The 57,671-nt window shown below is 35.3% G+C and carries 51 protein-coding genes, 2 tRNA genes and 1 riboswitch (1 of these 54 only partly in view); of the genes, 27 read left to right on the forward strand and 26 right to left on the reverse strand.

Features of this window, described 5'->3' with window-relative positions:
- The first annotated feature begins 161 nt into the window (after positions 1 to 161).
- The 6 genes from BHE19_RS16270 (at position 162) to BHE19_RS16295 (ending at position 5,646) form a co-directional block, all read left to right on the forward strand.
- On the forward strand, positions 162 to 995 hold the full coding sequence (locus BHE19_RS16270; RefSeq protein WP_070908004.1) for a 1,4-dihydroxy-2-naphthoyl-CoA synthase: 834 nt from the start codon (positions 162 to 164) through the stop codon (positions 993 to 995).
- Positions 996 to 1,087: 92 nt separating this feature from the next.
- Positions 1,088 to 2,050 carry a 1,4-dihydroxy-2-naphthoate octaprenyltransferase gene (gene menA / locus BHE19_RS16275; RefSeq protein ID WP_070908005.1) on the forward strand — a complete coding sequence of 321 codons (963 nt, stop codon included), beginning with the start codon at positions 1,088 to 1,090 and terminating at the stop codon, positions 2,048 to 2,050.
- Positions 2,051 to 2,080: 30 nt separating this feature from the next.
- A complete protein-coding gene (locus BHE19_RS16280; protein WP_070908006.1) occupies positions 2,081 to 2,758 on the forward strand; it encodes a metal-dependent hydrolase in 678 nt (225 codons plus the stop codon).
- 5 nt (positions 2,759 to 2,763) lie between these two features.
- Positions 2,764 to 3,279: a DUF2199 domain-containing protein gene (locus tag BHE19_RS16285; RefSeq protein WP_083342570.1), complete on the forward strand. Its 516-nt coding sequence runs from the start codon at positions 2,764 to 2,766 to the stop codon at positions 3,277 to 3,279.
- A gap of 34 nt (positions 3,280 to 3,313) precedes the next feature.
- A complete protein-coding gene (locus BHE19_RS16290; protein ID WP_070908007.1) occupies positions 3,314 to 4,516 on the forward strand; it encodes a tetratricopeptide repeat protein in 1,203 nt (400 codons plus the stop codon).
- An 83-nt stretch (positions 4,517 to 4,599) separates the two neighbouring features.
- Complete coding sequence (locus BHE19_RS16295; protein ID WP_070908008.1) at positions 4,600 to 5,646, forward strand: o-succinylbenzoate synthase; 1,047 nt, start codon at positions 4,600 to 4,602, stop codon at positions 5,644 to 5,646.
- Positions 5,647 to 5,693: 47 nt separating this feature from the next.
- On the opposite strand, the gene BHE19_RS16300 is transcribed toward BHE19_RS16295, so the two are convergent.
- Positions 5,694 to 6,245, reverse strand: coding sequence for a hypothetical protein (locus BHE19_RS16300; RefSeq protein ID WP_026110201.1), 552 nt, complete (start codon positions 6,243 to 6,245; stop codon positions 5,694 to 5,696).
- A gap of 19 nt (positions 6,246 to 6,264) precedes the next feature.
- Positions 6,265 to 7,176 (reverse strand): OmpA family protein, encoded by a 912-nt coding sequence (locus BHE19_RS16305; RefSeq protein WP_070908009.1) that lies wholly within the window; start codon positions 7,174 to 7,176, stop codon positions 6,265 to 6,267.
- A 203-nt stretch (positions 7,177 to 7,379) separates the two neighbouring features.
- Here BHE19_RS16305 and BHE19_RS16310 point away from each other — a divergent pair, with 203 nt between their 5' ends.
- Together BHE19_RS16310 and BHE19_RS16315 are read left to right on the forward strand one after the other, a co-directional pair.
- Complete coding sequence (locus BHE19_RS16310; RefSeq protein WP_070908010.1) at positions 7,380 to 7,853, forward strand: CYTH domain-containing protein; 474 nt, start codon at positions 7,380 to 7,382, stop codon at positions 7,851 to 7,853.
- A 4-nt stretch (positions 7,854 to 7,857) separates the two neighbouring features.
- Positions 7,858 to 8,823 (forward strand): YpdA family putative bacillithiol disulfide reductase, encoded by a 966-nt coding sequence (locus BHE19_RS16315; protein ID WP_070908011.1) that lies wholly within the window; start codon positions 7,858 to 7,860, stop codon positions 8,821 to 8,823.
- A gap of 80 nt (positions 8,824 to 8,903) precedes the next feature.
- Here BHE19_RS16315 and BHE19_RS16320 read toward each other — a convergent pair whose 3' ends face one another.
- On the reverse strand, positions 8,904 to 10,472 hold the full coding sequence (locus BHE19_RS16320) for a protein adenylyltransferase SelO (RefSeq protein WP_070908012.1): 1,569 nt from the start codon (positions 10,470 to 10,472) through the stop codon (positions 8,904 to 8,906).
- Positions 10,473 to 10,553: 81 nt separating this feature from the next.
- A complete protein-coding gene (gene msrA, locus BHE19_RS16325; protein WP_070908013.1) occupies positions 10,554 to 11,087 on the reverse strand; it encodes a peptide-methionine (S)-S-oxide reductase MsrA in 534 nt (177 codons plus the stop codon).
- A 180-nt stretch (positions 11,088 to 11,267) separates the two neighbouring features.
- Between msrA and BHE19_RS16330 the strand changes: the two genes are divergently transcribed.
- Positions 11,268 to 12,755 (forward strand): aminotransferase class V-fold PLP-dependent enzyme, encoded by a 1,488-nt coding sequence (locus BHE19_RS16330; protein WP_070908014.1) that lies wholly within the window; start codon positions 11,268 to 11,270, stop codon positions 12,753 to 12,755.
- 22 nt (positions 12,756 to 12,777) lie between these two features.
- Here the strand turns inward: BHE19_RS16330 and BHE19_RS16335 are convergent, their stop codons facing one another.
- The 5 genes from BHE19_RS16335 to BHE19_RS16355 are packed head-to-tail and all read right to left on the reverse strand — an operon-like array spanning position 12,778 to position 15,676.
- On the reverse strand, positions 12,778 to 13,257 hold the full coding sequence (locus BHE19_RS16335) for a nuclear transport factor 2 family protein (RefSeq protein WP_070908015.1): 480 nt from the start codon (positions 13,255 to 13,257) through the stop codon (positions 12,778 to 12,780).
- A 51-nt stretch (positions 13,258 to 13,308) separates the two neighbouring features.
- The gene (locus tag BHE19_RS16340; protein WP_070908016.1) at positions 13,309 to 13,836 is read right to left on the reverse strand and encodes a hypothetical protein; all 528 of its coding nucleotides are present in this window, start codon (positions 13,834 to 13,836) and stop codon (positions 13,309 to 13,311) included.
- A gap of 10 nt (positions 13,837 to 13,846) precedes the next feature.
- Positions 13,847 to 14,323 carry a hypothetical protein gene (locus tag BHE19_RS16345; RefSeq protein WP_070908017.1) on the reverse strand — a complete coding sequence of 159 codons (477 nt, stop codon included), beginning with the start codon at positions 14,321 to 14,323 and terminating at the stop codon, positions 13,847 to 13,849.
- A gap of 2 nt (positions 14,324 to 14,325) precedes the next feature.
- A complete protein-coding gene (locus BHE19_RS16350) occupies positions 14,326 to 15,006 on the reverse strand; it encodes a peptidoglycan DD-metalloendopeptidase family protein (RefSeq protein ID WP_070908018.1) in 681 nt (226 codons plus the stop codon).
- A 4-nt stretch (positions 15,007 to 15,010) separates the two neighbouring features.
- Entirely contained in the window at positions 15,011 to 15,676 is a 666-nt protein-coding gene (locus BHE19_RS16355; RefSeq protein WP_070908019.1) for a spermidine synthase, read from the reverse strand.
- Between the two features lie 63 nt (positions 15,677 to 15,739).
- Between BHE19_RS16355 and BHE19_RS16360 the strand changes: the two genes are divergently transcribed.
- A complete protein-coding gene (locus BHE19_RS16360) occupies positions 15,740 to 16,291 on the forward strand; it encodes a 1-acyl-sn-glycerol-3-phosphate acyltransferase (protein ID WP_070908020.1) in 552 nt (183 codons plus the stop codon).
- Positions 16,292 to 16,376: 85 nt separating this feature from the next.
- Here BHE19_RS16360 and BHE19_RS16365 read toward each other — a convergent pair whose 3' ends face one another.
- Positions 16,377 to 16,838, reverse strand: coding sequence for a helix-turn-helix transcriptional regulator (locus tag BHE19_RS16365; protein ID WP_070908021.1), 462 nt, complete (start codon positions 16,836 to 16,838; stop codon positions 16,377 to 16,379).
- Between the two features lie 312 nt (positions 16,839 to 17,150).
- On the opposite strand from BHE19_RS16365, the gene BHE19_RS16370 reads away from it, so the two are divergent.
- From BHE19_RS16370 to BHE19_RS16385, 4 genes are all read left to right on the forward strand, one after another.
- The gene (locus BHE19_RS16370; RefSeq protein WP_070908022.1) at positions 17,151 to 18,305 is read left to right on the forward strand and encodes a M14 family metallopeptidase; all 1,155 of its coding nucleotides are present in this window, start codon (positions 17,151 to 17,153) and stop codon (positions 18,303 to 18,305) included.
- 77 nt (positions 18,306 to 18,382) lie between these two features.
- Positions 18,383 to 18,862: an Lrp/AsnC family transcriptional regulator gene (locus BHE19_RS16375; protein WP_008468989.1), complete on the forward strand. Its 480-nt coding sequence runs from the start codon at positions 18,383 to 18,385 to the stop codon at positions 18,860 to 18,862.
- 90 nt (positions 18,863 to 18,952) lie between these two features.
- On the forward strand, positions 18,953 to 21,538 hold the full coding sequence (locus BHE19_RS16380) for a phosphoenolpyruvate carboxylase (protein WP_070908023.1): 2,586 nt from the start codon (positions 18,953 to 18,955) through the stop codon (positions 21,536 to 21,538).
- A 12-nt stretch (positions 21,539 to 21,550) separates the two neighbouring features.
- A complete protein-coding gene (locus BHE19_RS16385) occupies positions 21,551 to 22,066 on the forward strand; it encodes a DinB family protein (RefSeq protein ID WP_070908024.1) in 516 nt (171 codons plus the stop codon).
- 270 nt (positions 22,067 to 22,336) lie between these two features.
- Here BHE19_RS16385 and recQ read toward each other — a convergent pair whose 3' ends face one another.
- The 5 genes from recQ to aroB form a co-directional block, all read right to left on the reverse strand.
- A complete protein-coding gene (recQ, locus tag BHE19_RS16390; RefSeq protein ID WP_070908025.1) occupies positions 22,337 to 24,445 on the reverse strand; it encodes a DNA helicase RecQ in 2,109 nt (702 codons plus the stop codon).
- Positions 24,446 to 24,580: 135 nt separating this feature from the next.
- Positions 24,581 to 24,985 (reverse strand): hypothetical protein, encoded by a 405-nt coding sequence (locus tag BHE19_RS22825; RefSeq protein WP_017498534.1) that lies wholly within the window; start codon positions 24,983 to 24,985, stop codon positions 24,581 to 24,583.
- A 7-nt stretch (positions 24,986 to 24,992) separates the two neighbouring features.
- Positions 24,993 to 25,961, reverse strand: a complete 969-nt coding sequence (locus BHE19_RS16400; protein ID WP_017498535.1) for a deoxyhypusine synthase family protein — start codon at positions 25,959 to 25,961, stop codon at positions 24,993 to 24,995.
- Between the two features lie 108 nt (positions 25,962 to 26,069).
- Entirely contained in the window at positions 26,070 to 27,473 is a 1,404-nt protein-coding gene (locus tag BHE19_RS16405) for a type III PLP-dependent enzyme domain-containing protein (protein ID WP_070908026.1), read from the reverse strand.
- A 298-nt stretch (positions 27,474 to 27,771) separates the two neighbouring features.
- Positions 27,772 to 28,839 carry a 3-dehydroquinate synthase gene (gene aroB / locus BHE19_RS16410; protein ID WP_070908027.1) on the reverse strand — a complete coding sequence of 356 codons (1,068 nt, stop codon included), beginning with the start codon at positions 28,837 to 28,839 and terminating at the stop codon, positions 27,772 to 27,774.
- Between the two features lie 272 nt (positions 28,840 to 29,111).
- Here aroB and BHE19_RS16415 point away from each other — a divergent pair, with 272 nt between their 5' ends.
- On the forward strand, positions 29,112 to 30,281 hold the full coding sequence (locus tag BHE19_RS16415; protein ID WP_017498538.1) for a proline dehydrogenase family protein: 1,170 nt from the start codon (positions 29,112 to 29,114) through the stop codon (positions 30,279 to 30,281).
- Positions 30,282 to 30,413: 132 nt separating this feature from the next.
- On the opposite strand, the gene BHE19_RS16420 is transcribed toward BHE19_RS16415, so the two are convergent.
- Together BHE19_RS16420 and BHE19_RS16425 are read right to left on the reverse strand one after the other, a co-directional pair.
- The gene (locus BHE19_RS16420) at positions 30,414 to 31,721 is read right to left on the reverse strand and encodes a porin family protein (protein WP_070908028.1); all 1,308 of its coding nucleotides are present in this window, start codon (positions 31,719 to 31,721) and stop codon (positions 30,414 to 30,416) included.
- A gap of 40 nt (positions 31,722 to 31,761) precedes the next feature.
- Positions 31,762 to 33,552, reverse strand: coding sequence for an ABC transporter ATP-binding protein (locus BHE19_RS16425; protein WP_017498250.1), 1,791 nt, complete (start codon positions 33,550 to 33,552; stop codon positions 31,762 to 31,764).
- A gap of 263 nt (positions 33,553 to 33,815) precedes the next feature.
- On the opposite strand from BHE19_RS16425, the gene BHE19_RS16430 reads away from it, so the two are divergent.
- Positions 33,816 to 33,893 (forward strand) — tRNA-Val (locus BHE19_RS16430).
- 272 nt (positions 33,894 to 34,165) lie between these two features.
- Here BHE19_RS16430 and BHE19_RS16435 read toward each other — a convergent pair.
- Complete coding sequence (locus tag BHE19_RS16435; protein ID WP_070908195.1) at positions 34,166 to 34,798, reverse strand: SMI1/KNR4 family protein; 633 nt, start codon at positions 34,796 to 34,798, stop codon at positions 34,166 to 34,168.
- A gap of 262 nt (positions 34,799 to 35,060) precedes the next feature.
- Between BHE19_RS16435 and BHE19_RS16440 the strand changes: the two genes are divergently transcribed.
- The 4 genes from BHE19_RS16440 to BHE19_RS16455 all read left to right on the forward strand — a co-directional run bounded on the left by BHE19_RS16440 (position 35,061) and on the right by BHE19_RS16455 (position 38,148).
- Positions 35,061 to 35,624: an adenylate kinase family protein gene (locus BHE19_RS16440; RefSeq protein WP_070908029.1), complete on the forward strand. Its 564-nt coding sequence runs from the start codon at positions 35,061 to 35,063 to the stop codon at positions 35,622 to 35,624.
- 135 nt (positions 35,625 to 35,759) lie between these two features.
- A tRNA-Val gene (locus BHE19_RS16445) sits at positions 35,760 to 35,837 on the forward strand.
- A gap of 233 nt (positions 35,838 to 36,070) precedes the next feature.
- Entirely contained in the window at positions 36,071 to 36,775 is a 705-nt protein-coding gene (gene deoD, locus BHE19_RS16450; protein ID WP_070908030.1) for a purine-nucleoside phosphorylase, read from the forward strand.
- A gap of 257 nt (positions 36,776 to 37,032) precedes the next feature.
- Complete coding sequence (locus tag BHE19_RS16455; protein WP_070908031.1) at positions 37,033 to 38,148, forward strand: nuclear transport factor 2 family protein; 1,116 nt, start codon at positions 37,033 to 37,035, stop codon at positions 38,146 to 38,148.
- 71 nt (positions 38,149 to 38,219) lie between these two features.
- On the opposite strand, the gene BHE19_RS16460 is transcribed toward BHE19_RS16455, so the two are convergent.
- Entirely contained in the window at positions 38,220 to 39,059 is an 840-nt protein-coding gene (locus BHE19_RS16460; RefSeq protein ID WP_070908032.1) for a carboxylesterase family protein, read from the reverse strand.
- Between the two features lie 22 nt (positions 39,060 to 39,081).
- The gene (locus tag BHE19_RS16465; protein WP_070908033.1) at positions 39,082 to 40,137 is read right to left on the reverse strand and encodes a serine hydrolase domain-containing protein; all 1,056 of its coding nucleotides are present in this window, start codon (positions 40,135 to 40,137) and stop codon (positions 39,082 to 39,084) included.
- A 359-nt stretch (positions 40,138 to 40,496) separates the two neighbouring features.
- On the opposite strand from BHE19_RS16465, the gene BHE19_RS16470 reads away from it, so the two are divergent.
- Positions 40,497 to 41,684: an outer membrane protein assembly factor BamB family protein gene (locus BHE19_RS16470; RefSeq protein WP_070908034.1), complete on the forward strand. Its 1,188-nt coding sequence runs from the start codon at positions 40,497 to 40,499 to the stop codon at positions 41,682 to 41,684.
- Positions 41,685 to 42,278: 594 nt separating this feature from the next.
- Complete coding sequence (gene kdpA, locus BHE19_RS16475; protein ID WP_070908196.1) at positions 42,279 to 43,976, forward strand: potassium-transporting ATPase subunit KdpA; 1,698 nt, start codon at positions 42,279 to 42,281, stop codon at positions 43,974 to 43,976.
- A gap of 158 nt (positions 43,977 to 44,134) precedes the next feature.
- On the opposite strand, the gene BHE19_RS16480 is transcribed toward kdpA, so the two are convergent.
- Together BHE19_RS16480 and BHE19_RS16485 are read right to left on the reverse strand one after the other, a co-directional pair.
- On the reverse strand, positions 44,135 to 45,250 hold the full coding sequence (locus BHE19_RS16480; protein ID WP_070908035.1) for a hypothetical protein: 1,116 nt from the start codon (positions 45,248 to 45,250) through the stop codon (positions 44,135 to 44,137).
- A 4-nt stretch (positions 45,251 to 45,254) separates the two neighbouring features.
- On the reverse strand, positions 45,255 to 45,599 hold the full coding sequence (locus tag BHE19_RS16485) for a hypothetical protein (RefSeq protein ID WP_017498262.1): 345 nt from the start codon (positions 45,597 to 45,599) through the stop codon (positions 45,255 to 45,257).
- Positions 45,600 to 45,880: 281 nt separating this feature from the next.
- A riboswitch (cobalamin riboswitch) is annotated at positions 45,881 to 46,082 on the forward strand.
- Between the two features lie 462 nt (positions 46,083 to 46,544).
- On the opposite strand from BHE19_RS16485, the gene BHE19_RS16490 reads away from it, so the two are divergent.
- The 4 genes from BHE19_RS16490 (at position 46,545) to BHE19_RS16505 (ending at position 51,384) form a co-directional block, all read left to right on the forward strand.
- On the forward strand, positions 46,545 to 47,834 hold the full coding sequence (locus BHE19_RS16490) for a hypothetical protein (RefSeq protein ID WP_070908036.1): 1,290 nt from the start codon (positions 46,545 to 46,547) through the stop codon (positions 47,832 to 47,834).
- 43 nt (positions 47,835 to 47,877) lie between these two features.
- Positions 47,878 to 49,119 (forward strand): hypothetical protein, encoded by a 1,242-nt coding sequence (locus BHE19_RS16495; RefSeq protein WP_070908037.1) that lies wholly within the window; start codon positions 47,878 to 47,880, stop codon positions 49,117 to 49,119.
- 12 nt (positions 49,120 to 49,131) lie between these two features.
- Positions 49,132 to 50,370, forward strand: coding sequence for a hypothetical protein (locus BHE19_RS16500; protein WP_070908038.1), 1,239 nt, complete (start codon positions 49,132 to 49,134; stop codon positions 50,368 to 50,370).
- Positions 50,371 to 50,436: 66 nt separating this feature from the next.
- Positions 50,437 to 51,384 carry a DUF4465 domain-containing protein gene (locus BHE19_RS16505; protein WP_070908039.1) on the forward strand — a complete coding sequence of 316 codons (948 nt, stop codon included), beginning with the start codon at positions 50,437 to 50,439 and terminating at the stop codon, positions 51,382 to 51,384.
- A 142-nt stretch (positions 51,385 to 51,526) separates the two neighbouring features.
- On the opposite strand, the gene BHE19_RS16510 is transcribed toward BHE19_RS16505, so the two are convergent.
- A complete protein-coding gene (locus BHE19_RS16510) occupies positions 51,527 to 52,978 on the reverse strand; it encodes an FAD-dependent oxidoreductase (protein ID WP_165607932.1) in 1,452 nt (483 codons plus the stop codon).
- A gap of 249 nt (positions 52,979 to 53,227) precedes the next feature.
- On the opposite strand from BHE19_RS16510, the gene BHE19_RS16515 reads away from it, so the two are divergent.
- On the forward strand, positions 53,228 to 54,604 hold the full coding sequence (locus BHE19_RS16515; protein WP_070908041.1) for a hypothetical protein: 1,377 nt from the start codon (positions 53,228 to 53,230) through the stop codon (positions 54,602 to 54,604).
- 75 nt (positions 54,605 to 54,679) lie between these two features.
- Here BHE19_RS16515 and BHE19_RS16520 read toward each other — a convergent pair whose 3' ends face one another.
- The 3 genes from BHE19_RS16520 to BHE19_RS16530 all read right to left on the reverse strand — a co-directional run.
- Entirely contained in the window at positions 54,680 to 56,245 is a 1,566-nt protein-coding gene (locus tag BHE19_RS16520; RefSeq protein WP_070908042.1) for a serine hydrolase, read from the reverse strand.
- Between the two features lie 177 nt (positions 56,246 to 56,422).
- On the reverse strand, positions 56,423 to 57,223 hold the full coding sequence (locus BHE19_RS16525; protein ID WP_070908043.1) for an MBL fold metallo-hydrolase: 801 nt from the start codon (positions 57,221 to 57,223) through the stop codon (positions 56,423 to 56,425).
- A gap of 71 nt (positions 57,224 to 57,294) precedes the next feature.
- Positions 57,295 to 57,671: the 3' portion of a Crp/Fnr family transcriptional regulator gene (locus BHE19_RS16530; RefSeq protein ID WP_070908044.1), read on the reverse strand. The gene runs 187 nt beyond the window's last position; 377 of the gene's 564 nt are visible here — the last part of the coding sequence; the start codon falls outside the window, past its right edge; its stop codon occupies positions 57,295 to 57,297.

The raw sequence follows: 57,671 nt of genomic DNA on the forward strand, positions 1-57,671 counted from the left end.
TTTTTTAAAACTACTGTTAAAATTATTATTATTTGTAAGATTATACCAATTGTTAACATTACAACAGATTTTAGTTGCGACTAAAAACAAATAGCGGTAGGTAAAAATATAAAAATGCTTTATTTTTACACTATCAATTATTAAAAACAAAACAAACAGAAATGGATTGGATTACAGCCAGAGAATTTGAAGATATAACTTATAAAAAATGTAACGGAGTTGCGAGAATTGCTTTTAACAGACCAAACGTTAGAAATGCATTCCGTCCAAAAACAACTTCAGAATTGTACCAGGCTTTTTACGATGCGCAGGAAGATACTTCGATAGGAGTGGTTTTACTGTCTGCAGAAGGACCCTCTACAAAAGACGGAGTGTATTCTTTTTGCAGCGGAGGCGATCAAAACGCACGCGGGCATCAGGGTTATGTGGGGGATGACGGACAACATCGCTTAAACATTCTTGAAGTACAGCGTTTAATCCGTTTCATGCCAAAAGTGGTTATTGCAGTTGTTCCGGGTTGGGCAGTTGGCGGTGGACACAGTCTGCATGTTGTTTGTGATATGACTTTGGCGAGTAAAGAGCATGCCATATTCAAACAAACAGATGCCGACGTAACCAGCTTTGACGGTGGTTACGGATCCGCTTATCTGGCTAAAATGGTCGGGCAGAAAAAAGCGCGTGAAATTTTCTTTTTAGGTAGAAATTATTCTGCTCAGGAAGCTATGGATATGGGTATGGTGAATGCTGTAATTCCACACGATGAGCTTGAAGCTACTGCTTACGAGTGGGCACAGGAAATTCTGCAAAAATCTCCAACTTCTATCAAGATGCTAAAATTTGCTATGAACTTAACAGACGACGGTATGGTAGGTCAGCAGGTTTTTGCCGGAGAAGCAACACGTTTAGCCTACATGACCGAAGAAGCAAAAGAAGGACGTAATGCCTTTTTAGAAAAAAGAAAGCCCAACTTCGGCGAAAATAAATGGTTGCCATAAAAGGCTTAAAATAATAGTTTCAGGTTTCAGGTTTTAAGTTGTGAACGTGAAACCTGAAACCTGAAACAAATAATCTAACAAAATAAAATAGAATGAAACATTGGATTGAAGCCGCTCGTTTGCGTACATTGCCTTTATCAGTTTCCGGAATCATAGTAGGAAGTATTTATGCCTTATCAAATCCAACGGAAACCATTAACACACCAACAGAGGTATTCAGTTGGAAAATTTTTGGTTTTGCACTATTAACGACACTTGGATTGCAGGTTTTGTCCAATTTTGCAAATGATTATGGTGACGGTGTAAAAGGTACGGACAATGCCGACAGAGTTGGTCCACAGCGTGCCATTCAGAGTGGTGTTATTACGCCTCAGGCCATGAAAAAAGCCATTATAATTACTTCATTTTTGACCTTGTTGTCTGCAATTGTACTTATATATTTCGCTTTTGGCGAAAGTAATTTTGGATATTCTATCTTTTTCCTATTACTTGGAATAGCAGCAATTGTTTCGGCAATTCGTTATACCGTTGGAAATTCAGCTTATGGATACAGAGGATTTGGAGATTTGTTTGTTTTTATTTTCTTCGGATTGGTTAGTACTTTGGGAGTAAACTTTTTGTATTCAAAAGAAGTCGATACGCTTTTGATCTTGCCGGCTATTTCAATCGGTTTGTTAAGCGTTGGAGTTTTAAATCTGAACAATATGCGTGATGAAGAATCAGATCGCAAATCAGGAAAAAATACCATTGTAGTTCAGATCGGTGGTGCAAAAGCTAAAATTTATCATTTCACTTTGATTATTACTGCTATGCTTTTAGTAGTTGCTTTTGCCTTTTTGAGTGATTATAACTTCGATCAGTATTTATTTTTATTGGCTTTTATTCCTTTAACTAAGCATTTAATTACCGTTTATAAAAACCAAAACCCAAAGTTGTTAGATCCTGAATTGAAGAAACTGGCACTAAGCACTTTTTTACTTTCAATATTACTGACAGTATGCATGATTTCATTGATTTCAGACATTATTGTAAACCTCTTTTTAGGGGGAAGATAAAACAAAGTTCAATTTTAAAAATGAATTAAAATGAAAATAACATTTTACGGACATGCGTCTTTAGGTATTGAAGTGGGTGGGAAACATATTATTGTAGATCCTTTTATTACAGGAAATCCACAAGCAGCAGGAGTTGATATCAACAGCTTAGAAGCAGATTATATTTTGCTTACTCATGCGCATGGCGATCATATTCTGGATGTTGAAGCTATTGCCAATCGTACCAAAGCGGTGATCGTTTCAAATGCGGAAATTGCAGGTTATTATGCTAAATTAGGTTTCAGCTCACACCCGATGAATCACGGTGGAAGCTGGCAATTTGATTTTGGAAAAGTAAAATATGTCAATGCGATTCATTCAAGCTCTTTCCCTGACGGAAGTTATGGCGGAAATCCGGGTGGGTTTGTAATTGAGGGCGAACATAAAAATATTTACATTGCCGGCGATACTGCACTGACAATGGATATGAAACTAATTCCAATGAGGACCAAACTGGATCTGGCCATTCTTCCAATCGGAAATAATTTTACAATGGATGTTGAAGATGCCATCATAGCTTCAGATTTTGTAGAATGCGATAAGATCCTTGGATATCATTTTGATACATTTGGTTACATTAAAATCGATCATGAAGACGCCATTCGCAAGTTCTTTGACAAAGGAAAAGACTTGATGCTTTTGGAAATTGGCGAATCAATTGAACTGTAATTAAAATGTCAGATATTAAATTTATTTGTGAATGCTGTGGCGAAGAGCATGAAAGCTGGCCAGCAATTGCTTACAGTTCGCCTTCTGCTTACAACAAGCTTTCAGAACAGGAAAAAGAAGAAATTGCAGTTATTGACCAGGATTTTTGTGTCATTAAACATGAAGATCATATCAATCGCTTTATCAGAGCAGTTTGGGTTCAGCAAGTAAACGACCATTGCGAAGATTTAGAGTATGGCTTTTGGGTTTCGCTGAGTGAAAAAAGTTTTGAAGATTATCTGGAAAATGGCGAAGATGAAAATCACGAAGCACAGTATTTCGGATGGCTTTCCAATTACATTCCGGATTACGAATTTTCGAGCAGTATTCCGACAACAGTAGTGACCAAACCCGGTAATGAAAGGCCTGAAATTTTTCCGCACCAGGATTTCAATCATCCTTTTGTGAAAGATTTTTATAACGGCATTACAAAAGCTGAAGCGGAGAAAAGAATTTACAGAACATTAAATAATAAGGCCTGAATTTTGTAAGTGATCTTAAAATAAAATTTCTACAATGATTTTAAAAAAAATTGCCCTGCTTCTTTTAATTACAACTTCGTGCAGCATTTTTGCGCAAAAAGACGGTTATTGGGATAAAGAACGTGCTACTACAAAAGAAATTATAGTTTCTGCCCGTGACCGAATTATTCTTAAAACAGAAGATTTACCGATAGGAACAACAGAAATTGTATACCGAATTACACTTTTAGATGAAAACCAGGAAATGGCAAACAGTCTGGTCTCCGTTTTAAAATCAATTCCGGATCCAACCGGAATCAGTCAGGGATCAGCCGGAGCAGTTTTTCTGATGTCTAAAATTTCAGGAGATGATACCTGTACGTATGCTTTATTTACCTCCAATGAGACGGCAAAAAAGTATATCACAGATGGCAAAACAGATAAAGCCTGTTACGATCAGAAAGATCCCTTAAGCAAAGATGCTAAACGATTGTCACTGGATAAATCGTCCTGCCTGGGGCAGAATGTAAGTACACTTTGGTTTGGTTTTCACAGCAAAAACTGGCTTCTAAATCAAAAAATAGTTCTGGAAGTAGTTCCGTGGGTAGACACAAAACTGAATCGCGGATGGAATCAGGACAATAAAAATGAAATTATAAGTCTTTGTAAAACCTCCACAATGGCTCAGAAAATGGCGAATTCTGATGATTTTTGTGTTTGTATACTTGATAAAATCATGAAACAGTACCGTTATACAGAATTTCAAAAGTTACTGCCAATTGAAAAGACTAAAGCTTATAAGGATTTTGGAAATAGCTGTTATAAAGATGCTGATATTTCTAAAAATGTTTACAACGACCTGAGAGCACAGGCTGCTGCTTTAGTCAGACTTCAAAAATACAACGAAGCGATTCCGAAACTGAATACCATCATTAACGACGGAAAAGCAACGGCTTTAGATTACAGTTCGATAGGATATTGCTATATTTTGACTAAACAATACGGTAAAGCCATTAAATTTTTGAAAGAAGGTGAAAAATTGGACGATACAGAGTTGCTTGTCAAATTAAATCTGGCGCACGTTTATCTGATTAGTGATGATTATAGCGAAGCGAAAGCCATTTATAAAAAGTACCAGTCGCAAAACGTAACAGACAGTTTAAGCTGGATAGAGAAAACAAAACAGGATTTCGTAATTTTTCAAAAAGCAGGATTACCTTCAAAAGATTTTGAAAAAATATTGAAACTGTACAATTAAAAAAACATAAAATCAATAATAAGCCTGTTTAATGGTATGATACCTATTTATTCAGGCTTATTTTTTTACCATCTGTTTATTATATGAAAGCAACCTTCCATAAATACATGCTTGATTTTAAAAGGCCTTCCGGGACTTCCAGAGGGGTTATGACCGAGAAGGAAACCTGGTTTATTGTTCTGGAAGAGAACGGGAAAAAAGGAATAGGAGAGTGTGGAATACTTCGTGGTTTGAGTGCGGATGATCGCGAAGATTATGAAGAAAAACTGCAATGGACGTGTGATAATATTCATTTAGGAGAAAAGGCGCTTTGGGATGCTTTGTTAGAATTTCCATCGATACAATTTGGTGTTGAAATGGCATTTTTATCTCTTAGAAGTGAAGATCCGTTTGTTTTGTTTCCTTCTCATTTTACCAATAATTCAGCATCAATTGTGATAAACGGTCTGGTCTGGATGGGGGAAGCTTCCTTTATGAAAGAACAAATAGAAGAGAAATTAGCCACCGGTTTTAATTGTATAAAATTGAAAATAGGGGCGATCAATTTCGAAAAGGAACTGGAGTTATTGGCTTTTATTCGCAGTCATTTTTCAGCAGAGCAAATTGAAATCAGGGTGGATGCTAATGGCGCTTTTGATTTAAATGAAGCATTAGGTAAACTGAATCAATTGAATAAATATCAGCTGCATAGCATTGAACAGCCAATAAAGAAAGGAAACATTTCCGCCATGGCCGATTTGTGTAAAACTACACCCTTTCCTATCGCTCTTGATGAAGAATTGATTGGTATTTTCTCGTTGGAAGAAAAGGAGGCTTTGCTACAAAAAATACAACCAAAATATATTATTCTAAAACCTAGTTTTGTTGGTGGCTTCAAAGGCACAAAAGAATGGATAGATTTGGCCGATAAGTATCAAATAGGATGGTGGATTACTTCGGCATTGGAAAGTAATATAGGCCTTAATGCGATCGCACAATGGACATTTTTGCAAAACTCAAAAATGCCTCAGGGTCTTGGAACCGGAGCGCTTTACACGAATAATTTTGATTGTCCGCTTGAAGTTGTGGAGGGACAGTTATGGTACAGTAAAACAAAAGACTGGGATTTCGATTTTCTCAGCAGCTTATAAAAAAAACTGGCTTTAAGCCAGTTTTTATGGTTATATTGATTTCGGTTTTATTCTTTTCCGCCTTTTAGACTGTCCTGCCAGTCTTTTAATTCCTGCCATTTGCCCTGGTAGGCGAGTAATGCCTGTCTGGCCCAGGTGCTTGGATTATGAATAGCATAATTTTCACCTCCGCCATCCAGAATGGATTGTAATTTTTCGATTGAAGCTTCTGACAGTTCGTGCCATGTTTTAATTCCTGCAGCGTTAAATAACGCTTCGATTTTTGGCCCGATACCTTCGACTATTTTTAAATCATTTTCTTTAATTTTTTTACCGTAAGCGGTTGCCGCCAATGCACCGTCAAAAGGTATTGCAGGTATTGTTGCTGCTGCGAAAGATTGTGGAGCGTTGTTGACTTTAGCTTTTGCAGCCAGTTCAGCTTCCAGAGAAGAAATTTTAGCATTCAGGTTTCGCGTATTGGCTTTGCAGGCATCCAAATCGGACTGTAGTGACAAAGCCAGTGAATCGTCACCTTTAGAATTCATTTTTCCCAGTAAGTAACCCAAAATTCCACAGATTAATCCCACTAGAGCCGGTATTAAGATACAAGGTATATTCATGATCGTATATTTTGATTGATTATTTAATTGTTATCACTGTTCTTCTGTTGTTTGCCCTGCCTTCGGCGGTGGTGTTTTCACCAATAGGTTCGTCAGGACCTTTTGATTCTGCTGTTATCCGACTTCCGTCAACACCATTTTTCGACAAATAATTTTTAGTAAACTCGGCCCGTTTTTGACCAAGAGCCACATTAGAATCACGATTTCCAACATTATCACTATGTCCAACAGCTACAATTACAGCTTCTTTAACGTGCTCCATATATTTTACCAGATCAGCCACTTTTTCTTTTTCTGGAGCTGTTAACTTATCACTGGCTTTATTGGTGTTGAAATGTAAAACGAGCGGATCGCCATTGATTTTCTCTTTTAAAATAACCCATTCGTCAGTTACAGCCGGAGCAGCTTCCGGAGCTTCAAAAGCATATTTGACAGGTCCAAACAGTGTATCTTTTTTCGTTTGCCATTTATCGATCACTTCACCTTTTGTGGTTAACTGCGTATCAGGTAAACCTTGCGAGACAAAATACTTTTTAATGTCATTAGCTCGTGCCAGACCCAGATTTTCAAAGGTTGTTGTATTGGTTTCATCTGAAGTTGCATAACCAGTTATGGTAATTTTTTGCTTTGGATTAGCGATCAGGAATGTTTTAAGATTTTGAATTCCAATCGATACCGAATCACCCACAGGCAAAAGTGCTGTAGGACTGCTTTTAAGGAACTTGATATTATCATTGGTATGATAATCAATTCCGGAACCATTTAGAATAAAAGGGACAGTAGTTTCGTCCGGAGCCACTACTTTTGATACTTTTTCGGTATCAACCGCAGGTGTTTTCATAGTGCAATTGCAGCAAAATTTCAAATACAAAAAGGTACCTAAAATAATGGTTATTACAATGCCTAACAGATAAAGTGCTTTTTTAGACATAGGTGATGAAGTTAAGATTCTATCAAATTTAACAAAAAAATAAATACATAACCTATTAAAAATCAGTTATTTTAAAGTTATTATTCTTATTGTGAGCGTATTACAAAAGTGAAATTTAAAGTCTAGAAATGATTCTTGTAATTTCAATTCTTAGGCCAAATTAATTTGAGTAACTTGCATAAAAATTAAATTCAGACATCAAAATGGTCGAAATAGAAAGAAAGTTTCTGGTAAAATCAGCTGATTTTAAAGAACAAGCTTTTACGCACAATAAAATTGCCCAAGGCTATTTAAGTGCAGTTCCGGAAAGAACAGTTCGTGTGCGCATTAAAGGCGAAAGAGGTTTTATTACCATAAAAGGAGTCAGTCAGCAGGGCGGAATGTCCCGCTTTGAATGGGAGAATGAAATTCCGCTTGATGAGGCATTGGAATTGCTTAAGTTATGTGAGAAAGGAAAAATCGAGAAAACGCGTTACGAAATAAAATTAGGGAAACATATTTTTGAAGTAGATGAATTTTACGGAGAAAATGAAGGACTGGTGATGGCAGAAGTAGAGTTGGAATCGGAAACAGAAATTTTCGAGAAGCCAGATTGGTTAGGGGATGAGGTAACAAACGATCCAAGATATTATAACGCTTATTTGAGTAAGAACCCTTTTAAAGAGTGGGAGAAGTAAAAACATGAATACATATGATTTAATTATTGTAGGAGGCGGGCCAATTGGTCTGGCTTGTGCAATTGAAGCCCAAAAGAAAGGTTTGCGTTATTTGATAATTGAAAAAGGCGCTATAGTCAATAGTATTTTCAATTATCCTTTGTATATGACTTTTTTCTCCACTGCGGAAAGACTTGAAATAGGAGAAATACCGTTCAGTTGTCTGGCACCAAAGCCTGGACGTCAGGAAGCATTGGAATATTATCGCAATATTCATCGGTATTTTAATTTTTCCATTCATTTGTTTGAAAGAGTGCTTCAGGTAGAAAAAATCGCAAATTCCACTTTTAAAATTACAACTGATAAAGCACTTTATGAAGCTGTGAATGTGATCATTGCAACCGGTTTTTATGATATTCCGATTGAAATGGAAGTAAAAGGAGAAGAATTGCCTAAAGTCCGTCATTATTATAAAGAAGCCCATGAGTATGCTTTCAGGAATGTTTTGGTGGTAGGAGCAAACAATTCCTCAGTAGATGCGGCTTTGGAATGCTGGAGAAAAGGAGCTAATGTAACCATGGTTATTCGGAAAAAGGAAATCAATAGTCGGGTGAAATATTGGGCAAAACCGGATATTGAAAATCGAATTGCGGAAGGCAGTATCAAAGCTTATTTCGAATCAAATATTACTGAAATCAGGGAAAATGAAGTAGAAATAGAAACTCCTACAGGGAAAATTACGATTGAAAATGATTTTGTACTGGCCCTAACCGGATACAAACCCGATTTGGCTTTTCTGGAAAATATGGGAATACAATTATCTGAAGATGAATTAAAAACACCAACATACAACCCCGAAACTATGGAAACCAATGTGGAAGGTTTATTCTTAGCGGGTGTAATTTGCGGAGGAATGCATACGCACAAATGGTTTATCGAAAATTCTCGTGTGCATGCGAACATGATTGTAGATTATATTACTTCGAAATAAGTTTATAACCACGAATTCACGAATTAAAACCTTTTTAATTTCCTCAAAAAATTAAAATTCGTGAATTCGTGGCTAAAAAATTAAGAACTGCAAGAAAGCATAGAACATCCAACTTTTGAGCGGGCCCAGTCCGGACGTTTGGCAAACCATTTTTGAAATTCAGGCTGTTCGTCATATGGTTTTTGCAGAAGTTGATACAATTCATCAATTAAAGAATAATCCTCCTGATCTGCGGCATCAATAGCCAATTGCGCCATATAATTTCGAAGTACGTACTTTGGATTTATAGTGTTCATTTTCTCAGAACGCTCTTTATCAGAAAGCACTTCCGTATGAAGTCTTTCGAGATAAAGAGTAAACCATTTCTGCCATGATTCTAAAATTGTACCCGAAATTTGTTCAGGAATATAAAACGAATCCTGAATTCTTTCGATTGCTTTTTCAGGAGAATCTGATTTTTGTACGCTGCTTAAGTTTCGGAAAAAGATCGTCATGTCTGTTTCAGATAGTTGTAAAACAGTTTCCAAACCGTCAATTAACGTATTATCAGTTTCGGTTGAAATAAATAAGCCCAATTTGCTTAAAAACATATTCTTATAATCAGATTCAAAATCAATCATAAAAGACTCCAGAATTTTTTCTAAAGGTTCTGCTTCATTGATTAACGGGTAAAGGGCATTGGCTAATTGGTACAAATTCCATTGCGCAATCTGCGGTTGATTTCCAAAACGATATCTTCGGTATTGACTGTCGGTGGTGTTTGGAGTCCAGTTTGGATCGTAATTTTCCAGCCAGCCATAAGGACCATAATCAATCGTAATTCCGTGAATTGACATGTTGTCGGTATTCATTACTCCGTGTACAAAGCCCACACGCTGCCAATGCAAAATCATTTCGCGGGTTTTATCGGCTACTGTTTTGAAAAATTGAAGGTATTGCTCTTTAGGCTCTCCTTTTATTTCCGGGAAGTAGTATTTAATATTGTATTCCACAAACTGTTTTAAGTTTTGAAGCTCATTTCGGGCGGTCAGCATTTCAAAACTTCCAAAACGAATAAAGGAAGGAGCTACGCGACAAACAATTGCACCTTTTTCATAAGCAGCATTCCCATTGTATAACATATCACGTAAAACTTGATCTCCGGACAGCATAAGGGATAAGGATCGGGTAGTGGGAACTCCTAAATGATGCATGGCTTCGGCACATAAATACTCTCTTACGGACGAACGTAAAACAGCCAGGCCGTCAGCAGTTCGGGAGTACGGAGTTCTTCCGGCACCTTTTAATTGAAGCATAAAAAATGCATCGTTATGCGTCACTTCAGTTAAATTAATGGCACGGCCGTCACCCAATTGCCCTGCCCAGTTTCCAAACTGATGTCCCGCATAACACATAGCAAACGGACGAGTTTCAGGTAATATTTCTTTCCCTGAAAAAACATTCAAAAAGGATTCGGACTTAATTTCATCAAGCGAAATTCCAACTGATTCCGCTACTTCTTGTGAAGCATGAATCAGTTTAGGATTGGATGGTTTTGTTGGATTTACATAGGAGAAAAGTGCATTAGAAACCTGACGAACCTCGTTGGTTTCATTTGAGTCTGCGGGCAGCTCAGCAGTAAATCGGTTGTTTATTTTTAAATTTTTCATTAGAATAATCTTTCTCTGATTTCAGATTAAAACGAGTTCTGTTTGTATTGTGTTATTTTAAAGTATGATAAAAATGTCTGCTTAATCCATTAATCGGTCGGCGTACATTTTTTTTAATTTATGAACTTTAGGATCAATTACGATCTGGCAGTAACGTGCATCCTGATTGTTGTTGTAGTAATTTTGATGGTCTGTTTCAGCTTCATAAAAAACTTCAAAAGGAACAAGCTGCGTTACAATCGGGTCTTCATAAAAAGCTTTTACTTCTTCAAAAACCTTTTCGGTAATCGCTTTCTGTTCTTCATTATGAAATAAAACAATCGAGCGGTATTGTGTCCCGCTGTCTGCACCCTGACGGTTCAGGGTGGTAGGATCATGACTTGTCATAAATATGAAAATCAGGTCATGGTATGAAATTATGTCAGGATTAAAAACAACTTGTATGACTTCTGCATGGCCGGTTCTTCCGGTACACACTTCACGGTAGGGTGGATTTTTAATAAAACCTCCTGAATATCCTGATTTTAAGGATTCGACTCCCTTTAAACGCTGAATTACAGCTTCAATACACCAAAAACATCCTCCACCAAAAGTGGCAACTGATAAATTCCCCATAGATAGTATTGTTCAAGTTTTAATGTCCTATTAATCCGATAGAATATTGTGATAAATTATAAGTAAAAAGACAGTTAAAATAAAGATATTAAATAGTTTTTTGACGTTTGAAGTTTATAATTGATAAATTCGCAATTCTATAAAAAAGCAATATATTTGCAATTAAACTCAGGCACACTAATGAACAGCAAAAATAGTACCATCACTTTAGAAACCTATTTCCAGGATTTTAGAAAGAATATTGTAGGAATTAATCAGGAGTTTTCTTCTCCGTTTGGCAAAAAGCAGATTATTTATACCGATTGGACTGCCAGCGGAAGGTTATATCGACCTATTGAAGAGAAAATTCTTAATGAATTCGGGCCTTTTGTAGCCAATACACATACAGAGACTACAGTGTCAGGTACTGCCATGACAAAAGCTTATCATCATGCCAGATCGATCATTAAGCGTCATACTAATGCGAGCAATGATGATGTTTTAATTACAGATGGAACCGGAATGACGGGTGTTGTCAATAAATTTCAGCGTATTCTGGGGTTGAAAATCCCTGAGAACCTAAAAGATTGCACTGTTGTTCCTGCTGAAAAGCGCCCTGTTGTTTTTATTTCTCATATGGAGCATCATTCCAATCAAACTTCGTGGCTGGAAACCATTGCAGATGTTGAAATTATTCCATCTTGTGAAAAAGGGCTTTTTTGTCTGGATAATTTAAAGCAACTGTTAGAGAAATACAGTGAAAGAACTATTAAAATTGCTTCTATTACCTCCTGTTCGAATGTTACAGGTTTAAAAACACCGTTTCATGAAGCCGCAAAATTGATGCACAAGCACAATGGTGTTTGTTTTGTTGATTTTGCCTGTTCAGGACCTTATGTCGAAATCGATATGCATCCCCAAGATCCGGAAGCATACCTGGATGCAATTTTCTTTTCTCCGCACAAATTTTTAGGAGGTCCCGGAACTTCAGGGGTTTTAATTTTTAATAAAAAGTTATACAACAATATGATTCCCGATTGTCCTGGCGGAGGTACGGTAAGCTGGACCAATCCATGGGGCGAACATAAATATATCGACAACATTGAGGATCGTGAAGATGGTGGTACTCCAGGTTTTCTTCAGGTAATTAAAACGGCGCTGGCAATTGAGCTGAAAGAAGAAATGGGAATCGAGAATATTCTACAACGTGAACATGAAATTGTAGAGTATGTTTTTAATGAATTGGATACCGTTTCCAACATTAAAATTCTGGCAGGCCAACATAAGAACCGTTTAGGGGTTGTTTCGTTTTTTATTGAAAACCTTCATTTCAATTTAGGAGTAAAACTACTGAATGACAGATTCGGAATTCAAACCAGAGGAGGATGCAGTTGTGCGGGAACGTACGGGCATTTTCTGTTGCACGTAGATCAGGAAACATCTAATAAACTGGTGAATGAAATTACGATTGGAGATTTAATTAAAAAACCGGGATGGATCAGAATGTCAATTCATCCAACTACTACCGATAAAGAAATTGCTTTTGTTTGTGAAAGCATTAAAGATTTAGCGAAAAATCATGAGGAGTGGGCTTTGGACTATTCTTATAATAAAGATACAAATGAATTTGTTCACAAGAACGCCGGTTCGTTTGAAGACGATTTAGTGGCCGGATGGTTCAAATCGTAAAAATAAATCAATCAGACAGGTTTTAAGAACCTGTCTGGTTTGCCTGAAATTTTTTTAAGGACAAGAGTGCCTGTTCTTGAATTTTTCCTTGAAAAAATCCTGTCCAGCCCATTAAATATCCGGTAAAACCGAAAGCCTGTTTCGACCATTTCCAAACATCGAAACTATCTGTGTGTTTGATAATCAGACCATCCTGAAAAGCAAATTCAGCAGAAATACGATTGATTACCTTTCTGTTGGTTTTGCTAAAATTATAAGTCGCAACCCATTTAGCACTACCCGAAGAATCATCGGCTTTAATATCTGAAAATTCGATTTTAATGTTGCCTTTACTTTTCAAAATCAACATTTCCCACATTTTAGAAACCTGCTCTTCTTTTAGTAAACCAAAGGCCGGGTCGATAAAATGAATTTTTGGATGGTAACATTCGCTCATTGTTTTAGCATCGGCATTGGCAAAAGCAGTATAGAATTTTGTAATTAAAGCTTCATTCGAATTCATAAAAATTTGTTTAGATTATAAATATAGAATTTATTGTACTAAAAAAAGTACTTACAGCACACTAATTGCGGCTGCAGTGTCAAAAGTTTTTTTAGATTTATCGAATGCTGTCGAAAAGTAGGTCATTCTGTTTAAAGCGGTAAAGTAACCGGTTTGGTCACCAAAAGCGGCTGTATTGTTCCCTTTAATGATAAATCGGATGGCTTTAATGTCTGTTTTCTTTAGTTTTACCATTTCGGCAGGGGTGAAATAGTAATAAGTAGTAGTCTTTCCGTCAAGGGTTTCTTTGATGTTTTTGTCCACACAGGCAATTACATCTCCGTTAACAAGGTCAACATATACACCTCCTGAGATTTGAGTTTTATCATTAGAAATTCCTATTGATAGTTTTAAAGCCCCTCCTTTATCTGTTTTCGCAATCTGAACTTCCGTTTCGCCGGTAAACACATATTTTTCACAAATAAAAGTATAACTGGTTGTTGCCGGAAATGGTTTAGAGCCTTTTATACTTACGGTTTGCTGTGCATTTATGAAACCGGAAATTAACAATACTATTAAAAGAGGCAGTTTTAAATTCATAGGTTTTACTTTATTGTTCTGTTACTTTTGAGTCAAATTTTTCGTCCCAATCCATTGATTTTATAGCTGAGATCAGATTGTCTTCATTTACAAAAATGCGCAATTCTTTATTGGCTACTTTTTTGGTGTACAGCGCATGATATCGATAAATAACCTCTTGCTTTGTTCTGTAAACACCGTCAAGTTTTAAATCGATGAAACTTCCATAGTATTGCCTGAACCTTTGACAGGTTTTGGTCAGACGTTCTTCGGTCGTATTCTCCATTACCGATTTGGTGACTTCAGTCTCGTTAAAAGGTTTGAATTTTGAGGAATTGCAGGTTTCCAGTACCCTTTTTCCTAATTCATACGCTTTTTTCTGCTGATTGGAATTTATTTCGGCAGCAGTGACTTTCTTGATCTTTAAATCTTCAGTATCTCTGTGGATTGTTTTCGATTTACATCCCAATAACAACAACAAACATATAATCAATCCTGCTTTCTTCATAACTATTTAAGTAATTTTAATAATAAGTTGGGGTCAGGGCAATTTTCAATGTAAAAGTTCAAATCGTTGGTATTACAGACTCCCGGATAATCACCGGAGTAGTTTTCGATGTTTCGAATAATTTGAAAGTGTACGTGTGGAGGATAGTCTCCGTTAACGGACGAACTTCCCAAGGTTCCAATCTTTTGACCTTTACTAAAAAATGTCCCAACACTGAGGTTCTCTATACTTTCTAACGATAAATGTCCGTATAAAGTATAAAATTTCTCATTTTCTATCCGATGCTCTAGAATGATGGTCGGACCATAATCACCCAGACCTATATTGTTTTTAAAGCTGTGCACTTTTCCATCAAGTGGCGCCAGAACTGCTGTATCTGCTTTTGTCCATAAGTCCAGTCCTATATGGATGTTGCGTTCCGGAATAGAATTATTTTTAAAAATTGTACTGCGCTGATAAAGAGTTCTTCCTTCAATATAACCGCCAAAAGCTACTTCGGCATCGTTTTTTTCTAAGTAGTCTGAAATAAAATCTTCAAATTCCTGGGTGCAGGTAGGTTTAAAATCAGCGAGTTCCTGATTGGTTACGGATAAATCTAAAGGGATGTATTTTGAAATATCAATGGTGGAATCTATTATTTTAGTGGGAGGTAAGGCTTTTAAAATAGAGGCAAGAGGTTTCATAAATTTAAACTACTTTTTCGATAATTATTAATTCATTGTGAGCTTCAACTCGTGGGAGCATTTTTGAAGCAAACAGTTTGGGGTCAATTTCAGAAATGTATTTTTGGTTTCGAACATTATGCGCTTCATCTAAAATCATGGTATTAAATAAAACAAATCCGTGATTTTGCAATAAGGAACAGATACGTTCGCTAAAAAAACGTTCGAATAAAAAATTAGGCATTTTGATATCTTCAAAAATATCAATAATAATTAAATTATATTTATTTTTTGTTTTTAAAACAAACTCAAATGCGTCATCAATTACCACTTCCAGTTGTTTGATTTCATTCAGATTAAAATACTCATTGGCTATTTTAATCATTTCGGGGTCAATTTCTACTCCGGTAATTCTACCTTTATATTGAATTTCGTCCACCAAAGTTTTAACGACGCTTCCTCCGGCAACTCCCAATAATAAAATATGATCCATTTTAAGAATGGCATCGTATCCAATATTTCGAAGACCATATCTTAAGATACGTTGCAGGCTTCCATAAGAGTAATTTGTATTTTCAGAATCAAGGACCAGTTCGCCATTGGCCCAGGTAACTTCGATAATTTTGCTTCTTTGTGATTTTTTTTTGAATATTTTTATAGGAACAATATAACTGAACAATTTTTGGATCATTTTAAATGCTTTTACTCAAAAATACCACTTTAAATCTTTTATTTTGCAGTAAAAAAGTAATTAATGAAAAAGCGATTGTACAAATTCATTTTTTTTAAGCTAATGGGCTGGAAAATAGTAGGGATTGAAAATGCTGAAGTGAAAAAATGTGTGATGATGGTAATGCCGCATACAAGCAATCATGATTTTTATTTAGGAATTTTTACTCGTGGAATTTCTGGTTTGGAGATGAATTGGGTAGGAAAGAAAGAATTATTCCGCTTTCCGTTTGGATATTATTTCAGAAATGTGGGAGGAGAGCCGATTGATCGCACCGGTGGATTGAATAAAGTAGAATCAATTGCTGCGATTTTTGACCGTAAAGAGGTTTTTCGCCTGGCTGTAGCTCCCGAAGGAACTCGTAAAGGTGTTAAAGAATTAAAAAGTGGTTTTTACTATATTGCCCTTAAGGCAAATGTGCCCATTATTCCTGTCGCTTTTGACTGGGGGAAAAAAGAAGTTAATTTAGGAAAGCCATTTCTTCCAACGGGAGATTATGATTGTGATTTGAGTGTATTGAAAAAACACTATAACGGAGTTTTGGGTAAAATTCCTGAAAACGGATTTTGGAGTTGATTTTTTTTACTGTAGATCCCATCACGTGAGAATCGCTTAAATGAAAAATAATTTTAAAGTTTTTCAAATACTCAAAAAAATCAAACTAGGGAACGTAAGTCTTGAAAGTTCCGTTTTTATAAAATACAACTATCTTTTCAATTTCATTTTCTGCCGCATTCAAATTTTGATTTTTAATTTCTGCAGAGGATACATTTTTCGTTTTTGTATTTTCTGATAAAGAATTTCCTGAAGCAGAATTTTCGTCCGATGGAATAGGGGAAAAAGATTTTGCAAATTCAGACACCGATTCATTTTTTTTCAGATCGGCACTGTCTTCTGTTTTTGGAAAATTTCCTGTACCATTTAAAATCCAGTATAAATCAATTTCAGGAAAAACCTCCAAAATCTTGAGTACAAAATCTAAGCTGGGTTTGTTTCTGCCGGAAAGGAGGTGAGACATACTGGAACGCTGAACTCCGATTCGATCTGCGAAAGAAGAAGCATTTAAGGTGTAATAATCTAGTATAATTTCAAGCCGTTTTACAAAATCGTCGATGTTTACCATTGTAAATTACTGTTTAGAAATTCGTTGTTTACAAATGTAATCAAAAGCAGTGCGCAAAACAATTTAAGAGTTGAAAATCTTCAATTAAGTCTTGAAATAGTGTATTTATTACTTTAAGTAGTTGTGGTTAATTTATTGAAAAGTAAATAATTGAATTTTAAAAATTATAGTTATGGCTAATATTTATTGATGACAAGAAAGTCGCTTTAGAAACAGAGTGAAAACTGTTTACAATTCTAAATTAATTTGTTTACAAATCATTTACAATTGTAAAAATAAAGATGTTTACTTTTGTAAACTAATCAAAATAAGATGAATTTAGAAGAATTATTTCACCAGTATAAAGAACAAACTATAGAAGGGCGTTATCTGACTTTAGATCATATTCAGCCTTTATTAGAGCAATTAAATACAAACAATCAAGTAGAGATTATTGGTAAATCGGTTTTAGGAGAACCTATTTATAGTTATCAAATTGGGAGCGGTCCAACACGTATTTATCTTTGGTCTCAAATGCACGGAAATGAAAGTACCACTACAAAAGCACTATTTGATTTTATAAATGTGTTAAACAGCGGTTCTGAATTTGCAGAGAAGATGCTAAAAAACTTTACTTTTTACAGTATTCCAATGCTGAATCCTGACGGAGCAAGATTGTATACGCGTGAGAACGCCAATAAAGTAGATTTAAATCGTGATTCGCAAAATCTCACGCAGCCGGAAAGCAATATTTTAAGATCGGTATTTGAAGCTTTTAAACCGCATTTCTGTTTTAACCTGCATGATCAGCGTACTATTTTTGGGGCTGGTGAAACCGGAAAACCAGCAACGCTATCGTTTTTGGCTCCTTCGTATAATGAGGAGAGAGAAGTTAATGAGAACCGTTTAAAGGCTATTAATGTAATTGCCGGAATCAATGATGTTTTACAGCAATATATCCCCGGGCAGGTCGGACGTTTTGATGACTCATTTAATATCAATTGTATAGGAGATACATTTCAGCATTTGGGAGTTCCGACAATCTTGTTTGAGGCGGGTCATTTTCCTGATGATTACGAGCGTGAAATCACGCGAAAGTTTTTATTCTTTTCACTTGTTTCGAGTTTTCAACTGATTAGCGAAAACGATTTAGTTGATAATAGAATTAATGATTATTTGAATATTTCACAAAATAAAGTGGTTTTTTATGATTTTATGTGGAAAAATATCAAAATAAATTATGATGGTATCGAAATTATTACGAATTTTGTCGCACAATACAAAGAGGAATTGATTGAAAATAAGATTCATTTCAATGCTTACATAGTTGAAGTAGGCGATTTGGAAAATTATTTTGGACATTATGAATACGATGCAAAAGGTGCTAATTATTCTGATGACTTTGGTAGTTTTCCGAAATTGAATCAAAAAGCAGATTTTTGTTTAGATAAAAATGTTAAATTTGTTAACGGGTTGATAAAAAGTTAGATTTTTTGTGAATTTGTTGTTTTTTATACATATTTTTATACTTTGTAATAGCAATTAGTAATATTAATTAAAGAATTATGAGTAAATTTCGTTTAGATGAAGTAGATCACCAGATTTTAGATATGTTAATAGACAATACGAGAGTTCCGTTTACTGACATTGCTAAAAAACTATTGATATCTGCTGGTACAGTGCATGTTAGAGTAAAAAAGATGGAGGACGCAGGGATAATAATGGGATCTTCATTAGCCTTAGACTATGATAAGTTAGGGTATTCATTTATTGCTTATGTGGGTGTGTTCCTTAATAATACGTCTCAAACTAAATTTGTATTAGAGCGAATCAATCAAATTCCGTTCGTAACAGTAGCTTCTGTAACGACAGGAAAATTCAATATTTTTTGCAAAATTAGAGCAAAAGATACTAAACACGCGAAAGAAGTTATCTTTATGATTGATGATATTGATGGTGTTTACAGAACAGAAACTATGATTTCATTAGAAGAAAGTATAAACGATAAGAAGCGTTTGATGCATACTATTTTTAAAAATATGTAATATTTTCTTGAATGCTATATCTAAATATAACCTCAAGTTTATTCTTGGGGTTTTTTTATGACCAATTAACCAACCAACTACCCATAAATTATGTACACGTTACCAAAAATCGAACGTTTCAATCAGGACGTTCTTTCAAAATACCATATTTACAATAGTGTATTTATAACATTACCTTTTGATTCGATTGACAACACAGGGGTTTTACTTCCTTTATTTACAGATACTTGTGAGACGGGATTTAAAAAGCAGGAAACTCCTAAAGAGATTGTTAATTTCTTCTCTAATAAATTCCTCAATGATGCTTCAGAAAAAGACAAAATCGATTTAATGTTTCGATTTATTCAGTATATCGAACGTCAGATTGTATTGTTTGATGCCATTGAAGATGCTGCTTTTCCGGAAGTTAATAATATGGAAGGGCGTGGTTCGTTGCGTGACATTAAAGAAAAATCAGATGCAAAGGAAAAGAATGAGGAGTTGATTGAGTTTTTAGAAAACTTTAATGTCAGAACTGTTTTAACAGCACATCCAACACAGTTTTATCCAGGGCCTGTTTTAGGGATTATAAATGATTTGAAAGATGCTATTCGTTCAAATGATTTATTAAAAATCAAACAATTGCTGGCGCAGCTTGGAAAAACACCTTTTATTCAGAACGAAAAGCCAAATCCATATGATGAAGCGGTGAGTTTGATCTGGTATTTAGAAAATGTATTCTACGCTACTTCAGGAGAAATTGTTCACTACTTGCAAAAAAATATCCTTCAGGGGAGTTCTATTCAGAATCAATTGATAAAATTGGGTTTTTGGCCGGGAGGTGATCGCGACGGAAATCCTTTTGTTACGACCGATATTACTTTAAAAGTAGCAGAGCGTTTGCGTACCTCAATTCTGAAGTGTTATTATATAGAAATGAGAAGTTTAAAAAGAAAGTTAACTTTCTCAGGAGTAGATACTTTGGTTTCTGAACTTGAACATAAACTTTACCGTTCTGTTTTTTATTCCAAAGGGGAGATTTATATTACTCTGGAAGAATTATTAACGCAATTAAACAAAATCAGAACCATAATTATAGAGAAGCATCAATCCCTTTATTTAGATGAACTGGAAGCTTTTTTAGTAAAAATTAATCTATTTGGTTTTCACTTTGCGACCTTAGATATTCGTCAGAACAGTAAAATTCACAATGCTGTATTCAAAGATGTGGTGGATTTTTATCTGAATTCGGGTTCAGAGATATTTCCGAAAAATTACTTTGATTTGTCTGAAGAGGAGAAATTAGGGGTTTTGTCGAAAGTAAAAGGAGACTTAAATTCTGCTGATTTTGAAAATGAAATTACAAGATCTACATTAGAATCTGTTCAGACCATTAAAAGCATACAGCAAGCAAATGGTGAATCCGGAGCTAATCGTTACATTATCAGTAATAACGAAAGCGCTTTGAATGTTATGGAAACTTTTGCGATGATTCGTCTGAACAATTGGGAGAATCCGACGGTAGATATTATTCCGCTTTTTGAATCTGTTGATGATTTACAAAATGCACATCAGATTATGGAGCAATTGTATACTAATTCAGAGTATTCTAAACATCTGGAAGCCAGAGGAAACAAGCAGACCATTATGTTAGGTTTCTCTGACGGAACCAAAGATGGAGGGTATTTAATGGCGAACTGGAGTATTTATCAGGCAAAAATTTCATTGACAGAAATTTCAAGAAAATACGGTATACAAGCAATATTCTTTGATGGTCGCGGAGGGCCTCCTGCTCGTGGTGGTGGAAAAACACATAAATTTTATGCTTCTTTAGGACCAAAAATCGAGAATAACGAAATTCAAATTACGATTCAGGGACAAACCATTAGTTCAAATTTCGGAACTTTAGATTCCTGTCGATATAACATTGAGAACTTATTAAGTGCCGGAGTTACCAATCAGGTTTTTAGTAAAGAAAAGAATGAGCTAAGTGTTGAAGAAACTGAAATTTTGACACAATTGGCTGATTTAGGATATGAAAAATACCTGAGTTTCAAGAATCACCCTAAGTTTATTCCGTATTTGGAGAAAATGAGTACGCTAAAATACTACTCAAAAACCAACATCGGAAGCCGACCGTCTAAAAGAAGTAAATCAGAATCACTTGATTTTGCTGATTTGAGAGCGATTCCTTTTGTAGGATCCTGGAGTCAGTTGAAGCAAAATGTACCGGGATTTTTTGGGGTTGGTTCAGCTTTGAAGTATTTTGAAGAAAGTGGGCAGTGGGACAAAGTTCAAAATTTGTATCATGATTCTTTATTTTTCAAAACACTGTTGGAGAATAGTATGATGTCATTGGCGAAATCTTTTTTACCGCTAACTGCATATATGAAAAATGACCCTGAATTTGGTGAATTCTGGCAAATTATCTATGACGAATTTTCAGAAACCAAACGTCTTTTGCTTAAAATTGCAGGGCATAAAACACTTATGGAAAATTACCCTGATGGTATAGCATCGATTCAGATAAGAGAGCGTATTGTGTTGCCGTTGTTGACAATACAGCAATATGCTTTGTTAAGAATTAATGAATTGAATAAGGAAAGTGTGGTAGATGAAGAATTGGTCAAAGTATATGAAAAAATAGTAACAAGGTCACTTTTCGGAAATACAAATGCGAGTAGAAACTCAGCTTAAAAATCATAAAAAATGAACACAGCTTTATTAACAGAAAATGAATATTCTGGCGGATTTGCCAATTACATCAAAGAAGCCGGAGAGGTGAATTTATTTGAAGAATTGGAAATTTCATTGCATGAATTTATCAAATTTGTGCAAAATATCCCGATGGATAAATTTGATTATCGTTATGCAGAAGGAAAATGGACAATAAAAGACATTATCCAGCACATTATGGATTGTGAGAGAATTTTTGCTTACCGCGCTTTGCGATTCTCGCGAAATGATAAAACGGCTTTGCCAAGTTTTGAAGAGAATGACTATGCGATTAGTACAGATTCAAATAGCAGAAGTATTCAGAGTTTATTAACGGAACTCTCTGCTTTAAGACATTCTAATTTGTTGTTTTTTAAGAGTTTGTCAGAAGAGCAGCTTAAGAGAATTGGTACAGCTTCTAATCTTCAGATTTCTGTACGTGCTCTGGGATTCGTAATGATCGGACATCAAAAACACCATCAGAAAGTTTTTGAAGAACGTTATTTGTAGATTTTGTTCTTGTATAAAAAATCCTGTAGCGTTTAACTTTACAGGATTTTTTATTTTTTGCATTAAAGGGAGGAATGAATTTTTACCTCCACGACCCAAGCGATAGCGAACAGGCGAAGCAATTCACAAATTTTTTTTGCTTGTGCCATTTCGACTGATAACGAACAGGCGAAGTAAATCATATGCAGGATTCGATAAAGATTGAAGACATTCTGTGCCGAGTTTCTAGTGTGATTTCTCCCTTCGGTCGAAATAACAAAATAATGGGGTTTACTTGTTTCGTTCCACAATTGCAAGTCCTAAACGAATTTTGTCATAACTCATTTTCTCCTCAAAATAATCAAAGTAGGGTTTTAGAGCAGAAGGATACTCCAGTTCGATTTGAGCTTTGTGCAATTGTTTGACTTCTTCATTTGTTACAAACGAACTTAAATCGATTTCCTCGCCGTCAAGATATAGCTTGGCTAAGTGAGATATAATTGTCGTGTATCCTAAATTTCTTTTTCCTGCAATTTCTGTGACAGTCTCGCCATTTCTAAAAAGTTCTAAAGTAGTCTTATAAGTGTTACTTTCTTTTTTAACTTTCGTGCTTGTCTTTTTTGCCTTCTGAAATTGAATGATAGCTTTTATAAATTCAGCACCATATCTTTCGAGTTTTGCATTTCCGACACCATCGATAGCAAGGAACTCTTCATCAGTCATTGGTCGTAAGATTTCCATTTGTCTCAAAGCGGCATCACTAAAAATTACGTAAGCCGGAACTTCTTCTTCCTGAGCAATTTCGTAGCGTAGTTTTCGTAGCGTTTCGAAAAGAGAATTTTTAGCCGTTTTTGTATTGGCTTCTTTTACTTCATTTTTATCGATTACCTTTTTAACGACCGTATTTAGTTTTACTTTTTCTCCTTCAAACAAAACTTTTTTTGCAAAAGATGTTAGTAAAATTTTATTGTGCTGATGGAAGGCAACTTCGAGATATCCCAAGTTGATCAGCTGAATTAAGTATTGATTCCAGTCGTACCAGGAAATGTCGGATCCAATTCCGTACGTTTTTAGACTTTGATAATTTTTTTCGTAGATATACGCGTTTCTCGAGCCTCTTAAAAAATCAACAATTACAGCTAACGGCTCAGATTCTTTTAAACGCGCGATTGCAGAAAGAGCTTTTTGCGCTAAAATAGTTCCATCAAAAAAGGTGGGTGGATTTTTGCAGATGTCACAATTACCACAATTTTCTTTTACCAGTTCGCCGAAATACGAAAGCAGAATTTTTCGACGGCAGCTTAAAGCATCCGCGTATTGTTTCATTCTTTCTAATTTTGCCAATTGCACATCGGAGTTTAATCCTTCGGAGGCAAATTTTTGCAATTGTATTACATCGGCGTAACTTTCGAACATTACGGTTTCGGCCGGTAATCCATCCCGACCTGCACGACCGATTTCCTGATAATAACCTTCAATATTTTTGGGTAAATTGTAATGTATAACCCATCGAACATTAGATTTATCGATTCCCATACCAAAGGCAATCGTGGCACAAACCACCTGGCAATCATCGTTTATAAAATCATCCTGAGTTTTAGCTCGGATTTTATTGTCAAGTCCGGCATGATAGGCTTTTGCAGTAATTCCGTTCTTCTTTAGTTTATCTGCAAGTTCTTCGGTTGTTTTTCTGCTTAAGCAATAAACAATTCCGGATTCATTGGGTTTTTTATCAATAAAATCAACAATTTGTTTGACTCGGTCTAAAGCCGGGCGTACTTCGAGGCTTAGGTTTTTTCTATCGAACGAGGCTACGAACGTTTTTGGATTTCTAAGTTTTAGCTGCTTGATAATATCAGTTCGGGTCGCTTTATCGGCTGTAGCGGTTAAAGCGAGAACAGGAGTAGAAGGGAAGCGGCTCTTTAAATATCCCAAGTTAGTATAAGCCGGACGAAAATCATGCCCCCAGGAAGAGATGCAATGCGCTTCGTCAATTGCAATTAGACTGATTGTCAACTCGTTGAAAGCAACGTCCAGATAAGACAAGCTCTCCGGTGCGATGTAAACAAGCTTGAAAGTGTTTGATTTTAAATTGTCTATGTAAAATTGTTGTTCCTGACTGGATTGACTGCTGTTGATGTAGCAGGCATTAATACCATTTGTTTTTAGACTGTCGACCTGATCTTTCATCAAAGCAATTAGTGGAGAAATCACAATTGTGATCCCGGGTAAGACTAAAGCGGGCAGTTGAAAACAGATTGACTTTCCTCCGCCGGTTGGCATAATAGCTAAAGTGTCCTGACCGGAAAGTATCGTAGTAATTATTGTTTCCTGATTGGGTCTGAATTTTTCAAATCCGAAATTTTCCTTTAGTTTGGCATGTAGAATTTCTGAAGTCATGGCGTTGATTGATTAGGAAGAAAAGTAAAAAGCAAATATATAGTATTTTTCTTATTTTTTAAAATAATAGACTTCTGAAGTCATAAAAAAAGGAACTCCAATAGAGTTCCTTTAAATTATCTTGAAAAAGATTGCTTAATCTTCGTCTTCATCATCTTCGTCGTCAGCAATATCTTCTTTGTCTTCGTCGTCATCGTCGTCATCTCCATTGTCAACATCTGGTTTGTCCTGATTGTCATCATCGTCGTCGTCGTCAATATCGTCATCAAGATCAAGACCTTTTACAGGTTCGATTGTATCTACGTCTACGTCGATATCATCGTCTTCATCATAATTTTCGATTCTGTCCGCAAGCTTAGTACTAATTTTTACCAAATAAATAGTATCTTCAGTACGAACTTCAACAGCTTCAACTAATTCGTTTTTAGCATTTCTAAAACGGATTACATCCGAATCATCATAACCATCAGGAAATTTTTCTACCAAAAGGTTTAAAATTTCGTTGGTAAGTTTAGCGTAGTCTACTATAACTCTTTTCATATATATCTTATAGATCTAATAAATAAGCAAAAATTAATGGAGCCACAATTGTAGCATCCGACTCTATAATAAATTTAGGGGTTTTGATGTCTAGTTTTCCCCAGGTGATTTTCTCGTTCGGAACTGCTCCCGAGTACGAACCATAACTGGTTGTTGAATCTGAGATTTGACAGAAATAACTCCAGAAAGGAACATCGTGCATTTCCATATCCTGATACAACATTGGTACTACGCAAATAGGGAAATCTCCTGCGATACCACCACCAATTTGGAAGAATCCAATTCCGTTAGCGCTGTTTTTTGGATACCAATCTGCAAGGAAAGTCATGTATTCAATTCCTGATTTCATGGTAGAGGCTTTTAAATCGCCTTTGATTACATAGGAAGCAAAGATATTTCCCATTGTACTGTCTTCCCATCCCGGAACTATGATAGGTAAATTTTTCTCTGCAGCGGCATACATCCAGCTGTCTTTTAAATCAATTTCGTAGTATTCTTCTAAAACACCTGATAACAGCATTTTATACATGAATTCATGTGGGAAATAACGTTCTCCTTTATCATCAGCCTCTTTCCAGATTTTGTAGATGTGTTTTTGCAAACGACGGAATGCTTCATGCTCAGGAATACAAGTATCAGTAACACGGTTTAATCCTCTTTCCAATAAAGCCCATTCGTCTTCCGGTGTTAAATCACGATAGTTTGGCACTCTTTCGTAGTGAGAGTGTGCTACTAAATTCATGATATCTTCTTCTAGATTGGCTCCAGTACAAGAAATAATTTGTACTTTATCTTGTCTAATAATTTCGGCAAAAATTTTACCAATTTCTGCTGTACTCATAGCGCCAGCCATACTTACCATCATTTTAGCTCCATTAGCCAATTGTTGTTCGTATGCTTTTGCAGCATCTACTAAAGCGGCAGAGTTGAAGTGTAAATAATGTTTTTCAATAAACTGACTGATTGGTCCTTTCATTTGTTCTTGTTTTTTTGTTTTTTTTTGAATTAAAAGTTTAACCTTTTAGTTTATACTGCAAATTAATAATTTTATATTTATTAACATTTATTTAGCAGTATTTTTTTTTTAAACCTTTTTGGTATATCCTAAAATCTTTAATACATCGTCAGAAGTTTGTTGTTCAGAGAAAACTTCTGTAGCTAAAATGCCATTTTCGTCACGATCTATTAATATATGTTTAGGTTGCGGAATCAGACAGTGGTGTAAACCGCCATATCCTCCAATAGTTTCCTGATACGCACCAGTATTAAAGAAACCAATGTATAGTGGCTTTTCTTTGTTGTATTTAGGCAAATAAATGGCGTTCATATTTTGCTCTGAGTTGTAATAATCGTCACTATCACAAGTCAGACCGCCTAATAAAACACGCTCGTAAGTATCATTCCAGCGGTTTACTGCCAACATGATAAAACGTTTGTTTATTGCCCAAGTATCCGGCAAAGTGGTAATGAATGACGAATCAATCATGTTCCATTTCTCTCTGTCATTTTGTTGTTTTTGATACAAAATCTGATAGATAGCGCCACCGCTTTCACCTACTGTAAATGATCCAAATTCTGTAAAGATGTTGGGTACATCTACTTCGGCTTCATCACATGCAATTTTAATCTGATTGATAATTTCATCAATCATATATTGATAATCGTATTCGAATGCAAGAGAGTTTTTAATCGGGAAACCACCTCCAATGTTTAATCCGTCAAGAGTAGGGCATTCCCTTTTAAGGGCAATGTATACTTTGATACATTTTACCAACTCATTCCAGTAATATGAAGTATCGTTTATTCCGGTATTGATGAAAAAGTGAAGCATTTTTAACTCCAGTTTATCATTCTCCTGAATCTGTTTTTTATAGAACGAAACGATGTTTTTGTATCCAATTCCTAATCTTGAAGTATAGAACTCAAATTTAGGCTCTTCTTCGGCCGCAATACGAATTCCAATTTTGAATTTCCCTTTGATTTCAGCCTGAAGTAAATCCAACTCTTCGTAGTTATCAATAATCGGAATTGTGTTTTTATGTCCGTTATTGATCAATCTTGCAATATTACTAATGTATTCGTCTCTTTTAAATCCGTTACAGATTACATAAGTACTTTTGTTGATTTTACCATTTTCTAATAAATTCTCAACAATATTTACGTCAAAAGCTGAAGAGGTTTCAATGTGAATGTTGTTTTTGAAAGCTTCGTTCATAATGTATTCAAAATGAGAGCTTTTTGTACAGTAACAGTAGTAGTACTTTGCGTCGTACTTATTTTTCTCCATTGATTTTCTGAACCAGGCTTTTGCCTTATTAATGTTCTCTGAAATCTGAGGCAGATAAGTAAACTTTAAAGGAGTTCCGTATTGTTCTACCAATTTCATCAAATCGATGTTGTGAAATTGTAGATTGTCTTTGTTTAATTTGAATTCTTCCTGAGGAAAATAGTAAGTTTGATTGATAAGGTCAGAATATTTTGTATTCATTTATTTTTTAATATTTAGGATGTGATTTTTAATTTAGATGACGAAAATTCAATCTAAAATTCAAACCCTAATATTAGCAAATATAATTTCCAGCTTTTCGTGTTCTGCTTTCGAGCACAAAAAGACATCAAAACAAAATGGACTTTTACTATTATAAAAACGGTTCAACATTCTTAATAAAGAACTGTTGAGGCGGTTTCTGTAAGAGTTAAAATGTCTTTGTTTACTGTTCGTTTTCATCGTGGCAAATGTAAAAAATAATATATACCTAAAGCAAAGCTTTTTTATTAAAAAAAGTTTAAGATTTATAATCCTGAAACGCGTCTAGAATCAATTTATTTTCAACCGATTGGTTAATTTTTATTTTTCCGATTCCTTCGATTAAGGCAAATTGAATTAAGCCGTACTCATTTTTTTTGTCGTGAATCAGCAATTCGAGGATCGGATCGATGTCGTTTTCTTCGATTTTTACGTCGTCGTAAATACTCTTAATTGCGGTTTTAATTTCGGCATATTCTGCTGCTGAAATTAAGTTTTTGTGCAGTGAAATATAACTTTCCAGTATCATTCCGATCGCAATGGCTTCACCGTGCAATAGTGTCGTTTTTGTTTCACTTTCTAAAAAGTAACCTTCGATGGCATGCCCTAAGGTGTGTCCGAAATTAAGGGCTTTACGAATGTTCTTTTCGGTTGGATCCTGAATGACAATGTCATTCTTTATCTCTACAGAACGGTAAATCAATTCGTCAAAATCAGCGTAATCAATTGAATTTAAATCTAAAAACTGCTTCCAGTAGGCGGAATCGTAAATCAATCCGTGTTTTAGCATTTCGGCAAGACCGGAACGCATTTCGTTTTGTGGCAGCGTTTCAAGATATTGTGTGTCAATTAATACCATTTGAGGTACGTTAATTACACCAATTTGGTTTTTTAAATTTCCTAAATCTACTCCGGTTTTTCCTCCAACAGAAGCATCAACCATAGATAATAAGGTAGTAGGGATATTGATAAAATCTACTCCGCGCTTAAAAGTCGAAGCGACAAAACCTCCCAAATCAGTTACAACACCACCGCCAAGATTAATGACAAGTGATTTTCTGTCGGCACCAAGTTCTGTCAGGACTTTCCATACTTCAATACAGGTTTCAATATTTTTATTGATTTCTCCTGCTTCAAATTCAATGATCTCTATAGTCAGATCTGTTTCTAATAAAGGTAAAAACTTTGGTAAACAATACTCATTGGTTTGATTATCAACTATAATAAACACGTTTGAATATTTACTTTCTTTTAGGTGATGGTTTAAAGCTTCGTATGCATTTTGGTTAAAATGCACCAGATAATTATTGGCCTGAATAGATTGCATATCTCTGTCGTTGAATTGAAACCGCAAAATAAGGCATTTTTAACTAAATAATATTCAAAGTTTTGTTCTAATTTATATTAAAACGAATCATTCTATATAAGGTTTTAAGGTGTTTGTCTGTAATTTTCTTTCAAAAAGATTGTTATGAGGCAAACTCTTGTGTTGCAAGCTGTAAAAATATAACAATGTTGTTAATGATATTGAAAAATAGGGTAGTGATTATTGACGAATATTCAAAACTCTATCTATATTTGCATAAAAAACTGACCTTAATGGAAAAAATATTTGATAACACTCAGGTTGCATTTTCGCTAAAAAGTGATACGGAACTTGACAGAGCTTATTTTCTTTTTAAAATGATCGACAGCCAGCCTTTGGTGAGGATAGGAACCGCTGTTACTAATTTTGCTATTAAAGCGCATCTTCCGGTAGAAGGGTTGATTCGTGCAACCGTTTTTGACCATTTTTGTGGTGGTGTAAACGAAGACGATTGTATTACAGTGGTAGACAAAATGTTTACTAAAGGTGTTTCATCAGTGTTGGATTATTCGGTTGAAGGAAAAGAAGAAGAAGAGCAGTTCGATGCTGCTTTAGAAATGACTTTAAAAACCATTGAATTTGCAAAAGAACGTTTGGCGATTCCGTTTGCAGTATTTAAGCCAACCGGTTTTGGACGTTTTGAATTATATGAAAAATTAGGCGAGAAACAAACGCTTTCTCCAACAGAACAAGCAGAGTGGGATAGAGTAGTAGCCCGTTTTGATCATGTTTGTGCTGAAGCTCACAGAAAAGATGTGGCCTTGCTAATTGACGGAGAAGAAAGCTGGATGCAGGATGCGGCCGATGATTTGGTTACCGACATGATGCGTAAATACAATAAAGAAAAAGCGATTGTTTTCAATACTTTGCAAATGTACCGTTGGGATCGTTTGGATTATTTGAAAAAACTGCATGAAGTGGCTAAGAATGAAGGTTTCTTTATCGGAATGAAGATCGTTCGTGGTGCTTATATGGAGAAAGAAAACAAACGTGCGGAAGAGAAAAATTACGTTTCCCCAATTTGTGTTTCTAAAGAAGCTACAGATATTAATTATGACGCTGCTATACGTTATATGGCGGAACATTTAGAAAGTATGTCCATTTTTGCTGGGACTCACAACGAATTGAGTTCTTATAAATTGATGGAAATCATGCAGGAAAAAGGAATTGCGAAAAACGATACTAAAATATGGTTTGGACAATTGTACGGAATGAGTGATAATATCAGTTACAATTTAGCAGAGAACGGCTATAATGTTGCGAAATATTTACCTTTCGGACCAGTAAAAGATGTTATGCCTTACCTGATTCGTCGTGCAGAAGAGAATACTTCAGTTGCGGGTCAAACCAGCCGCGAATTGTCTATGATTAAAGCGGAACGCAAAAGAAGAAAAGGAAAATAAATTAAAGTAAAATTCCAATATAAAAAAATCCCAAATTCCAATTGTTACGATTGGGATTTGGGATTTTTTATTGATTTGATTTATGTAGTAAATCTGATAGGTTTTTAAAGCCTGTCAGATTTGGGTATTGAATTAAAATGAAACCTGACATTGCAAAACGACCATTCCTAATCGGTCACTTTGTTTGTAAGCACCTGTAAGGCTTTTGTCATAAACGGCTCTGTTTTGATAGTTTAAACTGAATTTTGGTCCCAAAGTGCCCGTAGTGTAATAATTTACACCTAACTCATACATCGCCATTGGAGTGTCTAATGCTTCTAAGTCTGCAATTTGTGTGGCAGCATACGGCTGGAAACGGCCTTTTTTGGATTCGTTATCTGATTTTCCAAAAAGATATCCTAACTGAGCGTAATAAATATTTCCGGTTCCTACACCTATAAATCCGGCACCTGAACCGTTTATCAGAGAATTGTCGCCTATAGCGGGATTGGGCGTATTAACAGACTGGATGTAGTTTTTTCCGTAGTTATTATTGTTAAAAGCCGCGTAAGCAGTTATAGCTGCGCCTTTACTGTTGATCGGACTGTCGTAAAAAACATCAAAACCCAGTATTCTCATATCGTCGTATGCGATAGTTGCATCAGGAGTTAAATGCCACATGGCTTTGGCTTGAGTCATATAACCTAGTGCGATATTAAGGATTTTCTTTGTTCCTAAATAGGTTCCTTTGTGGTAGGCATCTTCAAGTGACTCTTTATCGTAGAAAGAGTAGGTCAGGATTCCTGCATATTGCGCTCTTGGTGTTTGTGTGCTTACCGAAGAATTGATTCCCAGATTGTCAGTTGTATTTCGGTATGGATTGGTAATAGCGGCACGATAATTAAATTTGCCCAGATCACCTTTAGCATAAATACTTAGATTTCGGTTTCCGAATGTCGATGAAATATTAGTAAACTGCTGATACATGGGTGTATCCAGAGTAAGATGCGAGGAAGAACTATTTGCTGAATAACGAGTTGTTCCGGCTCCCCAGGCTGTTAGTCCACCGCCAATATGAAGTTTTTTGCTAAAATGATATTCTCCTAAAGCATCCATAACTGAAAGCGGTGCATTTGAAGGTCCGTTGTTTTGTGTGAAATTAATATTGTTCTGTCCCAGCTGAAGATGAAAGAAAATATTCTCGGTCAGCATTCCCATTGCCTGCAAACGCAAACGTCTGATGACGATATCGTAGGCATCACTAACTTCATTTGTACCAATTTTACTTCCTTCGTTCAATTCGGCATATCTTCCCCAAACCTGAAGGTTCATTCCAAATTTGATGTATTGTGATCCGTCTTTGGAGATATTAACGACATTAAAAGGTTTTTCCTGAGCAAGAACATTGATAGTGTTTAAAACAATAAATAATAAAATTAAAACGATTCTTAAATGTGGCATTTCTTTGGTTTAAGGTTAGTTAATACTGCTTACATTCTGATTAGGAGTTACTGAATTGAAGGTTACTTAAGTTTTTATAAGTTCCGTTCTCCAGATTGATTAATTCCTGATGTGTACCTTCTTCGGTAATTCTTCCATGATCTAAAACCAGAATTTTATCGGCGTTTCTAATAGTCGAAAGTCGGTGTGCGATGATGATACTCGTTCTTCCTTCCATTAAAACTTCCAATGCTTCCTGAACCAGTTTTTCACTCTCACTATCTAAAGATGATGTCGCTTCATCTAATATTAAAATACTTGGGTTTTTAAGCAATGCTCTTGCAATTGCAATGCGCTGACGCTGTCCGCCCGATAATTTTACGCCACGTTCTCCTACTAAAGTTTCGAATTTCTCAGGAAAACCTTCCACAAAATTAAAAGCATTGGCTTGTTTTGCAGCAGCAATGATTTCTTCATTGGTAGCATCCGGTTTTCCGTAAGCAATGTTTTCTCTAATGGTTCCACCAAACAGAATAACATCCTGAGGAACGATACTCATGTTCCCACGAAGCTCTTCTAAATCGTAGTCATAAATACTTTTTCCATCGACAATAATATCACCTGATGTTCTGTCGTAAAATCGTAAAAGGAGCGAGGAGATAGTCGATTTTCCGGCACCACTAGGGCCTACAATCGCAATTTTCTGACCAAACTCGGCAGTGAAATTTACATCTTTTAACACTTCAACTTCTTTTCTGGAAGGATAACTGAAAGCAACATTTTTGAAGGAAAGGTTTCCTTTGATTTTTTCAATTGGAGTAGTTCTTGTTTTGGCGTTAATATCCTCCGGAGTTTCTTCCAATAATTCAAAAACACGTTCCGTTGCGCCAACTGCTTTTTGGATTTGGGCATACATTTCGGCAATTCCGCCAAAAGAAGCACCAATAAATGTGGTGTAAAGAACAAATGATATTAAATCTCCTACGCCTTCAACTTCACCTTTAATGGTTAAGGTGATTCCGTACCAAACCACGGCAACCACACAGCCAAAAAGACAAAGAATGATAAAAGAAGCGAAGTAACCTCTGTATTGACCGCCTTTAATAGCGATTTTTACAATTTCTTTGATTTTATTTTTATAGCGCTGAATTTCGTACCATTCGTTCGCAAAAGCTTTTACATTGCTTATTCCTTGCAGCGTTTCTTCTACAATTACCTGGCTTTCGGCTACTTTATCCTGTGTTTTCTTTCCGTACTTGCGAATGAATCTTCCGAAAACAACTGCCGCTACAGCGACCACGGGTACAATAGCCAGCATCATTAAAGTTAACTTTGGACTGATGTTACCTAAAATAACAAATCCGCCAATAATTAGAATCAACTGACGTAAAAACTCAGCAATGGTCGTAGTGAAAGTATCCTGTAGTTGTGAAATATCAGCGCTGATTCGGCTGTTTAGCTCTCCAACACGTTTTTGAGAATAAAATGACATCGGTAGTTTTACTAAGTTTTCATACAAAGCAAAGCGGATGTTTGAAAGTGAATTTTCAGTAAAATTCACAAAAAGTGAAATTCTGAAAAAAGAAAAAATAGCTTGCAGTGTAAGGATTACCATAAGTCCAACTGCAATTTCGTTGGCTCTGTTGAGATTTTTATTGGTAACGCAATCCACGAGCATACCCATTAATTTCGGAAAGGCCAGAGCGGTGGCGCTGGTTAATAAGAGAAAAATCAATCCCAGAAAGAATTTCCATTTGTGATTTTTACCGTATTTAAAAATTCGTAGTGCTTTTTGAAGTGAATTAGAGTCTAATTTAGCTTTAGGTAAATCGTTTTCTTGATATCTAGGCATTTGAGTATACTATTAAGGTATGCAAATGTATGATTATAGCCAGTGAATACAAAAGAATATTCGAAATTAGGCTTTGAGATTTCGTTTTTTAACTAAATGGCAAAAAATGATGAAAATTATTTCTGTTTTAAAAGATTGATAAATAGATTACTAAAAATTATTTCACAAAATGATGTAATTTTTCTTCGAAATAAGCTTGTAAATACAAAATCTAGTCGTAAGTTTGCACTCGCAATCAACAACGATAGCAACCTAGTAAAATAGGGCGATTAGCTCAGCTGGTTCAGAGCACCTCGTTTACACCGAGGGGGTCGGGGGTTCGAACCCCTCATCGCCCACCAATAATACCACCTCCAAAGTCAATTGATTTTGGAGGTTTTTTATTTTATAGCTTTATGGGATTAATCCTGGAAAAGCAGATTTGAACCACTAAGAATACTATTGTCTTTTTATTACTAATCTAAAAAAAAAAAAAAACAAAGTTCATAGAGATTTATGGATTATCAGTTTTACGAACTTTGTTTTTAATTGTCTTATGGTTTCTTACGGTTAGTTTTAAGGTATTGCATAAACAGAAAAGTGAAATTGGAAAGTTTTGAAAATTCAATAAAAATCAAAGTTTTGAATTATACTCTTCTGCTATATCAGTCCAGTCGTCTTTCCATGTTTTGCAAAAGTTGATCTCAGCTTTATCCCAGTCTTCCTCGTCCCAATCTTCTCTCTCGTCGATTAACTCTAATTCTTCAGATTCAATTTTTTCAATAATGAGAGTTAAAAAATTATCAAAATTATCTGCAATGACAGAAATTGGTTCGGGATCTCCTGCTGGCAAATACAGTATTTGCCCCGAGATTCCATCAAAATTTGGATCATAATCTATGCAGATAAAATTTCCGGAGCCATCATGAGCAAAAGGAATTCTTTTAGGGGAATATAGAGTGTTTTTTATCTTTTTAAGTTGATTGATTCCTGCTGGCTGTGTTTCTGGTGCATTTTTAAAAAAAGCCCAATCTCTTATAACATCTTCAATGCTTGAATATCCAAACCCAGCCATAAATCCTAGGATACGTTTTTCTCCATTATATTTTTTTAATAATTGAATATATGATCCTGGCAGTTTTTGTTTTATGGTATTTTGCAAATTTTCTATTTCATCAATGCTTGCACCCACATTCATAAAAATATTCAAAATGTCCAGTTTGGCTTCAAAAGCATTTATAAGACTATCTATTATTTTGGTTTCCATTTTTTTATTAATTAATTTAAGTTGTGATTTAATTGCTTTATTTAGTTGGAATCCCATCAAAAGTAGTGGTTTCTCTAAATGAATCATCAAGTACCAGGGTGTAATTGTTATGTAAACAAAAAAAAGATTTATTTATCAGGAAGATCTTTAAAGTAATTTAAGTTGTCATTTTATGTCTATGAAATAATTTGCATTTCTTGTAAAGTCGAAACAATGTTTGGATTTTTTTGAAGACAATAAAGAAAAATAAAAACACACATAAATGGAAATATTAGTAATAATGGGGCCTCCGTATTCAGGAAAAGGTACTCAATGTGAAATTTTAAAAGAAGAACTTAAGTTTAAACATATTTCAACTGGAGACCGATGTCGTCTGGAAAAACAGAATAAAACAGAGATCGGAAAAATAATGTCTCAATATGAGGAAAAAGGAGACTTAGTGCCTGATTCCATTATGAAAGATCTTTTTAGTAAAATTTTGGATGAAAACAGTTCAGCTAAAGGGATTATTTTGGATGGTTATCCGAGAACTGAACCTCAGGTTAACGATTTGATGAAACTTGTTGCATCAAAGAATATGGAAATAGGTAAGGTAATTAATATAGAAGTTCCAAAAGAAGAACTTTTAAAAAGAGCACAAAAAAGAGCCGAAACGTCTAATCGAAAAGACGATAAAGATGTTGAAATCCATCTGAAGAGAATTAAAGTTTTTGAAACTTTAACCCGACCTGCAATCGAATATATGAAGTCTAAAATTAAAGTTTTGACTTTTGATGGGCTGGGAGCAATTGACGAAATAACAGAACGAATAAAAAATAGTTTATAAAAGGTATTGACTATGAAGCGGGTAGGGGTGTTAAGTTAAAATTAGTTGATTTTTTTTCGAAAAATGCTTGCAAATACAAAATCTAGCTGTATATTTGCACTCGCAATCACGAAATGATAGCAACCTAATAAAATAGGGCGATTAGCTCAGCTGGTTCAGAGCACCTCGTTTACACCGAGGGGGTCGGGGGTTCGAACCCCTCATCGCCCACCACTTTTTAAGACACCTTCAAAATCATTTGATTTTGGAGGTTTTTTGTTTTATGGGACCTCTATTAAGGTGTTGTCAGGGATTTATGAAGTGAAAGCAAGAACAACTCCAAATTAGTTTTTATTCATATCACTTTGATTTTCATTAAAATCCGTTATAGAATTATGCTTGAAATAGTATCCAAATCAAGTAAATTAGAGGAGAAAATATAGTTTATAAATCTAAAAAATAATAATATGAGTGCACATAATAACGCAAAAAAGGGTGATATAGCAGATTTCGTTTTACTTCCTGGTGATCCAAAAAGAGCGAAGCTGATAGCGGAAACGTTTTTAACAGACGTTATATGCTATAATGAGGTTAGAGGAATGTTAGGATATACCGGTTTCTATAATGGTAAGAGAATTAGTGTACAGGGAACAGGTATGGGGATGCCATCAATTTCTATCTATATTACAGAATTAATCGAAGAGTATGGTGTAGAAACACTGGTAAGAGTGGGGTCTTGTGGTTCTATCCAGGATGATGTAAATATGATGGATATTGTTTTAGCCATGAGTGCGTGCACAGATTCCGGGATGAATAAATTTAAATTTAACGGCAATGATTTTGCTCCGACGGCGAATTTTGAATTATTAAAAAAGGCCAATGAAATTGCAGAGCAAAATAAGATAAAAGCTCATACAGGGTCAGTATTGACATCTGATTTTTTCTATACTGAAAGCCATTTAGGCGATCCTTTTTTAAATTGGAAAACCTACGGCGTTTTGGCAGTTGACATGGAAACAGCTGCGTTGTATTCTATAGCTGCTAAATATAGAAAAAAGGCTTTGGCTATTTTAACGGTATCGGATCATATTCTTAAAAAGGAGGCTCTATCAGCAGATGACAGACAAAATTCTTTTAAAGAAATGATAGAATTCGCATTGCAGTTAGCCTAAACAGATCGAAAAAGATAAAAGAATTGAAATAGCTTAATATATAGGTTTTATTTTAAGCCATCATCTTCCAACAAGAAACTCCTTAAGAAATTAAGGAGTTTTTTTTATGCCCGATTTTTTTGAAACCATTTAGCAAAAAGAATCATTTTTACTCCTAAAAGTATAAAATTGGAGTCCGTTATTATAAATCCGGAACATTTTAAGATGCAATGAGTATAGTTTTGAGCAATATTTTAAAACCATTAAAATCCAAGTTTATGAAGAGAGTTTTTCTTTTAGTCTTATTTGCATTAGTATCCAATTTATCTTTTTCGCAATCAGAACAATCTTTAATTCAGAATTGCATTCAAAACTATATTGAGGGTACATCTTACAATCAGCCTGACAGTATTAGTAAGGCTTTTTATTCTGAAGCCAGTCTTTTTTTAAGTCACAAAGACAAACCTTTATGGATCGTTCCAGCTTCGGAATATGTTACCTGGTTTCAAAAAGGTAAGAAAGGTGAATTTAACGGTCGCGTAGGCAGAGTTATTTCTGTGGAATTTTTTAATGATATTGCTATTGCAAAGGCTGAAATTGTCATTGCAGAAAAAAAACAAGAATTTATGGATATGTTTTTGCTGAAGAAAATTCAGGGTGAATGGAGAATAATCAGCAAAGCGGCCAGCAGTAAAGCAACTAATAAATCTGGAAAAAGGATTTTATTTATTGTTTCTAATGCACATTATTACGGAAATTCTACCATTTCAACAGGTAACAGTTTCGCTGAGATCATAAATGCTTATGATACTTTTATACATGCCGGTTATACAGTTGATTTTGTGAGTCCAAAGGGCGGCAGTATTCCTTTGGCTTATATTAATACCTCTGATAATTTACAAAAGCAATACTTATACGATCAGGATTTTATGTACGCCATAAAACATACCGTAAGTCCTAAAGAAATTGATTATAAAAATTATAAAGCTGTTCATTATATCGGCGGTGGAAGTGCCATGTATGATGTTCCTGAAAGTTTAGATATTCAACGTATTGCTATGCAAGTGTACGAAGATAATAATGGCATTATTTCTTCGGTATGTCACGGAACAGCTGGTATTGTTAACCTGAAAACTAAAAATGGTAAATTTTTAGTGGATGGAAAAAGAATAAGCGGTTATCCTGACTCTTTCGAAAAACAAGATGGCGAATATTTTAAACACTTTCCATTCTTAATTCAGAAGACTATAGAAGACAGAGGTGGGGATTTTAAATTTTCAAAGAGAAATGAATCTTATGTGGAACAAGACGGTCGAATTGTTACTGGACAAAATTTTCAATCTTCAAATGGTGTTGCTTTAAAAATCATTGAGTGGATGGAGAAAAACAAATAAAATGCTTTATCAACAGTCAGCACAGATATTTAAGGAAAGAATATCAAGTTCTAAATCCATTAAAATACGATTTACTTATGCTTTTCAAATAACCATTTTGGAATCTCTTCGGTTAGTAAAAACGGAATCACAATGTTGTTATGATTTAAATTATTCAAAGTGGTAAAAGTCAAATTCTTGTTGGAGGATAATTTTGCAAACAATTCAACACTTCCGATATAAGGATTGTCATCGTCTTTTTTTCCATGAATAAGCCAGATGTTCTTCTGGCTTAATTTTTTGAGATTGGAAAAATCAGGAACTGCTGCTACGGAAACCATACCGGCAAATTGGTCTGGAGCGATATTGAGTAGATTTTGCGCAGTCGATCCCCCCATAGAATATCCAATTAAGTAAATCTTGTTTTTATCGATGTTTGGGTATTCTTTTTCAATGTTTTGAATTAATTCGAGTAAGGCAAAAACAGCTGCAGAAGGTTTTGAAACTTGAATTCCATCACTATTCTTTTCATAATTTGAAGAACGCTCGCTGAATTGTGGTGCGATTACATAACATTGATATTTAGTGTAAATTTCAGGTCTCAGCCAAATTTTTGCAAATGGTTCAAGCTGGTTTTCATTATCATTTCCAATTCGGGTAGAGTTATGGAAAGTAATGACCAAAGGGTATTTATGGTGATTGCTATTATCCTTTGGCGTTAGGAGCCTATAAGGGATTTCTATATTTTCTTTAGTAGATATTCTTTTTAGGAAGCTATCAGTATTCAGACTGTTCAGTGCTTTTCGGTTATTTACGAAAGTTAGGCTGTCAACGGTGGTTTCCCTGAACTCTTTTCTTTGTGCAAAGGTGAAGTTGAGACTTAAAGTCGAAAAAAGTACTGTGAGAATTTGTTTTGAATTTCTTTTACGCATACGGTTTTTATAAATTTGAGTTTTAGTTCAACAGATTACTTTTTCTAACGATTTTTCTAATTTCCTGTTCAAAATAATAAGCAATACTAAAATTTTCAAATGCTTGATTTTCCATAACAATAACGCTGGTTTTGGTTTTTGGATAGTATAAATTGACCGCTGTAAATCCTTCACTGGGATGAAAACCTGTATGTCCGATTTCCATAATATTGGTTTTATCATTTATTCGCAATCCATAACCATAACCAATTGGTTTATCACCAAAAAGGGGATGTGTATTGGTGATTGAATAAGCAATCATCATTTTATAAGTAGCGGGTTTTAATAGTTGACCTGAGTGCAGACATTCATTCCATTTTGCTAAGTCAGGAACCGAAACAATTAAATGACTGCCAAAATAATTATGAATATCAAAATTTAATTGTTCGTTCAGCTTAATACTACCTTCTTTTTTTATGGAGTGCCCTTTTGTTAAAAATGTGTTGTTTGTCTCATTTGGGTAGTAACTGTTGGTCATCCCGCACTTTTTAAACAAGGCAGTTACTAACTCTTCAAAACTTTTATGACTTTGTTTTTCCAAAACTTGTCCTGCTACATAATAGCCAATATTAGAATAATTAAAAGCAGCTCCCGGAGTAAATTTAAGAGGTTTATCTATGTCTTCACTGCTTAATCCCGAAGTATTGTTGAGCAATTGATTAACAGTGATGGTATCTGCCCACGAATATTTTAATTCCGGTAAATATTTGCGAATAGGGGTTTCTAAATTGATTGTTCCTTTTTCTACTTCTTGTAAGATAAGTGTAGCCGTGATTTGTTTGGCAATTGACATTGTTGAAAATTTATCAGAAATTTTCAGTTCTGTTTTCTTGTTGAAATCAGAATAACCATGTGCTTTAGCATATTTTATTTTTCCGTTTTGTTTAATAACAATTGCTCCGTTAAAATTTCTTGGGTTTGTGGTTTGTATTAGACTGTCAATTTTTGCAGAAAAGTCGTCTTCTTGTTGTGCGTAATTGTTGCAGCTAATAAAAAGTACTAAAAAGAGGATTTTGAAGAATGTAGGGGTTTGTTTCATTAAATTGTTTATTAGTAGATATCAATTGACTTTTCCTGAGCGAATGTAAGAATTATTAGAGTAAATTATTTGGTTGATTTGGAAAACAAACTAAAAATATTTCTCGTCACTGTTTAGCTGAAATTTTCTTTAAACCATGGGAGAAATGGCTTGTATACAGGTTTGTTAGAACTATAAAAGTATCCTTATTCCTTAAGAAGTTTTTTTAGCTGTTATTTCTGGAATATTGATCTAGCAGTGAAAATTGTTTCTATATTAGTACCGTAATAATTTTAAGCATTTATCAAGCACGGAATCACTTAAAAACGCAATTTTGTCTTGATAAAAAGAAATCAGTTCATTTAACCCCAAATCTAAAAATGAAAAAAAATATAATTACTCTTTTATTTGCATGTGCCGTTACCAATATGTTTGCACAGGTGCCAACCGTTTCAGCACCGGTTAAAATAGAAGCTGCAGGTAATATTAGCGATAAAGTTACTCATAAAGTGCTAAAACCGTTGGCGAAAGTTGCATTGGATAAAGAGTCGATATTGATTTACGATTACGACGGTTCTCTTTTTTCCTTCAATTTAGAGTCTGAAAAAATTAACTGGACCGTAAAAGCAACAGATTCCTTTACGGAGTTGTGTGCAAATGCTATCACATTGCAGGACGGAGTAGTATATGTTCCTTTTATTAACGGAGAAATTTTTGCCATTGATAATCAGAGTGGTGCTGTTTTTTGGAAATCAAGACTGGGGAATAGCACAGATCAGATCATCCTGAAAAATCAGATTCCGGTTATAAATGAGGGAAAATTATTCGTAACCTCCCAAAACGGTAACCTTTATGCGCTTGATATAAAGACTGGTGGTTTATTATGGAATCATAAACTAGATGCTGAAAATAATGAAAGTCCGGTTCTTTTATTCAATAACAAAGTTTTTATTCAAAGCGGAACTTCTGTTTATAGTTTTGAAGCCAATACAGGAAAACTTCTTGTTCAAAAGACCTGTGAAGAAGCCATGCGCGGAAAATTAGTAACCGATGGAGAAAATATATTTACTGCAAATGAAAAAAATGTAGTTTTTGCTCTAAATCCTGATAGATTAGATGTTTTGTGGCAGTTTAAATTGGAGGAAACTCAGAATAATATTAAGGAACGTATATTTTGCAAAGACAAGAAGCTATATTTCGCCGCACAAGGACCCGAAGTTTCTTCGATATACGCTGTAGATTCAAAAGCAGGAACTCAAATTTGGAAAAGGGATTTTAAAGGCGATAATGTTGAGTATATGGTCGAAGAAAGTGATAATATTTGGGGGTACACTCGTAAAAGTAAGCTTTTTCAATTGGACATTACAAATGGTGAAATTGCATTTGAATACAAATTATCAACGAGACCTATTTCAAATCTTGAATTCTTGGGCGATGATTACTTTTTTTATTATTCTGATGCGGCTTTGATTCAGTTTGAATATAAAACCAAAGACGAAAACGAAGTTTATTTGCGAACCTCAATTAAAGATGATGTGTATAGTGCATTTTTAAAATTGATTCGATAAACAAAAAAACGCATCAGTTTTCTTCAGGTTTTATTCTGTGTCGCTTTATTCAGGGAGTGATAAGTTGTTTATTGTTACTATTTCTGACTTATTTGCCTGAAGGTGAAAAGCGTTGTATAAGCTGATTCGTTTTTTTGCCATACATTTCTATGTCATAATTCTTTGATACACCATAATAGTTATAATGGTTATAAAAATAACTTGTATCGTAAGTATGATTTTGTTTTTTTGTCTTCGCTCTTTAGTAGCTTGTTTAAAAATTTTAAAGTAACCGGCATTTTTTTTATGTCTTTTCATGGCTTTGGAAATTAAATTTGATAAAAGTAAACGGACTTACTTTGTGTGTTTTTTATACAAATGATGTGCCGTAAAAAGCATTTTCTAATTAATTATTTGATTTTTAGCTTCCTATTCCTTTAGATTTTTCAGGAATAAAAAGGAAATAGTATCAAAATGATAGTGTAATCGTATCAAAATGATAAGGTAGTGGTATTTCCTACAAGTGCTTTTGGTTGTAAATCAGGGATTAACATTTTTATTGTTCGTGTGGACTAGTTGTTGGTGCTTTCGCAAAGAACCTCAATCTTAAAAAATATGTTAACTCAACTAATAGTTTCACTTGGTCTTCTTCTTACTGTTATTTTGCTGTCGGTCATCGTAGGTCGGGAAATGAAAAAAATATATGCAAATGAAAAAAGCATAACAGACTTAATTAATCCATTAGACCGATTGATATACCGGTTTTGTAAAATTGACCCCACGGTTCAAATGAATTGGAAAACATATTTAAAAGTATTGTTATCTGTACAGTTCATATGGTTCCTCTGGGGATTTGTTATTTTATTGCTCCAGGGAAAACTTTTCTTAAATCCGGCTGGTATCGACAGTATGGAGTGGACATTGGCGTTAAATTCAACAATTAGTTTTTTGACCAGTACCAACTTGCAGCACTATTCAGGAGAGACAGGAGCGAGTTATTTTGCACAGGTAGGCGTGTTTATGCTTTTACAGTTTTTAAGTGCAGCCACAAGCCTTTGTGCGGGTGTAGCAATAGTCAGGGGACTTGCTGCTCAATCGATACAAGGATTAGGAAATTTTTATAGCGATTTTGTAAAATCATCTACTCGTATACTGTTGCCGTTAAGTATAATTACCGCAACTTTTTTTTTGTTTAACGGTGTGCCAATGACATTTGATGAACCTGAGAAAATTACCTCTGTTGAAGGCAGAGAAGTAGTAGTGTCAACAGGACCTGCGGCAGCTTTTCTTCCCATCAAGGAATTAGGATCTAATGGTGGCGGCTTTTTTGGAACCAACTGTGCGCATCCATTTGAAAATCCTAACTTTTTTACCTACATCATTCACACTATTATCGTTTGGCTTTTGCCGATGTCTTTTATCATTTTCGTAGGCCGGTATCTCAACAATAAAAAATTTTCAAGAATGCTTTTGGGAGTGATGTTGATGGGGTTTGTTGTAACTTGTATTCCCTTAATCTGTGGTGAAATGTCCGGTAATCCCAAATTCAGTGCAATGGGAATTGACTCATCACCAGCCAATATGGAAGGTAAAGAGGTGCGTTTTGGAACGTATTATTCCTCTTTTTACAGTGCGGTTAATATGATAATCCCGGCTGGTACCATAACAGGTATGCACGATAGTTATATGCCGTTGTCTTCGATTGGGATGTTTATAGGAATGCAGGTAGATGCGTTTTTTGGAGGGCTGGGTACCGGATGGATCAATATGTTTATTTATCTGATCATAGCCACTTTTATCGGTTCACTGATGGTAGGACGAACTCCGGAGTTGTTTGGCAGGAAAATCTCGATTAAGGAAGTTCAGGTAGCAGTTTTGGTAAACCTTTGCGCTTTGGCGATACCATTATTATTTTCGGCAATTGCTGTTCACGTTTATTTGTATGTTCCGGAAGCTGTTGAGTGGCTGAGTAACACAGGACCACACGGTTTTACCACCATAGTTTATGAGTATGTGTCTTCGATGGCGGGAAATGGAAGCGGGTTTGAAGGGCTGGCTGATAACACTCCTTTCTGGAATTTAACCACTTCGGTTACGATGCTTGCCGGTCGCTTTATTCCGATGATTGGAGCATTTTTGATCATTGGTTATTTAAGTGCTAAAAAAGCCGTAGCTCCTTCGCTGGGCACTTTGAGAGTTGATTCGGGTATTTTTGGAACCTTATTATTTATGGTCATTATGATTTTGACTGTGATGTCCATGTTTATTGTTTTTGCATTAGGACCTGTACAGGAACATTTGCTAATGATTTAATAGTAGTATTGTAATTTTTTTATTAATATAAGACATAGAAGCATACTTGTTTCTAATCAGTTAATTGAAAGAAAAAACAAGTATGCTTTCTTTTTTATAGGATTTCAGATTTTATATTACATCTAATGGATTTTGTGGGTTATTTCTTTATAGTTTAATTATTCGAGAGATGGTGATGAATTGCCAAAATTTAATCCCCAATTTACTCCAAAAAGCGCCAGAAGGTTATCTTCTTTTTGAAAGTCCTTTCCAAATGCTCCTGTGATACTTATGTTTTTATTTATCCTAAAACTTATATTACCTACAGATCTTTCACTTTTTACAGTTCCGTTTCGTTTGATGTATTCATATCCTAAGGTAAATTTTCCAAATTCAAAACTTAATTTACTCCCGAAATCTCTATAATAATTAGTGGTATAAACATTAGTAGAATCCATATTAAAACCATCTTCGATATATCGGCCAATAAACAGAAGATTTGCATAGTTATTGGTAGAACTTTCTTCATTATCCTCATTTAGAATCAGATTAAATTCGCCGGTTAGCCATGATCCAAAACGATTAATTGTTCCGCCATTTATAGAATTGTCCTTGAACAAGTCACTATAAGCAGCGGCGACATCGAGTTTGAATATTGGCTTAATAATTTTTTCGTAAGCTTTTAAGCGATCTCTTATTTTTTGTTTTTCATAAAATTCCTCTATAGCTTTTTTTTGTTCTGCTTCATCTACTATTTGAAGTATTTCATCAGGAACTACCAATGCTTTATCTGTTAATACACTTTGAATATTTTGTTTCTTTTCCTGTATTTTTTCTTTATCAAAAAAACGTAACAATGTTGTTCTTAGTCCTATAGAAAAGGTCTGGCGTTTGTTGTCACCTGCAATAGTTTCAAAATCCTTTTTTAAATAAGCAAAAGAAAGGGTCGTTGTATTTAATCCGCTAAAAGGATTTTGTTTTAAGTTGCCTGTTGCCTTATCTTTCGTAACACCTATGTATCTGTCGTAGGTCCTTTTTTTACTTTTGGTATTAATAAAAAAGTAGGGCGTTACTTCTATAGCCATACTTTCACCAAAATTGTTTTGCACATGTAATGCTAAGGCTTTTACATTTTCGGGAGTGTATATATCTGTTACCGTCTCTTCCAGTAGTTGAAAAGCAGGGCTGGTTAAATTAGACATAGGAAACTCACTTAATGGAACATTTTTTTCCTGCGCATTGTTGTTCCAAATGTTTCCTACTATTATAATTATTAGTAAGTAATAGTTTTTCATAACTTTATTGTTTTGTAAATTGAACGTATGCAAATGCTATAAACAGTTGATTGTATATTTTCCTTTTTTTAACAGTTAGCTTCTGGGTTTGATCACCATAAGAAACTTCAATATCTAATCGGGTAGTCGCCATTATTTGGTCAATATTTTGATCAACGTGAAACAAGGATTGCACGGTCATTTTTTCATTCTGCAGTGTTGAAAGATCTCCCAGAATTACTGAAAATTGATTGTCAGGGTAAGTTGTTACCTCACCTTTTAAACGAATAGCAGCACCAACAATTGCATCAGAACTTATCGCTACATTTAGTGTAACCTGAACCCCTTGAGGGATTTTTACTGTTTCCATAATATTTAAGTTTTAGTTATTTATAAAAGTAACTAGTCAGGATATTCTGAAATCAAGTATATATACCTGATTTAGGGATCAAAAGGAACTTTTAAGGGTATTGTTTTACTTATGAAAATTGAGATTAAAAATAAATAAAGAAGTTTAGTCAGTAAATATGTATCTGTAATTGGTATCATTGGATAGACCTTCGGAAAAAGTTTAAAATTTTGGTAACGCATTGATTAATATTAAAATTTCATTTTTTTATTCAGAATTACGCTATTGTAAAAGATAGTTATATATTTGCGCCAGATTTTGGTCTGTTTTTTCTTAAGAAAAAATGGTTAAAAGGGAATCAGGTGCAAATCCTGAACAGACCCGCTACTGTAAGTTCTATACAAGTCTTTAAACGTTACTAATGCCATTGCCCCGCTTGCGGGATGAGAAGGCTGTTTTAAAGATGGAACAAGTCAGGAGACCTGCCACAATCACATAGTTTAAGACTTTCGTGGAATAAAGTTGAAGAACAATAAACGAACCTGTCATTTTTATGACGGGATTCTTCCTTATTGCGTTTTTAATTTATACATCCGGGAGTTTTCTTAATTCAATAAGTGATGTATAATACAAAAAGAGAATTCTTATTTATTGTTATCGTTTTTGCTTCTATTCTGCTTCAGTCGGGAGTGTTGTATAGTTGCTTTTTCTCTCTGAGAGCATCACTTCTGAAAAGGAAATCAGTATTGAATCGGTATTTTTCGAATGCATTATCTGGTGGTGTCTTCCCTTATTTTAATCCTGTTCTAATAAAAAACCAATACAATTTCAGGGGTGTTTGGCGGTGCCCGATTGTATACACTTACAAGGATAACATTGCGCTCTGTTGAAGACTTTAATTAAAACTTCTTTTGTTATTCCTTCAATTTCTCCTGCTTTTACCACTACCAAACTAAACAATACCACATGTACCACAATATTTTCAAAAACTTCCAATCCTTATTGTTGCTTATTGCAGTACTCTCATTAACCAATTGTTCTGATGATAACGCATCAAATGAAAATAGTAATCCGACACCTGTTAGTTCAGATTTAGCTTTTAGTATGCAGAGATTTACAATTATGACTTTAAATCCAACGATCAGCGCAACAACAGAAGCTACTTACAGTTGGACCATCACAAAAGCACCTTCAGAAAGTTATGCACTAAGTACTACTACAGCAAAGGAGCTTTTATTTGCGGCAGCAGAAGCAGGAGTTTATGAATTAGCCGTAACTGTAAATGACAAAGGAAATGTACAAACTCAAAAAGTTGTCGTTACCGTTACAAAAGAAACGAAGGAGTATAAAAGCTATATCTCAAAAGTATTTGAATTTAAACCGGCTCCCGGGCAGTTTGTAAACGATCTGCCTATTGCTAATGACGGCGATACCCCTGAAAGAATTTTATCAAGAGCCAATACTTATCTGGCCAAGAAAAATGGTGATCTGGTTTCATTGGGGGCTTTTGGTGGTTATGTTGTTTTTGGATTCGATCATACCATTGTTAATGTTAAGGGTAAACGTGATTTTAGAATTTTGGGCAATGCTTTCTGGGCAGAGGCTAATCCAAATCCGAACAGTACGATGCGCGGCGGAAGCAGTGAAGCAGGAGTTATCATGGTTGCTTACGATACAAATAAAAACGGACTTCCGGACGATCAGTGGTACGAGATAGAGGGGGGCGGACATAAAATGCCTAAAACGATTCAGCATTATGAAATAACGTATTACCGACCTGATCCCAATAAAATTCCGATGTCGGGTGGAACTACGGGTACAGTAGGTTTTGTTGATATGGAGTATATTTTATGGAAAGACAATCAGGGGAAAAGTGGCTATCTGGTTCAGAATAATGCCTACAATCATTCTTTAGATTACTGGCCAAAATGGCTTAAAGATCAATCTTCTATCACTTATAAAGGAACAAGATTGCCCGATAACGCAGTTGATGAAAGCGGATCGGGAAGTTACTTTGTACAATATGCTTTTTTATACGGATATGCAGATAATGCTCCGAACAATGATGATGATTCAGGCATAGATATTAACTGGGCTGTGGACGAAAAGGGAAACAAAGTAGTGCTTCCCGGGATCGATTTTGTGAAAGTGTACAATGGCCTTAATCAGCAGGCGGGATGGCTCGGAGAAACTTCAACAGAAATAATGGGGGCAACAGATTTGCATCTTTCAGGAGAAAGCATTCCTACGCGTTAATCCATTCAAAAATGTATTAAACTAAATTATTATATCAGGAATTATGAAAAAAAACTTTGCCCATTTATTATTATTGGCTTTTGCAGCGGCATTTACCGGATGCAGCGATGACGATAAAAATGATGCCAACACCGGAGAAGGACTCGCCATACCAATAGCAGTAAAGCTTCAGGATAAATTTGAAGTAAACACCTTTAAAGTTTTGAATATTACAGCTTCAGCTGAAACAAGTAATCCAAATTATCAATGGGTACTTAAAAAAAATCCGGTGAATCAGACTAAAGATTCGATTATAGGAACTACAAAAGATTTACGATTTGTTGCTTTATATCCCGGTGCATATGAACTAACCTTAAATGTTACGGAAGGAGATAAAAAAGGGACAAGTGGCACTATAGTGAATGTGATAAATGAGACTCAAAATTACAATCCTTACATAACAAGTATTCAGGATTTTAATCCGGCACCCGGAATGTTTGCCAATGATTTATACAAAGACGGATTTTCTAAAGCTGATGTTATGAGGGTAGCATTGGGAAGAATAAGTGAAACCAGTGTAGGATATCCAATTGATTTAGGAGGTTTTGGAGGTTCAATTGTGGTTGGATTTGATCATATGGTGGTTAATCTTTCAGGAAAAAAAGACTTCAGAGTTTACGGAGCAGATTTAACGGATAAAGCCAATCCTCCGGCTCCGGGTTTAATTTATGTTGCTTATGATAAAAATGCTAATGGAAAACCCGATGAAGACGAATGGTATGAAATCATAGGAAGTCAGCATGCTAAAGAAAATACGGTTAAGAATTTTAAAATTACCTACTATAAACCTGCGGCTGGTAAGAAAGTAGTCGTAAGCGGTCCAAATGATCCTTTTTTAGATCGTGAGCATGTTTATTGTGAGAACAACCAATCTCAAACGTACTTTTTGCCAAGGTCTAAAACTAAGAAAGAGTATTATCCAGCCTGGGATACTCAAAATACAGCTGTTTACGAAGGAACAAAGTTAAACGTAAATTTTGCAGCAGTACGTCCGGGGCAAACTACTTTGTGGAATTTTGAGGCTCCGGAATGGGGATACGTAAATGCCAAAAGCCCTGATATTGATATCGACTGGGCCGTAGACAAGAATGGAAATAAAGCAAATCTTCCGGGAATTCATTTTATCAAAGTAGTGAACTGTGTCAGCGAACCAATGGGACTTTGTCACCAGCAATCGTCTATGGCTACGCGATTCTCGGGAGCTGCAGATCTTCAAATAATTAAAAAATACAATCTAAAAAAGTAAGAAGAGAAGAATATGAAAAAGTTTATAAAATATAGTTTGTACCTCGCCATTGTTTGCTCTTTTTACAATTGCAGTAATGATGATACAAAGCCGGAGCCTGTAATTGAAGAACCTAAACCGGAGCCGATTAAAGATCCAACTCTTACTATAAAATTGCAGGCAGATTTTACAACGGAGCGATACAATGTGGTAGCGATTGATCCCGAAGTAACGATTGAAAATGCAAATGGCGCTGTTGCCCAATACAAATGGACTTTAAAAGTAACCGGAAAAGACGGAGTGGCTAAAGATTCTGTTATTGGCGACAGTAAGACCTTGAAGTTTATAGCACCAAAAGCACTAAGCTATGCTGTAGATTTTACCGTAACACTAAATAAGTTGGTAAAACAGGCTTCTACTAAAGTTACAGTTGCCGAAACCGGTAAAACGTATACTTCGAAAGCACTTTCAATTATAGATTATGTGCCTGCTCCGCATTATAACAATGACGGTTTTGAGTTTACAACGAAAGCGGAAGCGATAGAGAATGCACAGGCTATTTTGGCCGACGGGTCTCTAGTTGATCTGGGAACTTTTGGCGGTTATATCGTAACAAAATTCGACCATACGGTGATCAATGCTTATGGCAAACGTGATTTTACAGTTCAGATGAATACAGTTTCGAATGCTTCAAAGTTTTCTCCTGTGAGTATTATGGTGGCTTATGATGCCAATAAAAATGGAATTGCAGAGGATAATGAGTGGTACGAAATAGCCGGAAGTGAGTATTATAAATCGACTACAGTTAAGAACTATGAGGTGACATATTACAAACCGGATCCAAATAAAACTGCCGTAGCAGGAAAGTACGATTGGCAATTCGACAAGGAATATCTTAAATGGGCAAATAATAAAACGGCTTCAGGTTTTATCACCAGAACAAAAAAATGGAGACGATACAATTATTACCCACAATGGCTTGGAGATTCTTACACACTAAAAGGAACAAAAGTCAATTTGGCTACAAAAGATATTAGCGATGGAGAAGGTACAGCATTCAATGTTGGAACTTTTGAATGGGGCTATGGCGGAATCAAAGATCCTTCAATAGACATTAGCTGGGCTGTAGATAGTAATGGTAATAAAGTACATCTTCCCGGGGTAGATTTCGTAAAAGTATACGTGCCTACGTTCACAGAGATTGGCGCATTAGACCTGGTTACGAACTCCTTCAAACAAGCAGAAGATTTGAATTTTGCTGCAGGCAAATAATCGAAAAGCCTCAATAAAAACTGTTTATTAATCAACCAAGAATATTAATCCAAATTTTTATAAATCATGAAAAAAGTACTTTATTTTTTGACAGTAGGTTTGATTCTGGGACTTTCGTCCTGTAGTAATGATGAAAATCTATTAAATAGCGAAAGCGGCAGTGCAGCGATTAAAAGCTCAGGCTCAACTTCTAAAAGTGCGGTGACCGATCCTTCAATAGGAACAACTACTACGCTTAACCTGACAAGTTCTTTATTGACCAGCGGAACATCAACAACAGGCGGGAAGTATTGGCAAAATACCTATGTGGCAAGTACCAATTTAACCGTTGATATATTTAAATTTTCACATAGCGGAACATCATCAGGTTACAATTATTGGGATGGTTTTATTGTATCGAATGTAAACGATATCACAAATTACGGTTCGGGAGCAGGTACTGGCGGATCTAACGGTTGGGTAGCCAATCAGTGGGGTACTATGGCAGGAAGCGGTTTCGGAACTTCTTCTACAATTTCGGCAGGTACTCCGGGTACAACAGGAGATCCGTACATCGTAGCATACTGGTCAAGTTATACAGATCCTAAAAATCCACAGGGAACTACTTTCAGTGAGACAAGTTTCTCTAACTGGATTAAAATTGGAAATACAGGATTGTACAATGTAAAAGGATTAAAAATCAACATGCACCCATGGTCATATTATGGTTGTTTGTATGGAGACGGTTTTGCTCAGGCATTTTCTTCAGGAGATCACTTTGAATTGTTAATTTACGGAGTAGATTCAAGCGGAACTATTACTGCGCCAATTACACAATCATTGGCTGATTACACAGGAGGTTCTTTAGTAATGCCAACAGGATGGGTGAACGTGAATACTACGGCGCTTCAAGGTTTAGGGGACGTAAAATACCTTGTTTTCCAAATGGCTTCAACAGATTCACACCCGGTATACGGAATGAATACCGCAGCTTATTTCTGCTTAGACAAGCTGTCTGTAAAAAGAATTCAATAATACTAAAATTTAATATCGAAAAGGAGTCATTGAAAAGTGGCTCCTTTTTTTAGTTTAAAACATATAGGTTGTAGTAAAAAATCTGCTTGATCTGCAAAAACTGCGAGAAAAAAACTGTAGAAAAACGCAATAAACGATTGGCTTATTTATTCTTTAAACATCTTCCTCTTGGTTCATCACCTTCGTGAAGAACAATTTCAGAATGAAGGAATTCTGCAGCTTCGGCAGAACCTTTTACTTTGGTGGCACTTCGCACAAGCATCTCGGATTCAAACTCAGTCAAAACGCTTTCTCTTATTCCTGCTTCTCTCCAGTTGGATAGCGGTCTGCATCCTCTTACGATTCCGCGAGCCAAAGAAAGCGCATCTAACAATGCCTGATTAGCTCCTTGTCCTTTGAAAGGGCTCATCGGATGTGCTGCGTCCCCAATCAATGTGGTCCGTTTATTTTTTGCTAATAATTCGGGACGAAGTAATTCACGGTCGTATACCGGATAACCTGAAATTTGCGTCTCTAAAGTTGCCGATAAAATTTGTGGGATAGGGGCATGCCATTGTGTTCTTCGACAAGCCTCTTCTTTTAGCGCTTTCGGTCCTTGTGCGCTCAATATTTTAGCTTCGTCTTCGGACATTGGAAAACTAAGCTGCCACATTACAGAATCTTCTGTATAAGGCATCATATAAATTCGCTCATTGCCGTTAGCGGTTTGAAACACAGTTGCCGAGTCGAGCAAATTATGATCAAGTCCATCAAGAGCCTTTAACGGACAAATACCTAATATCACAATACATCCCAGATAACGCAAAGGAGTAACCTCGTCACCAATTAATAGTTTTCGTACCGTACTGCGAATGCCATCAGCTCCCACTACAAGATCGGCTTTAGTACTTATGATTTTGCCATTTACTTCAAAATTTAAGGAAATACTTTGGTCTTCTGATTCCTTAAAATCTATGAGTTGATGTCCCCACTGCACGATATCATTTGCCCCAAGTTGTTTCAGCAGTGCCGAACGCAAATGTTGTCGGGCAATATGCATATTCGTTCGCTTCGGGGCTGTTTTGGTATCCGATGGAATCCATTTTCGAATACCCCATTCTCCAATTACTTTTCCTTCCGGAGTATGTACCAAATGTCTGGTTGAAATGACCTTTTCTTCTAAAGAGAATATACCAAATCCTTCAATGGCTTTACTGGCTTGTTGTAAGGTGAGACCATAACCTTGTGATCGGGCATCAAAGTTAGTATCGCGTTCGTAAAGAGTAAAAGGAATTCTGCGGTGCAGACAAGCGACAGCCAATGCAACTCCTCCGATACCGGCTCCAATTATGGCAACATGCGGGTAGTTTTCTTTGTCAATCATAGTAGGATGTTCCGAAGGAATCAATCCCGATCCGTCACAGTGGAGACAGACATTGAGATGCGCTTTAGGACGAGTAGGGGAAACTCCTGAGTCCTTTGATTTTTCAAAGTTTTCCAGCGCTATCTGATATTGAAGCCGCACTTTCTTGCTGAGTCTTTGGCTTTTTTTACCACGTCCCTGACATTCGGGACAAATAGTCCAGTTTCTTTCTGCATTTTCAATCGTATGTATTCCCACTTTTTTACCTAATTTAGACACTTCAGCATTTGAAAACTTTGCTATGCTTGTAACAAGACTGCAAATTTAAGACAAAAGAGGGCTAGTGCAAAATAGTAAGCGATAGATACTAAAAAGAGATTGTAAGAGTTATTGAAGATAACATAGCAGTTACTGTTTTGTTTAGGGTATCGTGAGTGTTTGTTGTCTGCTTATTTTTGAGTTACTTTTAATTCTTATCGAATAAATTTTAATTACTAAACAATGAAAATTACTTTAAAAATTAAGCTTTTGGTCGTTATGCTGTGTGCCGTAACCAATTGGTCTTTTGCTCAAAAAACAGTATTTAATATTAAGTATTCTGAGCAATTAGCTGTTTTTGTTTTCCTTCAGAATTTATCCGAAAACTATCCCGACAACGTTTTTAAAACTGAGTTTCAAAAATCAAAATACAACACTGAGAAATTTCAGAAACTGGCAGTAGAATTTGATCATCTGACATTGGATTACAGCTATCCATTTGAAGAATTCCCGGAAGGTTCCAAAAAACCAATGCAATCTTTTGATTTTTTGAGAAAAAACTTAATCGAAACAGAAAATTTAAAAGATTTTAAAATACGCTCTATTGGAGTTTTAACCAACAAAACACTGAATGATCTTACGAGAATAATTTCCGCTTTTACTCCGATTTACAACGAACTCATATACAATCCCAATAAAGAAAAATTTGAAAAACAGCTCGTTGAAATTACCAAATACGCAAAGGAAAATGACCTGGAGCGTTATTTTGAAATGGGTTTGATTTTTTACAATTCGAGTTGGGATACTTCAATTCCTTTTGAAATCGCATTTTATCCTTTGCCTAATTCTAAAGGCTTTACCGCGAATTCTTTTGGTAATAATTTCATCAGTGCCATTCAAACAGATTTAGACGATTATAAGGATCTCTTTAGTGTAATGTTGCACGAAACGTATCATATTATTTACAACGAACAGCCATTGGAAGTAAAAAAAATGATCGACAATAGTTTCAAAGAAAACAAATCAAAATACAGTAATTACGCCTATCATCTGCTTAACGAAGCGCTGGCAACTTCCTTAGCCAATGGTTATGTATACGCACAGCTGAATGGAAAAGTTGATGATGGTGACTGGTACAATAAAAAATACATCAACCTCATGGCAAAAGAAATTTACCCTATGCTAAACGAGTACATTTCTCAAAAAAAAGCCATAGACAAAAGTTTCATAGATCGTTATATTGAAATCTACGAAACAAAATTCCCAAACTGGATAAACGAAATGGATAATCTAATGGCTTACAGATATGTTATTTCTGAAAATGAAAAGGATTTTGACGTCATCAAGCAAAAGTATCGTTACCGTTCCAGATCAGAGGATGAAACCGAAATTAGCAGAAGCACTCTTGAAAAAATGCAAAAATCAAATCTGACTAAGATGATCATTGTTTCTAAAAATAATGCCGAAAATTTAAAACTCATTAAGAACAGTTTTAAAGAATTAAAAAACTGGAAGTTCAATGCTGCTAAAGAGTTTGATTACAAGATATTATTGGAAGATAAAAGTCAGCTTTTCATTATTAACCAGAAGGAATCAGAACTAAAAGCATTACTTGATTGAATAGAGAAGCAAAAAGTCCGCAAAGTATAAAGAAAACTTTGCGGACTTTTTTTAAATTTTAGTATAAAAACAGGTTTACTTATTCACTCTTTTTAGATCCAGATCCTGAAAGTCAAAACTGAAATCAATATTAGGAGAGATGCCTTTCATTTTAATTGATTGTGCTTTACCGGTTTCATCCAGTGAAAACATCGCAAAGGCATCACAATTCATTGCCTGATATTCCCATTTTATGGCAAATGTATTAGCATTATAAAAAGCCATAGGGCCATTTAATTTTGGTGAACGATAGGATCTGAACCATAACTGTTTGTTTTTTTCAAATACTTCAATTTCTCCAAACCAATTGTCAGTATAAACTCCGATAAAGTCTTCGTTTTTTACTTTCACATTTTTTGTCAGTTTTACTTTTTCCCAAACATTCTTGGTAACATCATCTCCTGTGTTTCTGCCTTGTTTCATCCATTCCACAATTTTATTGGTCCAGCCAAAATCGTCCAGGCCTAAATAACTGTCAGAGATAGTATTGGTAACGGCAGTAAAGAGCCCGCCACCGCCATTCTCTGTGTTAGTTAAAATCACGATGCCTAAGTTTAGATCCGGGTACATCGTAACAATGGATAACATTCCCGGTAGACCTCCTGTATGAGAAACTTTTAGATTTCCTTTCACATCAGTTAATCCCCAACCCAGACCGTAACCGCTAAAATGTGAATTGTATCTCGGATCACGATCTACTTCTTCAACGGTATGGATGCGCCACATTTCGTTATGATTTTTAACAGAAAATAGTGTTGATTTCAAGTCACTTCCATACTGTCCTTTATTTAGACATAAAGTCATCCATTTTGCCATATCGGCTGCGTTTGAAATGATTCCTCCCGCAGCACCATTTATCTGTACTCCAAATCCATCAATTCGTTTTATAGTTCCGGATTCTGACGAATGTGATACAGCCAGATTGCTTTTATCCTTTATCCTGTCGCTTTGTGCAAAAGAATTGCTCATTTGCAAAGGATCAATAATTCGGGTTTGTATAAAATCTTCGTAAGCCATACCACTTACTTTAGAAATTAATTCTCCCGCTACGATATACAATAAATTGTCATAATCAAACTTAGTTCGAAAAGCAGATACCGGTTTAAAATATTGAAAACTAGTTAGAACATCATTTATTGTAAAATTGGAGCCGTCAGGGAAAAACATCAAATCACCCACACCTAATCCAAGTCCGCTGCGATGTGTAAGCAAATCCTGGATATTAAAATTTTCCGTAACATAATCGTTATACATTTTAAACTTTGGAAGATGGTCTTTTACTTTATCTGTCCATTTCAATTTGCCTTCGTCTTCCAGAATAGAGAGCGCTGCAGTTGTGAAAGCTTTGCTGTTAGAGGCTATTTGAAAATTTGTACTTTCATTTACGGCTTTTTTTGTTTCGATAGAGGCAACACCATATCCTTTTTGGTGAATTACTTTTCCATCTTTAACAACTGCAATTGAGGCACCGGCCACTTTAAATTTCTCCAAAGCGTCCTGCATTAAAAGATCTATTTTTTCAGATGTAATTTGCGAATAGAGAGGGGTAGAAGCGTAACAAATAAAGAGCATTAATGTAAACAGACGAGTTACTTTTTTCATAAATTTTTTTTAAGGTTATGGCGTTTTTTGATTGTTAGTTGGTGTTGTTAAAAATTAACATCCACATCAGCGAATATAGGAATTATCTTTAGAATTAAAGCCTTGTTTAGTAGATTAAAGGATGAATAACGAGTGCTTTTTTACAAGTCCTTTAACGGTTTAGAAGAATACATCTATCTAAAATTTTAATGCAGTTTCAATTCCGCTTTCCAGCCATAAGAATTTCTCCCTTAATTCCGATTTCTCAATTTCGCTTTTTAGTGATTTTACCGATTGCTTAAAATGCCACCAGCCTTCGTAATGAATTGGAATTACCGTAGAGGGATTTAAAAGCCGTGTCGTTTCAAGCGCCTCCTCGCCATTCATAGTAACCCTTAAATTCCTTTTCAAATAAGGAAAAGCTCCTGCTCCAAGATGCAAAATAGCCGTTTCAACCTTCTTTCTTTTTTCCAGTTCCAATAAACCTTCAAAAAGAACAGTATCTCCTGAAATATAGAGACAGCCGCCAGTTTGATCCTCCCATTCGATAGTAAAACCAATAACTTTTCCCATAACCTTATCCAGTCTTTTAATATTGGTATGCTGAGCAGGTATAGCTGTTATTTTCAAGCCTTTTACCCTCGTGGTTTCAACAGTATATTCCTCCCAGTTGTCAAGACCAATGGTATTATTGTTTTTTAAGCGTTTCACTGCGTCTTTTGTAGAGAGAACAACAGGTACAGTTTTGATAAATACCCTGCCGTTTTTGTCTAAATTATCGCTATGATGATCGTGGCTTAATAAAACCAAATCTACTTTTCCGATTTCAGCTATTGATAAGGCGGGGTCAATATATTTTTTTGAAAATGCCAATGGACGGCTTACATATTGTGGAAAAAAGTCGTCTTTTTTGTCCAGTGTCGGATCTGTAATAATTTTAAATCCATTGATGTTTATTAAAACACAAGCCGTGTCAATATGGGTAATGGTAACTTTCATTTTGTTCTGATTTTAAGGTTAAAAAACAGGACAAAATTGAGTTTAATAAAGGTTTTACCAATTGACTTTGGTCAAGAAATGCGTTTGCGGATTCTGCTGAGCGTCTCCGGAACAACACCAATGTAGGACGCAAGATATTTGAGAGGAATCTGCTGAATGTATTTAGGTTGTTCCTCAAGAAGACTCTGATAGCGTTCCTTCGGAGTTTTGGTTAAAAGATTCAGTTCTCTTTTTACTTTTTTATCCAATAAATATTCAGTAGCGATACGGCCCAGTTTTTTTGCTGTTTCACATTTGTCATAAAGTTTCTGCAGCTGATCGTAAGAGACAGAGTACAATTGGCAATCTGTAAGCGCCTGAATATAAACCTGTGTTTGAGTTCTGTTGTAAAAAGAATCGTAGGCGCAGTAAAAGGAGTTTTTAAACGCAAAATCAAAGGTAATTTCCT

It is taken from the genome of Flavobacterium tructae (assembly GCF_001853485.1).
GTDB classification, from domain to species: domain Bacteria; phylum Bacteroidota; class Bacteroidia; order Flavobacteriales; family Flavobacteriaceae; genus Flavobacterium; species Flavobacterium tructae.

Coding starts and splice junctions, on each gene's coding strand:
- BHE19_RS16330 (WP_070908014.1), top strand. CDS start 11,268: ATGAACAGCAAAAATAGTACCATCACTTTAGAAACCTATTTCCAGGAT.
- BHE19_RS16515 (WP_070908041.1), top strand. CDS start 53,228: ATGAAAATTACTTTAAAAATTAAGCTTTTGGTCGTTATGCTGTGTGCC.
- BHE19_RS16305 (WP_070908009.1), bottom strand. CDS start 7,176: ATGTCTAAAAAAGCACTTTATCTGTTAGGCATTGTAATAACCATTATT.
- BHE19_RS16270 (WP_070908004.1), top strand. CDS start 162: ATGGATTGGATTACAGCCAGAGAATTTGAAGATATAACTTATAAAAAA.
- BHE19_RS16345 (WP_070908017.1), bottom strand. CDS start 14,323: ATGAAGAAAGCAGGATTGATTATATGTTTGTTGTTGTTATTGGGATGT.
- BHE19_RS16405 (WP_070908026.1), bottom strand. CDS start 27,473: ATGAATACAAAATATTCTGACCTTATCAATCAAACTTACTATTTTCCT.
- aroB (WP_070908027.1), bottom strand. CDS start 28,839: ATGCAATCTATTCAGGCCAATAATTATCTGGTGCATTTTAACCAAAAT.
- BHE19_RS16500 (WP_070908038.1), top strand. CDS start 49,132: ATGAAAAAGTTTATAAAATATAGTTTGTACCTCGCCATTGTTTGCTCT.
- msrA (WP_070908013.1), bottom strand. CDS start 11,087: ATGGGGAATTTATCAGTTGCCACTTTTGGTGGAGGATGTTTTTGGTGT.
- BHE19_RS16460 (WP_070908032.1), bottom strand. CDS start 39,059: ATGCGTAAAAGAAATTCAAAACAAATTCTCACAGTACTTTTTTCGACT.
- BHE19_RS16335 (WP_070908015.1), bottom strand. CDS start 13,257: ATGAATTCGAATGAAGCTTTAATTACAAAATTCTATACTGCTTTTGCC.
- BHE19_RS16310 (WP_070908010.1), top strand. CDS start 7,380: ATGGTCGAAATAGAAAGAAAGTTTCTGGTAAAATCAGCTGATTTTAAA.
- BHE19_RS16355 (WP_070908019.1), bottom strand. CDS start 15,676: ATGATCCAAAAATTGTTCAGTTATATTGTTCCTATAAAAATATTCAAA.
- BHE19_RS16370 (WP_070908022.1), top strand. CDS start 17,151: ATGAATTTAGAAGAATTATTTCACCAGTATAAAGAACAAACTATAGAA.
- BHE19_RS16470 (WP_070908034.1), top strand. CDS start 40,497: ATGAAAAAAAATATAATTACTCTTTTATTTGCATGTGCCGTTACCAAT.
- BHE19_RS16300 (WP_026110201.1), bottom strand. CDS start 6,245: ATGAATATACCTTGTATCTTAATACCGGCTCTAGTGGGATTAATCTGT.
- BHE19_RS16285 (WP_083342570.1), top strand. CDS start 2,764: ATGTCAGATATTAAATTTATTTGTGAATGCTGTGGCGAAGAGCATGAA.
- recQ (WP_070908025.1), bottom strand. CDS start 24,445: ATGACTTCAGAAATTCTACATGCCAAACTAAAGGAAAATTTCGGATTT.
- BHE19_RS16455 (WP_070908031.1), top strand. CDS start 37,033: ATGAAGAGAGTTTTTCTTTTAGTCTTATTTGCATTAGTATCCAATTTA.
- BHE19_RS16480 (WP_070908035.1), bottom strand. CDS start 45,250: ATGAAAAACTATTACTTACTAATAATTATAATAGTAGGAAACATTTGG.
- BHE19_RS16280 (WP_070908006.1), top strand. CDS start 2,081: ATGAAAATAACATTTTACGGACATGCGTCTTTAGGTATTGAAGTGGGT.
- BHE19_RS16385 (WP_070908024.1), top strand. CDS start 21,551: ATGAACACAGCTTTATTAACAGAAAATGAATATTCTGGCGGATTTGCC.
- BHE19_RS16290 (WP_070908007.1), top strand. CDS start 3,314: ATGATTTTAAAAAAAATTGCCCTGCTTCTTTTAATTACAACTTCGTGC.
- BHE19_RS16380 (WP_070908023.1), top strand. CDS start 18,953: ATGTACACGTTACCAAAAATCGAACGTTTCAATCAGGACGTTCTTTCA.
- menA (WP_070908005.1), top strand. CDS start 1,088: ATGAAACATTGGATTGAAGCCGCTCGTTTGCGTACATTGCCTTTATCA.
- BHE19_RS16505 (WP_070908039.1), top strand. CDS start 50,437: ATGAAAAAAGTACTTTATTTTTTGACAGTAGGTTTGATTCTGGGACTT.
- BHE19_RS16295 (WP_070908008.1), top strand. CDS start 4,600: ATGAAAGCAACCTTCCATAAATACATGCTTGATTTTAAAAGGCCTTCC.
- BHE19_RS16425 (WP_017498250.1), bottom strand. CDS start 33,552: ATGCCTAGATATCAAGAAAACGATTTACCTAAAGCTAAATTAGACTCT.
- BHE19_RS16490 (WP_070908036.1), top strand. CDS start 46,545: ATGTACCACAATATTTTCAAAAACTTCCAATCCTTATTGTTGCTTATT.
- BHE19_RS16375 (WP_008468989.1), top strand. CDS start 18,383: ATGAGTAAATTTCGTTTAGATGAAGTAGATCACCAGATTTTAGATATG.
- BHE19_RS16440 (WP_070908029.1), top strand. CDS start 35,061: ATGGAAATATTAGTAATAATGGGGCCTCCGTATTCAGGAAAAGGTACT.
- BHE19_RS16465 (WP_070908033.1), bottom strand. CDS start 40,137: ATGAAACAAACCCCTACATTCTTCAAAATCCTCTTTTTAGTACTTTTT.
- BHE19_RS16420 (WP_070908028.1), bottom strand. CDS start 31,721: ATGCCACATTTAAGAATCGTTTTAATTTTATTATTTATTGTTTTAAAC.
- BHE19_RS16340 (WP_070908016.1), bottom strand. CDS start 13,836: ATGAATTTAAAACTGCCTCTTTTAATAGTATTGTTAATTTCCGGTTTC.
- BHE19_RS16350 (WP_070908018.1), bottom strand. CDS start 15,006: ATGAAACCTCTTGCCTCTATTTTAAAAGCCTTACCTCCCACTAAAATA.
- BHE19_RS16360 (WP_070908020.1), top strand. CDS start 15,740: ATGAAAAAGCGATTGTACAAATTCATTTTTTTTAAGCTAATGGGCTGG.
- deoD (WP_070908030.1), top strand. CDS start 36,071: ATGAGTGCACATAATAACGCAAAAAAGGGTGATATAGCAGATTTCGTT.
- BHE19_RS16520 (WP_070908042.1), bottom strand. CDS start 56,245: ATGAAAAAAGTAACTCGTCTGTTTACATTAATGCTCTTTATTTGTTAC.
- BHE19_RS16485 (WP_017498262.1), bottom strand. CDS start 45,599: ATGGAAACAGTAAAAATCCCTCAAGGGGTTCAGGTTACACTAAATGTA.
- BHE19_RS16315 (WP_070908011.1), top strand. CDS start 7,858: ATGAATACATATGATTTAATTATTGTAGGAGGCGGGCCAATTGGTCTG.
- BHE19_RS16320 (WP_070908012.1), bottom strand. CDS start 10,472: ATGAAAAATTTAAAAATAAACAACCGATTTACTGCTGAGCTGCCCGCA.
- BHE19_RS16400 (WP_017498535.1), bottom strand. CDS start 25,961: ATGAAAGGACCAATCAGTCAGTTTATTGAAAAACATTATTTACACTTC.
- BHE19_RS16525 (WP_070908043.1), bottom strand. CDS start 57,223: ATGAAAGTTACCATTACCCATATTGACACGGCTTGTGTTTTAATAAAC.
- BHE19_RS16365 (WP_070908021.1), bottom strand. CDS start 16,838: ATGGTAAACATCGACGATTTTGTAAAACGGCTTGAAATTATACTAGAT.
- BHE19_RS16495 (WP_070908037.1), top strand. CDS start 47,878: ATGAAAAAAAACTTTGCCCATTTATTATTATTGGCTTTTGCAGCGGCA.
- BHE19_RS22825 (WP_017498534.1), bottom strand. CDS start 24,985: ATGAAAAGAGTTATAGTAGACTACGCTAAACTTACCAACGAAATTTTA.
- kdpA (WP_070908196.1), top strand. CDS start 42,279: ATGTTAACTCAACTAATAGTTTCACTTGGTCTTCTTCTTACTGTTATT.
- BHE19_RS16415 (WP_017498538.1), top strand. CDS start 29,112: ATGGAAAAAATATTTGATAACACTCAGGTTGCATTTTCGCTAAAAAGT.
- BHE19_RS16435 (WP_070908195.1), bottom strand. CDS start 34,798: ATGGAAACCAAAATAATAGATAGTCTTATAAATGCTTTTGAAGCCAAA.